The sequence below is a fragment of the Streptomyces sp. NPDC056486 genome (assembly GCF_042795295.1).
GTDB lineage: Bacteria > Actinomycetota > Actinomycetes > Streptomycetales > Streptomycetaceae > Streptomyces.
Window position 1 is genome coordinate 54,904 of the sequence record NZ_JBHTSF010000016.1, and the last position, 41,763, is coordinate 96,666.

The window sequence follows — 41,763 nt, forward strand, 5'->3', positions numbered from 1 at the left end:
TACGACCCGCTTGACGCCCATGCTCGCCAGGTGCGCCGCCGCGGTCAGTGCCGCGGCGCGCAGCCACGCGCCGCGCCGCTCACGGTCGACCGCGGCGCCCGCGAGCCCCGCGCAGAGCCAGAGGGCGCCGTGCTCGCCGGTCCAGGACAGGGCCCGTGCGGCGGCGGCCACGCGCGTGTCGGAGCCGCAGTCGCGCAGGGCCGACAGCAGCCGGTGGTCCAGGTCGTGCATGTGGCCTCCTTCTCCGGTGACTTCAAGGACCTGACCTCCCGACTCTTCTAGGCAAGCTCTCAATATTTACGGCAATATACGACGACACTCCATCAATCACCCATTTCGGTGAGAGCTGGGATGAATATGGGCAAACTATCCCTGCTCGGGCGATACGGTCACGCCTATGCCTGCCGACTCCGCTCCGCCCGCCGACTCCGCGACCGCGACGACGTCCGAGGCCGTGTCCGTGTCGGGGTGGGGGCGCACCGCCCCCTCCACCGCCCGCCTGATCCGCCCCCGTTCACCCGAGGAGGCCGTGGCCGCCCTCCAGGCCTGCGGGGAGCGCGGCGGCATCGCCAGGGGCCTTGGACGGGCATACGGGGACGCCGCACAGAACGCGGGCGGCGCGGTCCTCGACATGACCGGCATGGACCGCATCCACGCCATCGACGCGGACGCGGGCACCGTCCTGTGCGACGCCGGGGTCTCCCTGCACCACCTGATGGAGGTCCTGCTCCCGCTCGGCTGGTTCGTGCCGGTCACGCCCGGGACCCGCTATGTGACCGTGGGCGGCGCGATCGGCGCGGACATCCACGGCAAGAACCACCACGGATCCGGGTCGTTCTCGCGCCACGTGATGGCCGTGGAACTGCTCACCGCCGACGGCGCGGTGCAGGCGGTCGAGCGCGGCACCGCCCTGTTCGACGCGACGGCGGGCGGCATGGGCCTGACCGGCGTGATCCTCGCCGCGACGCTACGACTGCAGCCGGTCGAGACGTCGTTGATGACGGTGGACACGGAGCGCGCCACCGACCTGGACGACCTGATGGCCCGCCTCACCGCCACCGACCACCGCTACCGCTACTCGGTCGCGTGGATCGACCTCCTCGCGCGCGGTGTGTCCATGGGGCGTTCGGTGCTCACGCGCGGCGATCACGCTCCCCTGGACGCCCTTCCACCACGCGCGCGCAGAGCCCCGCTGACGTTCCGCCCCGGCCAGCTGCCTGCCGCCCCGCGCTTCCTGCCCGAAGGGCTGCTCGGCCGGAAGTCGGTGGGCCTCTTCAATGAGCTCTGGTACCGCAAGGCACCCCGCCTGAGGGTGGGCGAGCTCCAGAAGATGTCGACGTTCTTCCACCCTCTGGACGGCGTCCCGCACTGGAACCGCGTGTACGGCCGCGGCGGCTTCGTGCAGTACCAATTCGTCGTCGGGTACGGCAAGGAGGAGTCCCTGCGGCGCATCGTGCGGCGCATCTCCGATCGCGGCTGCCCGTCCTTCCTCGCCGTACTGAAGCGCTTCGGCGACGGTGATCCGGGCTGGCTCTCCTTCCCGATGCCCGGCTGGACCCTCGCCCTGGACATCCCGGCGAACCTGCCGGGCCTCGGCGCCTTCCTCGACGAGCTCGACGAGGAGGTCGCATCGTCCGACGGCCGCGTCTACCTGGCCAAGGACTCGCGCCTGCGGCCCGAGATGCTCGCCGCGATGTATCCGCGGCTCGACGATTTCCGCGCCCTGCGGGCGGACCTCGACCCGCGCGGCGTGTTCCGCTCGGACCTCTCGCGCCGCCTCGCCCTCTAGCACCTCAAGGAGTTGGCCCCATGAAGGACGCCTTCGGCACCCCCCAGTCCCTGCTCGTACTCGGCGGCACCTCCGAGATCGGCCTCGCCACCGCACGCCGTCTGGTCGCGCGGCGCACCCGCACGGTGTGGCTCGCCGGGCGTCCTTCCCCGGGCCTGGAGAAGGCCGCGGCGGGCCTGCGCGACCTGGGGGCGGACGTCCGCACCGTCGCCTTCGACGCGCTCGACTCCGAGTCCCACGAGGCCACGCTCGGCAAGATCTTCGCCGAGGGCGACATCGACATGGTCCTGCTGGCCTTCGGCATCCTCGGCGACCAGGCACGCGACGAGGACGAGCCGCTCTCCGCGGTGCGGGTCGCGCAGACGAACTACACCGGCGCGGTCTCCGCGGGCCTGGTGTGCGCGCGGTCGCTGCAGGCCCAGGGGCACGGCTCCCTGGTGGTGCTCTCGTCGGTCGCGGGCGAGCGGGCCCGGCGCTCGAACTTCATCTACGGGTCCAGCAAGGCGGGCCTCGACGCCTTCGCCCAGGGCCTGGGCGACGCACTGCACGGCACGGGGGTGCACGTGATGGTCGTCCGCCCCGGCTTCGTACGCTCCAAGATGACGGCGGGCCTGGAGGAGGCCCCGATGGCGACCACTCCGGAGGCGGTCGCGCTGGCCATCGAGACGGGCCTGCGTCGGCGCTCGGAGACGGTGTGGGTGCCCGGCGCGCTGCGGGTGGTCATGTCGGCGCTGCGTCACGTGCCGCGGACGGTGTTCCGGCGGCTTCCGGTGTGAGGCCCCGCGGGCTCTACGGGGTCGGCGCCCCGGATCAGCGGGCGGGCAGCGAGCTGTGCGCGGCCGGGGCCGTGGCCTGCGGAGGTACCACCGGGCCGCCGCCACCGAAGGCGAACTCGCGCAGCTTGCGCCACACTCCGTCGGCGCCCTGCTCGTAGAGCGCGAAGCCGGTGCAGGGCCACTCGGCGGTGTACTCCGAAAGCTCCGCGTACGCCCGGTCCATGGCTTCTTCGGAGATGCTGTGCGCCACCGTGACATGCGGGTGGTACGGGAACTGCAGCTCGCGCGCCATGGGCCCCGACGCGTCCCGCACCCGCTCCTGGAGCCAGCCGCAGGCCGCGCCGCCCGACATCACCTGGACGAAGACGACGGGCGACAGCGGACGGAACGTGCCCGTCCCGGAGAGCCGCATCGGGAAGGGTCGCCCGGCAGCGGCGACGGCCCCCAGGTGCGCCTCAACCGCGGGCAGCGCGGTTGCGTCCACCTCAGTGGGCGGCAGCAGCGTGACGTGGGTGGGGATGCCGTGCGCCGCGGGGTCCCCGAAGCCCGCGCGCCGCTCCTGGAGCAGGCTGCCGTGAGGCTCCGGGACCGCGATCGACACACCGATCGTTACGGTCCCCACGTCGTACTCCTGTCGGTCGGATGGCGGGCATCGGATGGCGGGCAGAGGGCGCTGCTGTGCCTGGTGTGGTGCAGGGGGCGGTGTGGCTCAGTGCTTGGCGGGCAGGAGGCCCACCTTGTCGTACGCCTGGGCAAGTGTCTCCGCGGCGACGGCGCGCGCCTTCTCCGCACCCTTGGCCAGGATCGAGTCGAGCGTCTCCGGGTCGTCCAGGTAGGCCTGGGTGCGGTCCCGGAAGGGAGTCACGAAGTCGACCATGACCTCGGCGAGGTCCGTCTTCAGCGCACCGTAGCCCTTGCCGGCGTACTTCTGCTCCAGTTCCGGGATTCCGGCCCCGGTGAGCGTGGAGTAGATGCCGAGGAGGTTGCTGACACCCGGCTTCTCCGCTGTGTCGTAGCGCACGACCGTGTCGGTGTCGGTGACCGCGCTCTTGACCTTCTTGGCGGTGGCCTTGGGCTCGTCGAGGAGGTTGATCAGGCCCTTGGGGGTGGACGCCGACTTGCTCATCTTGATCGACGGGTCCTGGAGATCGAAGATCTTCGCCGTCTCCTTGAGGATGTACGCCGCCGGAACGGTGAACGTCTCGCCGAAGCGGCCGTTGAACCGCTCCGCGAGGTCGCGGGTCAGCTCGATGTGCTGGCGCTGGTCCTCGCCGACCGGGACCTGATTGGCCTGGTAGAGCAGGATGTCCGCGACCTGCAGGACCGGGTATGTGAAGAGGCCCACGGAGGCGCGGTCCGCACCCTGCTTGGCCGCCTTGTCCTTGAACTGCGTCATGCGCGACGCCTCACCGAAGCCTGTGAGGCAGTTCATGACCCAGCCGAGCTGGGCGTGCTCGGGAACGTGGCTCTGGACGAAGAGCGTGCAGCGCTCCGGGTCGAGCCCCGCGGCCAGGAGCTGGGCGGCTGCGAGCCGGGTGTTGGCCCGCAGGTCGGCCGGGTCCTGCGGAATCGTGATCGCGTGCAGGTCCACCACCATGTAGAACGCGTCGTGGGACTCCTGCAGCGCCACCCACTGGCGGACCGCGCCAAGGTAGTTGCCGAGGTGGAACGAGCCTGCGGTGGGCTGAATTCCGGAGAGCACGCGAGGACGATCAGTGGCCATAGGGCTCATTCTCTCAGGTGTCTCTCATTGCTCGGAAACAGTCGTGTGACGGGTGTGCCGCGATCTTGTGATCCGACGTCTCGATCCGGCCGTCTCGAATGACTCGATCCGGCCGTCACGAATGAGACGAGGAACACAGGGTCAGTGCGTCGGCAGGCCCGGAGCCGGATGGGCGGCCATCAGGTCGGCGACCTCGGACCGGATCTTCGTCAGGGCGTCCTCGTCACCGGCACGGGCCGCGGCGACGCCTCGGTCGATCCAGTCGGCGACGGTCGGCATGTGCTGTGTTCCGAGGCCGCGGGAGGTGAGCGAAGGGGTGCCGATACGGACGCCGGAGGGGTCGAACGGCTTCCTCGGGTCGTACGGCACGGTGTTGTGGTTGACGACGATCCCGGCCCGGTCCAGAGCCTTGGCGGCGATCTTGCCCGGGACGTCCTTGGGCGTGAGGTCCATCAGGATCAGGTGGTTGTCGGTACCGCCGGAGACCAATTCGAAGCCCCGGGCGAGCAGGGCTTCGGCGAGGGCCCTGGCATTGGCGACGACCGCGTGGGCGTAGTCCCGGAAGGAAGGCTGCGACGCCTCGTGCAGGGCGACGGCGATGGCCGCGGTGGTCTGGTTGTGCGGGCCGCCCTGCAGACCGGGGAAGACCGCCTTGTCGATGGCCTTGGCGTGTTCCTCGCGGGACATCAGCATCGCGCCGCGCGGGCCGCGCAGGGTCTTGTGGGTAGTCGTGGAGATCACGTCGGCGTGCGGCACCGGTGAGGGGTGGGCGCCGCCCGCGATCAGTCCCGCGATGTGCGCGATGTCGGCGACGAGGACGGCCCCCGCCTCGTGGGCGATCTCGGCGAAGGCCGCGAAGTCGATGGTGCGGGGCAGGGCGGTGCCACCGCAGAAGATCAGCTTCGGGCGCTCCTTGAGGGCGAGGTCGCGCACCTCGTCGAAGTCGATGAGGCCCGTGTCGTGGCGGACGCCGTACTGGACGCCGCGGAACCACTTGCCCGTGGCGGAGACGCCCCAGCCGTGGGTGAGGTGGCCGCCCATGGGCAGTGCCATGCCCATCACGGTGTCGCCGGGCTCGGCGAAGGCGAGGTAGGCGGCGAGGTTGGCCGGGGAGCCGGAGTAGGGCTGCACGTTGGCGTGCTCGACGCCGAAGACGGACTTGGCGCGGGCGACGGCCAGGCGTTCTACGGGGTCGATGTTCTGCTGGCCCTCGTAGTAGCGGCGGCCGGGGTAGCCCTCGCTGTACTTGTTCTGCAGGACCGTGCCGGAGGCTTCGAGGACGGCGGTGGAGACGTAGTTCTCGCTGGGGATCAGGCGCAGGGTGTCGGCCTGAAGCTGTTCCTCGGCAGCGACGAGGGCGGCAAGTTCGGGGTCCTCGGCGGCGAGCGCGGGGTGACTGAGGGTGTTCGGGGTGCTTGATGGAGCGGCGTGAGTCATGGCGTCCTCCGGGGCGAGCGGTCAGTGTCCGGTCGTGGTCCCGGGGTGCCCAGGCGGTCGGCACCTCGAAGGTGTTGCCTCGCACGGCTTCCCCGGGGTCCGTTCCCCGTGCGCCAGTCGCCGTGCTGTAGCGGCCAGCCTAGCGGGCACGCCGCCACGGCAGGTTTCTTCGTCCGCGATCCGAGCGACGATAGAAACTGGGCGCCACACCCGCCCCCCGCCGCAGGACGAACGGAGACCCCGTGTCGACTACCGAAGAGTTCATCACCTCGGCCGAAGCTCACAGCGCGCACAACTACCACCCGCTGCCCATTGTGGTCGCCTCTGCCGACGGCGCCTGGATGACGGACATCGAGGGGCGCCGCTACCTCGACATGCTCGCCGGGTACTCGGCCCTGAACTTCGGTCACGGCAATCGCCGCCTGATCGACGCGGCCAAGGAGCAGCTGGAGCGGGTCACCCTCACCTCCCGGGCCTTCCACCACGACCGGTTCGCCGAATTCTGTACGCGGCTCGCGGAGCTGTGCGGCAAGGAGATGGTGCTGCCGATGAACACCGGGGCCGAGGCGGTGGAGACGGCCGTGAAGACCGCCAGGAAGTGGGGGTACCAGGTCAAGGGTGTGCCCGACGGGCGGGCGAAGATCGTTGTCGCGCGCGACAACTTCCATGGGCGCACCACGACCATCGTCAGCTTCTCGACGGACGCCGAGGCGCGGGCGGACTTCGGTCCGTACACGCCGGGTTTCGAGATCGTGCCGTACGGCGACCTGACGGCGATGCGGGCCGCTGTCACGGAGAACACCGTGGCCGTGCTCCTTGAGCCGATCCAGGGCGAGGCGGGGGTTCTGGTTCCGCCGGCCGGATATCTCGCGGGTGTACGGGAGTTGACGCGGGAGCGGAACGTCCTCTTCATGGCGGACGAGATCCAGTCGGGGCTCGGCAGGACGGGCAGGACGTTCGCGTGCGAGCACGAGGGCGTGGTGCCGGACGTGTACATCCTGGGCAAGGCGCTCGGCGGGGGTGTCGTGCCGGTGTCCGCGGTGGTGGCGGACGCGGATGTCCTCGGGGTGTTCAAGCCGGGTGAGCACGGCTCGACGTTCGGCGGCAATCCGCTGGCGTGCGCGGTGGCCCTTGAGGTCGTCGCCATGCTGAGCTCGGGCGAGTTCCAGCAGCGGGCCACCGAGCTCGGCGAGCATCTGCACGCCGAGCTGGGGCTGCTCGCCGGCACGGGTGCGGTGACGCAGGTGCGGGGCCGCGGGCTGTGGGCGGGCGTCGACATCGAGCCGTCGCACGGCACGGGCCGCGAGATCTCCGAGAAGCTGATGGGCCGGGGTGTCCTCGTGAAGGACACCCACGGCTCGACGATCCGGATCGCTCCGCCGCTGGTGATCAGCAAGGAGGATCTGGACTGGGGGCTTGATCAGCTGCGGGCCGTGCTCGCCTAGCTCTCCGGGGCGCTGGTGGCCCAGCTCTGCGGGCTCGGCCTCAGCGCTTGACGCCGACCCCGCCGAACATGGCCACGTCCTCGACGCCCGCCGCTGTCTCCGTACGCCAGCGGTTGCACGACACCACACCGGGTTCGAGCAGGTCCAGGCCCTCGAAGAAGCCGACGACCTGCTCAGGGGTGCGCTGTGTGAGCTTGGGCGTGCCGTTCTCGTTCCAGAACGCCACCGCCGCGTCCACGTCGGGCATCTCCGGGCTGGTGATCGTGTGCGAGAGGACCAGGTGGCTGCCGGCCGGCAGCGCGTCGAGCAGGCGGCGCACGATGCCGTACGCCTCGGAGTCGTCCTCGATGAAGATGACGACTCCGAGCAGGATCAGCGCCACCGGCCGGTCGAAGTCCAGGGTCTTGGCGGCGTGTTCGAGGATCGCGTCCACATTGCGCAGATCCTCGTCGAGGTAGTCGGTCCTGCCCTCGGGGGTGCTGGTGAGCAGGGCGCGCGCGTGGGTGAGGACCAACGGGTCGTTGTCCACGTACACGACGCGGGACTCGGGGGCGATCCGCTGGGCGACCTCGTGGGTGTTGTCGGCGGTCGGCAGGCCGGTGCCGATGTCGAGGAACTGCCGGATGCCGCACTCGGTCACGAGATGGCTCACGGCGCGCCCGAGGAACTGCCGGTCGGCGAGCGCGTACGCGCCGATACCGGGGTGCAGCGTGCGGATCTGGTCCCCGGCGGCCTGGTCGACGGGGTAGTTGTCCTTGCCGCCGAGCCAGTAGTTCCAGATCCGGGCCGTGTGAGGCTGCGTGGTGTTGATCCTGCTGTCGGCCATGTTCGCTCCGCCTCCGAGTGCGTCATCTCGATCAACCGGCAGCGTACTAGGGGCGTTTGAGCCAGGACCCACCTGTATCTCAGAGGATCACGTGCGGGAGGAACCTCGCGTACTCGTCCGTGATCAGGCCGGCCGACTCCCGGATGCCGAGCCCCGCAGCCTCGTCCTCGACGACCCACGCCCCGAGCACCACGCGGTTGCCGTCGAAGTCGGGCAGCGGCGCCAACTCCTGGTAGCAGCAAGCCTCTTCCCGTACGGGGATCGCGGCGTCGCCCGGTGGATGGATCGTGACTCCGGCGCCTTCGCGGCCGAGGAGGGGCTTGGCGACGTAGCCCCGCCCGGAAGCCAGCTCACGCGGGCCGTCCAGGTAGGCGGGGAGGAGATTGGGGTGGCCGGGATAGAGCTCCCAAAGGACCGCGAGCAGCGCCTTGTTGGAGAGGAGCATCTTCCATGCGGGCTCGATCCACAGGGTGGAGCCCGTGCCGCCGCCGTTGTCGAGGGTCTCAAGGACGTGCGGGGCGAAGCGGTCGGTCGTCAGCCACTCCCACGGGTAGAGCTTGAAGCAGCTGCGGATGAAGCCGAGCTTCTTGTCGACGAAGCGCCGCGAGAGCCGGTCCCAGCCGATGTCCTCCATGGAGATCGCCTCGGTGTCGAGCCCGGCCTGCTGGGCGGTCTCGCGCAGATACGCGACCGTCATCAGATCCTCACCGAGCTCGTCGCCCGCCGAGTGCGCGAAGTACAGCGGGCCGCCGGGCGGGAGCAGCGACGCCTGCTTCTTCCAGGCGTCGACGAGGCGTTCGTGGAGAGAGTTCCACTGGTCGGCGCCCGGAAAGCACTCCTCCATCCAGAACCACTGGGGACTTGCGGCCTCGACCAGGGAAGTGGGGGTGTCGGCGTTGTACTCCAGCATCTTGGCCGGGCTGCCGCTCGTGCCGTCGTAGTGGAGGTCGAATCGCCCGTAGAGGGAGGGCAGTTCGGCACGGCGGTGCCAGGCCTCGGTGACCGCGTCGGCCACTCGGGGATCCGTGATGCCGAGGTCGGCTAGGCGGTCGTGTTTGACGATGTGCTCGGCTGCCGCCAGGCACATCGCGTGCAGCTCCTCCACGACCTCTTCGAGGGCTTCTACCTCGGGCAGCGAGAAGACGTAGCAGGCGGACTCGTCCCAGTAGGGGCGGAGCGAATCGTCGGGGTAGCGGGTGAGGGGGTAGATGAGCCCCTGGTCCTCGACGGTCTGCTGCCAGCCGGGGCGGGGGGTGAGGGTGCGGCGTTCCATGGTTCCGGTCTCGGTCTCGGCTCTCGGGGCTCGGCTCTCGGCTCTCGGCTCTCGGGGCTCGTGTCCCCCTCAGCCGCCGCCGCTGCCCGAGCAGCCGAAACCGTCGCGGTCCACGGCCTCGCTGCGGCTGAAGGTGCCGTAGTCGGCGTAACGGCCGTCGACGTCGCTGTCGTAGTACCAGTCGGCGTCCATGCGGCCGGACTTGCCGGTGCCAGTGCCCGTCCCGTAGGAGCTGCCGCCCTTGCCCTTCGATGAGGACGTACCGCTCTTGCAGTTCTTGTCGCCGACGATTTTGTAACCGGTGAGGGAGTCGTAGCTGTCGCGGTCCACGCACCGCTTGTCCGGTTCCGAGCCGCACGAGGTCAGGGCCGCCGCGAGGACGCCCATTCCGCCGAGCACGACCGTGCTGGACCGCAGCCTGCGCCGCGGCCTCTTCTGCCTTTGTTCTTGCTTCTGTTCTTGCTTCTGTTCTTGCTCCGCTGCCATTTGCTCTGCCTCTCCCCCGTTGTCGTACGTGATCGGCGCTCAGCGTAGGGAGGCGCGCATGGCCATGCCAAACGGCCCAAGCGAATCCCTTTCCTCTACAGTCACTTCGTGTCTCTTGGGATGATTTGCGCTCTCGGTTCAGCGGTCTGCTTCGGTACGGCCTCCGTCTTCCAGGCCGTCGCCGCCCGCGCCACGGCGCCGGGAACGGGGTCCGGGGTCGATCCCGCGCTGCTGCTGCGCGCGGTGAAACAGTGGCGGTACGTCGTGGGGCTCGCGCTCGACGGGCTCGGGTTCCTGCTGCAGATCGTGGCGTTGCGTTCCATCCCGATCTACGCCGTCGGGGCGGCGCTCGCCGCGAGCCTCGCCGTCACGGCGGTGGTGGCCTCGCGACTGCTGCGGGTGCGGCTGAGCGGGGTGGAGTGGGCAGCCGTAGGGGTGGTGTGCGCGGGGCTCGCGATGCTGGGGCTCGCGTCGGGGGACGAGGGCGAGGGCGTCGGGTCGACGACTCTGCGGTACGTGATGTTGGGCGTGGCGGTGGGGGTGCTGCTGCTCGGTGCGGTGGCAGGGCGCTTGCCCGGGCGAGGGCGGGCGCTGGCTCTGGGGCTCGGGGCGGGGCTCGGATTCGGGGTGGTGGAGGTGGCTGTGCGGCTGATCGACGATGTCTCGCCGGGGGCGTTGGTGAGGAACCCGGCCTGTTATGCGTTGCTGGTGGGCGGGGGCGCGGCGTTTCTGTTGCTCACCTCCGCGTTGCAGCGGGGGTCGGTGACGACCGCTACCGCGGGGATGGTGATCGGGGAGACGATCGGGCCCGCGGTGGTGGGGGTGGTGTGGCTGGGGGATCGGACTCGGGGCGGGTTGGAGTGGCTGGCCGTGCTGGGGTTCGTGGTGGCTGTGGTGGGGGCGTTGGCGTTGGCGCGGTTCGGTGAGGCGCCGGCTCCTGCGGAGGGCGTGCCGGTGGAGGGGGCTCGGTAGGGCTGTCCCTGCGGGGCTCTCCCCAATCCCGCCCCTTCCCGGCTGCATCTATTGGCGGCTTCGCCGCGCAGGGGCTCCGCCCCAGACCCCGGACAAGATGTCCTCAAACGCCGGACGGGCTGAGATTTAGCCCTACGGCAGCACCCTGCACAACGCATCCAACGCCCCCGCCCACGCATGATCCGGCGGCGTCCCGTATCCCACCACCAGCGCGTCGCGGCCCGGGAGTTGCGCGGCCGGGTGGCGGAAGGCGGACAGGCCCTGTACCCCGAGGCGTTGCCAGCTCGCCGCCTGTACCACCGACCGTTCGGTTCCCTGCGGCAGTTCGAGCACCGCGTGCAGGCCCGCGGCGATCCCCGTGGCCCGTACCTCCGGCGCCCGTGCCGCCAAAGCGGCGACCAACTGGTCCCGGCGGCGGCGGTAGCGCAGGCGGGCGCCCCGCACATGGCGGTCGTACGCACCCGACGTGATGAACTCCGCGAGCGTCAGCTGGTCAAGCGCCCCGCAGGCCCACTCCGCTCCCCCCTTCGCCTCGATGACCTCGGCGGCGATCGGCGCCGGAAGGACCATCCAGCCGAGCCGGAGACCGGGGGCGAGGGACTTGCTCGCCGTGCCGAGGTAGACCACGCGGTCGGGGTCGAGGCCCTGGAGCGCGCCCACCGGCTGCCTGTCGTAGCGGAACTCCCCGTCGTAGTCGTCCTCCAGGATCAGCCCGCCCTCGCGCCGCGCCCAGTCGACGGCGGCCGCACGCCGGTCGGGGTGCAGCGGATCCCCCATCGGGAACTGATGCGCGGGCGTCAGGAGCACGGCCTTCGCCGAGCCGGAACCCGATCCCGGCCCCAAGTCGGCCGTGGATGTGCCCAGTTCGTCGAAAGGCAGCGGCCTCGTCCGCAGCCCCGCCCGCTTCAGCAGATTCCAGTGCACGTCGAGGCCGTACGACTCGACCGCCACCTCCCGCAGACCACGCGCCCGCAGCACACCGCCGAGGAGCATCAGGCCCTGCGCGAACCCGGCGCAGACGACGATGCGGTCCGGGTCCGTGTGCACGCCGCGTGCGCGGGCGAGGTAGTCGGCGAGGGCGGTGCGCAGCTCGATCCGGCCGCGCGGGTCGCCGTAGCCGAGCGCGTCGTTCGGGGCGGCGGCCATCGCCCGGCGGGCGGCCTTGAGCCAGGCTGCGCGCGGGAAGGAGGCGAGGTCGGGGGTGCCCGGCTTCAGGTCGTACGTCGGACCGCCGACAGCCCTGCGGCGCGGTGCGGGTTCGACGGGGCGCGGCACGGCACGTTCGGCCACCCGGGTGCCCGAGCCCTGGCGGGCGGTGAGCCAGCCCTCGGCGACGAGGTCCGCGTACGCGTCGGCGACGGTGTTGCGGGCGATGCCCAGGTCGACGGCGAGGGAGCGGGACGAGGGGAGGCGGGTGCCGGGGGCGAGCCTGCCGCCGCGCACGGCCTCGCGCAGGGCGTCCGTGAGCCCCTTGCGCACGCCGGAGCGCGTCGCGTCGCCGGACGTCTCCAGGTGGAGGTCGACGCCCAAAGTGGCCCAAGAATCTTCCATAGGAATGGACCATACCGTTGGGCTACTACGGTCGTACGGTCGATGGCATGGCGACGAACGAGAACACGAACGAGAACACGCGGACCGGGGAACAGAGCACGGAATACCTTCACGAGCACACGCCCCGCCTCGACTGGCACCAGCACGCCCCCGAGGTCTTCAAGGCGATGATCCGGCTCGACGCCGCCGCACGTAAGGGCGTCGACCCGGTGATCCTGGAGCTCGTCAAGATCCGCGCCTCCCAGCTGAACCACTGCGCGCTCTGCCTCGACATGCACAGCAAGGACGCTCTGGCGGCGGGCGAGAGCGTCGAGCGGATCATCCAGCTCAGCGCCTGGGAGGAGTCGCTGCACTACTACACGGCGAAGGAGATCGCCGCCCTTGAGCTGACCGAGGCGATCACCGTCCTGACGGACGGCTTCGTACCGGACGCGGTGTACGACAAGGCGGCGGCCCTCTTCGATGAGCAGGAGCTGACGCAGCTGATCGCCGCGATCACCGTGATCAACGCGTGGAACCGCTTCGGCGTCTCGACCCGTCAGGTGCCGGGCCACTACCAGGCCGGAGACCACAAGTGAGTACGCGGACCACCCACCTCGATAAGGGCGTCGGGACCGCCCTTTCCGCGCTGAGCGCCGCCGCGAAGCGCGGCCTCGGCGACCCCGTGCTCGCCGAGCTCGTGATGATGCGGGCCTCGCAGATCAACGCGTGCGCGTTCTGCCTGGACATGCACATGGACGTCGCCGTGCAGAACGGCGAGTCGCCGAAGCGGGTCGCGCTCCTCAACGCCTGGTCGGAGGGGGGAGACCTCTACAGCGAGCGCGAGCGGGCCGCCCTCGCGCTGACCGAGGCGATCACCGTACTGACGGACGGATTCGTCACGGACGAGGCGTACGAGGCTGCGGCCAAGCACTTCGATGAGGCCGAACTCGCCCATCTCATCGGGGTGATCACCGTCATCAACAGCTGGAACCGGGTGATGGTCAGCCGCCGCATCGAGCCGGGCGGGTACACGCCATGAGCCTCGTGGACGAGTTCCGCGCGCTGCACCATGGGCGTGCGCCCGGTGACCCGCTGGTTCTTCCCGGGCCGTGGGACGCGGCCAGCGCGCGGGTGTTCGAGGAGGCCGGATTCGCGGCCCTTGCCACGCCGAGCGCGGGGGTCGCGGCGTCGCTGGGGTACGCGGACGGCGAGGTGCCCCCGGACGAGATGTTCGCGGCGGTGGCCCGGATCGTGCGGTCGGTGTCCGCGTCCGTACCCGTGTCCGCGGACATCGAGGACGGCTACGGTCTGCCGCCGAAGGAGCTGGTGGAGCGGCTCCTGGAGACGGGCGCGGTCGGCTGCAACCTGGAGGACTCGTCGGGCGGGGTTCTGAAGGATCCGCGCGAGCAGGCGGAGTGGCTGGCGGAGGTACGTTCCGTCGCGGGCGACCGGTTGTTCATCAACGCCCGTGTGGACACGTTCGTTCGGGGTGTCGCCGATCCCGGGCAGGCGATCGATCGGGCCCGTCTCTACGTGGCGGCGGGCGCGGACTGCGTCTATCCGATCCTCGCGCCGCCCGAGGTGCTTCCGCAGTTGCGGGCGGGTATCGACGGCCCCGTCAACGTGGTCGCGAAGCCGGAAGGACCGTCCCTGCGGGAGCTCGGCGAACTGGGTGCCACGCGGATCACGTTCGGGCCCGGTCTGCTGGTCCGTGCGACGGAGGCGTTGCGCGAGATCGCCGAAAGCCTGAAAGGGACCGGGTGATGCGGACATGACGGTGCCGGGCGCCCTTCGCGAAGGACACCCGGCACCGTCACACTGACGCGGTCAGCCGGTCAAGCGCCGACTGAATTCAGCGACGTCACTTCTTCGGGATCCAGGACTCCCAGACGTCCTTGTTCTCCTTGATCCACTTCTGGGCCGCGGCCTCGCCGGACATCTTGTCCTTGGCGATCGACATGGCGACCTCGTTCTGCTGGTCGGTCGTCCACTTGAAGTTCTTCAGGAACTCGGCCGCCTTGCCGCCGTCCTTGGCGAAGTCCGCGTTGAAGTACTTCTGCAGCGGGGTGTTGGCGTAGCCGCACGCGGTCTTGGCCTCGGGCACGTTGCAGCCCTCCTTGAACGGCGGCAGCTTCACCTCGACCATGTCCATGTCGGCGTTCGCCCACAGCGGCTCCCACCAGTAGCTGATGAAGGGCTCCTTGGCGGCGTACTTGCGCTGGATCTCCTTGATCTGCGCGGCCTCGTTGCCGGTGTCCTTGATCTTGTAGTTCAGCTTGAGGTTCTTGATCAGGAACTCGTCGTACGTGGTGTACGACGGGGCCGCGCCGATGAACTCGCCCTTGCCGCCACTGCGGTTGCTCTTGAAGTCCTTGGCGAACTTGTTGAGGTTCTTGTAGTCCAGGATCTCCGGGTGCTTGTCCGCGTAGTACTTCGGCACGTACCAGCCGATGTGCCCCGTGACGCCCAGGTCGCCGCCCTTGACGACCGTCTTCTTCTGGTCGATGTAGAGCTTCTGCTTCTTGGGCTGGCCGTTCCAGTCCTCCAGGATCGCGTCGGCCTTGCCGTTGTTCAGCGCGTCCCAGGCGATCGGCTCGTCGAGCTGCTGCAGCTCGACCTTCTTGACGCCGACCTCGTCCTCGAGGAGCGCCTTGGCGACCTCGGCGTTGGCGCGGGCGCCGACCCAGGAGGGCACGGTGAGGGTGACCTCGTCGGAGTTGCCCGACGACTTGGTGTCGGCGGCGCCGCAGGCGCTGAGCGCCACCATGGACGCGGCACCGAGTCCGGCGATGACGACTGTACGTATCCGCTTGCTGTAGTTCACCTGATTGTTCCCTTACGTAGCAGGAGGGCGGGATAACGGGGAAGGGCGGACCGTACGTCAGCGCAGTGCGCGTTCCTTGACGTCGGCGCCGGGCTGGGAGATGCGGTCGAGGAGCAGACCGAGGCAGACGATCGCGATACCGGCCGTCATGCCGAGACCGAGGTCGCCCTTGGTGAGGCCCTTGACCACGTCCACGCCGAGCGCGCCGCCGCCGATCATGCCGCCGATGACGACCATGGAGAGGACGAGGACGACACCCTGGTTGAGGGCGACGAGCAACGCGGGCCGCGCCAGCGGCAGTTGGACCTGCCAGAGCTGCTGGCCGGTGGAGGCGCCGAGCGAGCGGGAGGCCTCCAGGGCCGACGGGTCGATCTGGCGGATGCCCTGGGCCGTGATGCGGATGACGGCGGGCAGCGCGTAGATGACCGAGGCCACCGCGGCGGCCGCGGGGTTGCTGCCGAAGAGCGCGATCATCGGGATCAGGTAGATGAACGCCGGCAGGGTCTGCATGGTGTCGAGCACCGGACGGATTCCCCGCTCCACCCAGGACACCCGGGCCGCGATGACACCGATGGCGAAGCCCAGGATCAGCGTGACCACCAGGGCCGCGAGCACCTGCGAGAGCGTGTCCATCGAGCGGTTCCACAGCCCCATCACGCCGATCGCGACGAGCGCGAGCACGACGGTGGCCGCCGCACGCCAGCGTCCCGCGAGGTAGGCGAGGGCACCGGCCACCAGGATCACCGCCCACCAGGGAGTGGCGAGCAGGCCGTCGAAGACCGGGTTGATGATCCAGGTGATGAAGCCGTTCGCCCAGGTGAGGGTGCCGCCGATGACCGGGATGCCGGAGCCGAGCTCGCGCTCGATCCAGCCGACGGCCTCGTTGATCGGCTGGGAGATGGAGACGACCCAGTTCTCCGGCCACTCCGTACGGCCGAGCGCCTGGCCGATGACGGCGGCGGCGGCGACCACCGCGGCCATGACGGCCCACAGGACGCGCGTCGCGAAGGCGCTGCGCGCGGGTGCCGAGTCGTCGACGCGTTCGCCGAACGCGGCGGTCGTGCGGTCGAGCCAGACGGCGATCAGCACGATCGCGATACCGGCCGGTGCCGCGAGCCCCACGTCGAGGGTGGAGATCGCCGTGAAGATCGGGTCACCCAGACCGCCGGCGCCGACCACCGTGGCGAGGACGACCATCGAGAGACACATCATGATCGTCTGGTTGAGGCCGAGCAGCATCGGCTTGCGGGCCAGCGGAAGCCGTGCCGTCCACAGCCGCTGCCATGCGCTGGCGCCGAGCGACTGGGAGGCCTCAAGGGCTGCCGCGTCGGCGCCGCGCAGGCCCAGCGAGGTGAGCCGGGCCATTGGCGGGGCGGCGTAGATGACGGTCGCCATGAAGACGGCCGGGGTGCCGACGTCGAACATCAACACGAAGGGCAGCAGATACGAGAAGGCCGGAAGCACCTGCATCGTGTCGAAGACCGGCCGCAGGATGCGCTCGGCGCGGTCGGAGAGTCCGGCCGCGAGGCCGAGAAGCACACCGACGAGTCCCGCGACGGCCACACAGACGACCATCAGGGCGAGGGTCTCCATCGCCTCTTCCCACACGTCGAGCACGCCGATCACGGCGAAGGTGCCGAAGGCGATGCCCGCGAGGGTCAGCGAGCGGCGGCGCAGTCCCGCCCCGCCCGCGTACCAGGAGATGAGCACGGCGGCGGCGATCACGCCGATGAAGCCGAGGCTCTCCAGACCGCTGAGCACACCGTCCACCGAGGACTGCGCGGTGTTGCTGATGTGCAGCAGGAAGTACAGGAAGATCGGACTGGTGTCGCGGTTCTCCGCCATCCAGGTGTTGACGTCGTCGAGCGGCGAGCGCACGTCGAAGGTCAGATCAGAGGGCCAGACGCCGTTCGCGGTGACGGCCGCCGAGACGACCGCGACAAGGAGGGCGCACAGCAGCACCATGGCCTTGGGGTTCCGCAGGAATCTGGCCAGCGGCCCGGGGTCTTCGGAAGGACCCGGCGGGGAAACACTGTCCTTCTTCTCCAGGACGGAGGTCGGGGCGGCACTCATACAGCTGCCACCTCCTTGTCCTGCGGGTCGCTGTCGAGACCCGCGACCACGGCGAGCAGCTGCTCATGGTCGACGATGCCCAGCGTGCGGCCGCCGTCCACGACGCGGCAGTACTCGCCGCTGCGCGCGACGGCCTCGATCGCGTCGACGACCAGCGTGTCCGGGCCGATCGCGGCACCGGACTCGGCCTCGTCGCCCATGGCGGGACGCATGGCGCGGCGCACGGAGATGACCTGCTCGCGCGACACGTCCTGGACGAAGTCGCGGACGTAGTCGTCGGCCGGGTTGGCGACGATGTCCTCGGGGGTGCCGAGCTGCACGATGGCGCCGTCCCGCATCAGCATGATGCGGTCGCCGAGGCGCAGTGCCTCGCTCAGGTCGTGGGTGATGAAGACCATCGTGCGGCCCTCTTCACGGTGCAGGCGGATGACCTCTTCCTGCATGTCTCGTCTGATCAGCGGGTCGAGTGCGCTGAACGGCTCGTCGAAGAGGAGCACTTCGGGGTCGACGGCGAGGGCGCGGGCCAGACCGACGCGCTGCTGCTGGCCGCCGGAGAGCTGGGTGGGGCGGCGGTCCTCCAGGCCGTCGAGGCCGACCTTGGCGACGACCTCAAGGGCCTTGGCCCGGCGCTCGGCCTTGGCCATGCCCTGGATCTCCAGGCCGTAGGCGACGTTGTCGAGGACCGAGCGGTGCGGAAGGAGGCCGAAGTTCTGGAAGACCATCGCGGCCTTGTGGCGGCGCAGTTCACGCAGCTGGTTCTTGTCCATGGCGAGCACGTCCTGGCTGTCCATGGATATCGATCCGCTGGTCGGCTCGATGAGCCGGGTCAGGGTCCGCACCAGCGTGGACTTGCCGGAGCCCGAGAGGCCCATGACGACGAAGACCTCACCGCGCTGGACGTCGAAGCTGACGTCCCGCACGGCCGCCGTGCAGCCGGTGCGCTCGCGCAGCTCGGTCGCGGAGAGGCTCGCGTACTCCTCGTTGCCCGGTATGCGATCAGCCTTGGGGCCGAAGACCTTCCACAGGTCCCGGACGGAGAATGCGGGCGCCGCCGACTCGGGGGCTTGTGTCTTCTCAGTGGTGGTGGTCATCGGACATCACTCCCGGTCAGCAGTTCCGCGCACTTTTCCCCGACCATCAGTACTCCGATCATCGGGTTCACGGCAGGCATGGTCGGGAAGACCGATGCGTCCGCGATTCGAATCCCCTCAAGGCCCCGGATCCTCAGTTCCGGGTCGACTACGGCAAGTTCATCAGTGGAAGCGCCCATTCGGCAGGTTCCTGCCGGGTGATACACGGTGTGGGCGGCCTTGCGGACGAGATCGCTGATCTCGGCGTCGTCGGTGACGTCGGGACCAGGGAAGACCTCACGCTTGAGCCACTTGGCGAAGGGCTCGGCCTGGGCGACCTTGCGGGCCAGCTTGATGCCGTCGACGAGAGTCTGCCCGTCGTAATCACTTTCGTCCTCGAAGTACTTGAAGTCGAGAGCAGGCTTTACTTCCGGGTCGTTCGATGTCAGATAGATACGTCCGCGTGCCCGAGACTTTGTGATGTTCGGCGTCATCGAGACTCCGTGCTCCGGGCGTTCGTAGCCAAGGCGCTCCGGATTGTCCGTGAACGGGATCTGGTAGAAGTGGAACATCAGATCGGGACCCTTGTGGTCCGGGTCCCGCTTCACGAACAGGCCCGCGTCGGAGTCCATCGCGGAGTTGCCGGGGATCGGCCCGTTGGTCTCCCAGACGATGACCGACTCGGGGTGGTCCAGGAGGTTCTCGCCGACGCCCGGCAGGTCGTGCACGACGGGGATGCCGAGGGCTTCGAGGTCCCCAGCGCGGCCGATGCCGGAGTGCATGAGCAGACGCGGGGTGTCGACGGCTCCCGCGCAGACAAGCACCTCACGGCGGGCGGTGAGCAGGTGCTCCGCGCCGTCCTTCGTACGGATGTGGACGCCGCGGGCGGTCTTGCCCTCGAACTCCAGCTTGGTGGCCCAGGTCTCCAGGAAGAGGTGGAGGTTCGGGCGGTCACCGGCCTCCATGTGGGGGTGGAGGTAGGCGACGGACGCGGAGGAGCGCTTGTTGTTCTCCGGGTGGTACGAGAGGTCGAAGAAGCCGACGCCCTCGTCGAAGGGCTTGTCGTTGAAGCCGATGACCTCGGGGACGCCCAGGGCGCTCTGCGCGGCCTCGACCCAGTCCGTGGCGATCTGGTTCTGGTCCTTCTTGGCGACGCGCACGACGTTGTTGCGCAGCTTGCCGAAGAAGGGGTCCATCGCCGCGGAGCCCCAGCCGGTGGCTCCCGCCTCTTCCCACTCGTCCCAGTCGGACGGCAGCGGCTTGAACGAGATCAGGGTGTTGTGCGACGAACAGCCGCCGAGGACCTTGGCGCGGCTGTGCAGGATGTGCGAGTTGCCGCGCGGCTGCTCGGTGGTGGTGTAGCCGTAGTCGAGGTCGCCGCCGAGGAGGCCGAGCCATCGGCGCAGCGTGAGGACGTCCTCGCGGTCGATGTCGCTCGGGCCGCCCTCGATGACGGCGACGGTGACGTCCGGGTCCTCGGTGAGGCGGGACGCGATCACCGATCCTGCGGTGCCGCCGCCGACGATGACGTAGTCGTACTCGGTGGTCTCAACCATGCGTGCTGCTCCTCTTCCTGCGAGGTGTGGTGCAAGGTGCTCGCGCTTATTGAGCGGGGGGTGCTCGGACATTCGGACATGCATACGTGCGCGGGGGCGGGACTGCCGCCCCCGCGCACGCCTCTACGTTGTGGGCCTCAGCCCGCGAACCAGCGGACGGGCTGCGGTGCGAGGTTCTGGTAGATGTGCTTGGACTCGCGGTACTCGGCGAGCCCGGCGGGTCCGAGCTCGCGCCCGACGCCGCTCTTGCCGAAGCCGCCCCACTCCGCCTGCGGCAGGTAGGGGTGGAAGTCGTTGATCCAGATCGTGCCGTGGCGCAGGCGCCGCGCCATGCGGCGGCCAAGGGCCGCGTCGTTGGTCCAGACGGCGCCCGCGAGACCGTACTCGGTGTCGTTGGCGAGCGTGACGGCTTCGTCCTCGGTGCGGAAGGTCTCGACGGTCAGGACCGGGCCGAAGACCTCTTCGCGTACGACGCGCATCTCGCGGTGGCACTGGTCGAGCACGGTCGGCTCGTAGAAGTAGCCGGTCGCGGGACGGACTTCGCTGGGCTCGGGGCGCTTGCCGCCGGAGCGCAGCACCGCACCCTCTTCAAGGGCGGACGCGACGTACGACTCGGTCTTCTCGCGCTGCTGCTGCGAGACGAGCGGGCCGCACTCGACGCCGTCCTCGGTACCGCGGCCGAGCTTGATCTTTGTGGCCCTGCGGGCGAGTTCGGCGACGAAGCGCTCGCGCACCGACTCCTCGATGATGAGGCGGCCACCGGCGGAGCAGACCTGCCCGCTGTGGATGAAGGCGGCGTTCAGCGCCTGGTCGACGGCGGTGTCGAAGCCCTCTTCGGTGGCGCAGGCGTCGGCGAAGACGACGTTCGGGTTCTTGCCGCCGAGCTCCAGGGCGACCTTCTTGACGCCGAGGGCGGCGGCCTGGGCGACCTTGGTGCCGGAGACGAGGCCGCCGGTGAAGGAGACCAGGTCGACGTCGGGGTGGTCGGACAGGCGCGCGCCGACACTCTGGCCGGGGCCCGTCACGATGTTCGCGACACCGGCCGGGAGGCCCGCCTCGACGAGCAGCTCGATCAGCGCGACCGTCGTCAGCGGAGTGACCTCACTCGGCTTGATGACGAAGGTGTTGCCCGCGGCGAGCGCGGGGGCGATCTTCCAGCTGGCCTGCAGGAGGGGGTAGTTCCACGGCGTGATCATCGTGCAGACGCCGACCGGCTCGTGCACGACGACACTGTGGATGTCGTCGGAGCCCGCGTCGACCACACGGCCCGCGCCCTCGCCGATCACCAGGTCGGCGAAGTACCGGAAGGCGTCGGCGACGCAGTCGACGTCGACGCGGCCCTCCTCGACGGTCTTGCCGGCGTCGCGGCTCTCCAGGAGCCCGATCTTCTCCCGGTCGCGTACGAGGAGGTCTGCCACGCGGCGCAGCAGTGCGGCCCGTTCGGCGACGGGCGTGGCCGGCCACGGTCCGTGGTCGAACGCCTCACGTGCGGCGGCGATGGCCGCGTCGGTGTCCTCGGTGCCGCCCTCGGCGATCAGTGCGAACGGCTTGGCATCCGCCGGGTCGAGGATCTCGCGCGTGGCGCCGGAGAGGGCGTTTCGCCACTCTCCGCCCACATGGATGGTCTGTTGTGCGGACACGTCCCGTTTGCCTTCCGTTCCTGTCATTCGCCCCGCCTGTCACTCGCGGTAGCCGGGTCCACCTGCCCTGAGGGGGAGGAACCATGCGCATTACATAACCGAAAGTGCGCTGTGTCACTGCGTGTGCAGGCACTTGGAGCGAAAGGAGCGGAGAAGGGCGGGTTTGTACTCGCTAGCCGTCGACCTCGTCCGGGTCCGGGTCCGCGGGCTCGTCCCGTACGGCGAGCCCCGCCACCCACAGCGGCATCAGCCAGTGCACGACGAACGCGGTGAAGAGCACCGGGAAGAGCAGCCCTTCGGTGTCCCACCCTTGGTACGCGGCGAATCCCGCGACGACGGCGGCGGCGAGGAGCAGCCACAGCATCATCTGACGGGCGCGTGCCGCGACACGGACCCGCTCCGCGCGCTGCCGCTCGTCGAGGACGCGTTCGCGCAGTTCGAGGAGGCCGCGCGTGGCGGCGTTGATGACGCCGGTGGCGACACACCACGGCAGGAGGAGCGCGAGCATCGTCCACATCGCCCAGCGCTGCTCACCGACGACCGTCAGGAGCCAGGCCGCGACGCTCGCCGCGGTCAGGGCTATGTGGGCGCCGACCGCGTACCGCCTGCGGGCGGCCGTGGCGTACATCGGCGCCGCCTCGCGCCGGTTCATGAGCGCGAGCATCCGCCGGTCGTACCCGGTCATCTCCTGCGCCCGCGCCTCCCGCACCCGCTGCTGGTCCGTCATCCCTGACTCCTCCCGTAGACCTCGTCCGTGAGCGGGCGGAACGGCTCTAGGGAGAACAGCGCCTCCACCGGAAGCCCGAAGAAGTCCGCGATCCGCAGCGCCAGGTCGAGGCTCGGGTTGTACTGCCCACGCTCGATGTAGCCGATGGTCTGGTAGTGGACCCCCACCGCCTCGGCCAGGCTCTGGCGCGACACCTTTCGCTCCGCGCGCACCATCGCCAACCTGTTGTGCACCTGCTCGCCCATGTATAAGAAGTACTACATCTGTGAACAGATACGCAACAGAGGCGGCTTGCGGCCAGTTCAGTCAGAGCTTGGCGGCGCGGGGCAGATCTCGTCCGGAGGACAGAACCAGGACAGGGCGGTCGTCATGAACTCCTCCTCCTCGTCCCTCCCGTCCGCACCGGAGCCGTACACCGCAAGGGCGTACAGCTTGCCGTCCACCGCCTCGAAGCGATGGTCGATGACATGCCACCCGCCGATGTCCGGCTCGCCCTGGAACCGGTCGGCCGCATAGTCGAGCCGGGCCGCCGGGCGGCCGCCGTCATCCGAGCGCTTCAGCGGGGCGAGCTGGTCGAAGCCGACGGGCGGCGGCATCTTCAACCAGGCCCGGAGCGATGCGTACGGGGACGACTCGGCCACCCGGTACACCTGCAGCCGCCTGTCACCCTTCGGGCTGCGGTAGTTGACGACGTTGTAGCCCTCGTCGCCCCGGTCCACGTCACGGACCCAGCCCCGCGGGAGGGCAAGGCGGTAGCCCTCCTCGTCGGACACCTCCTCGTACGGGGCGGGTGGCACGCCCGCGGGGGAGGGCGCCGCGGTGTCCCCGCCCTCGGCCTCCGCGCCCGCCCCCGCGCCGCGCGCGGGCCGATCGAGCACCGTGAGGTACCCCGTCGGCTGCGGCTCGTCCTTCCAGCCGAGCGCCCAGGCGCCGAAGACCAGGCCGCACACCGCGAGGACCGCCACGGCGCCGCGCAGCGCCTTGTCCTGGCGCACCGCGTCCCGCCCGTGGAGCTCGACGATCCGCTGCTCCTGCTCATGGCCGACCCACTCCTGGCGGTCGTCGTCGAAGATCAGCACCACTCGTCACTCAGCCCGTGATCTGGGCGATCGCCTGGAGCACGGCCGTCACGGAGGCGGCTGTCGCGGCAGCCGCGCCGTACTGCTCAAGGCGTGTCCGGAGCCTGCCGAGCAGACCGCTGTCCGTGCGGCCGCGGCCGATCTCCCTTTCCGCTTCGTCCAGTTCGGCGTCGAGTGCCTCGTCGTCGGGCGTGCGCTCGGCCGCCCGGCTCAGCTCGCCGCGGAGCGCCCGGACCTGGGTGAGCAGGTGCTGCTGCTTCGGATCGGCCACCACCACCGTGTGGTTGGTGGACTCGGCCGTGCCGTGCGAGCCGAAGGCCTGCGAGCCACCGCTGATCGAACCAATCTGGACGTGCGCACCGCCGCCGCTGTCCCCGTCGCCGCTCATGCCGTGCTCCTCTCGCTGTGCGTGGCCTTGCCGTGGGAGCCGGTGGCGAGTGCGCCGCCGGACATCTCCGAGATGTAGACCCCGCTGTTGTTGATCTGCGTGATGTTCTGTTCGAGGCGGTCCGTGCGAAACCCGCCTGCCCGCAGCGCGTCACGGACGCCCTCGCCGATGCGGTCCTGGAGGGTGCGGGTGTAGCGGGCGACGTCCATCTCCTGGAAGAGCGAGAGGTCGTCGGTGCTGGCCAATTGGCGCAACGAGACCAGCGGGGCGTCCGGCGGCACCTGCACGGGGCGGCCGATGCCGAGCCGGGAGCACAGGGACCGCAGAGCGTTCGCGGCGGGCGGTGCGGGGATCGTCACCCCTTCGGACGTGGCTTCGGGCTGGGCGAGCCACAGCCGGAACGAGGGGACGAGCGAGGGCAGCGCGCGCAGGGCCGCGATACCGATCGCCACGCCGACCGCGGGGCCGTCGACGCAGGCGCGCAGGGCGTCACGGACCGGGCCCTCCGGTTCGCGGGCCACGATCGTGTCGACCTCGCGGAACTCGGGGACGATCGGCCCGAGCACGTGCGGCACCACTTCGAGGACCAGCATGCCGCCCTGGGTGTGCACCCTGACCAGGAGCGAGACGACGACCTGTTCGTTCCAGGCGCCGACCCGGATCCGCAGGAAGTGGCGCCGCGCCTCGCCGCCCTCGCCCGCCGCCCGTTCGAGATGCCGGGCGGCCTGTCCGGTGTCGTAGAGCCCCGCGGTCTCGTACCCCTGCCCGGTGTAGAGCTGCTCGTCGCGGCCCGCGCCCGCGGGGAGGTAGACGAACTCCTCGATCTCCAGGTCACGCAGCCGGTCCACGCTGGTGGCCGCGGCGGACCGGCGCAGGTCCTTCAGACGTGGCTCGATCATCTTGATGACCTCGCGCGCGGCCAGCGTCTCGTACGCGCGCTGGGACGGCACCACGCCGATCCCGCAGTCCTTCTCCTTCTCGGCGCGCCGCAGTTCGAGCACCACCGACCACGGCTTGCGGGGCTTTCCCGCGCCCACGAAGGGGCGGTTGGCGTCGTAGAGGGTCACGGGCGCGTTCTGCTCGCGGTGGATGCACTCGGCGATGCGCGAGAATCGCCGGGGGATGCCGGGCTGTTCGGTCTCGGCGAAGGCCTGCCGGGCGAGGTGCGTGCGCAGGATCCGCTTGCTCAGGAACTGATGGCGCCAGACCACGGCCGCGATGAGCAGCGGGAAGATCACGGGGTACGGGGTCTCCCTGATCACGGCGATCGCGGAGAAGCCGTACGCGGCGGCGCACCACCACACGAACGCGGTCACCAGCCAGCCGATCCTGCGCCGCAGCCAGGCCAGCGGCGGGGGAAGCTCCATCCGCCGCAGTGTCCCGCCGTCCGTGCCGCGGCCCGAGACGACCCGGGCCAGCCAGAGGAGCAGGACCACCACGGCGTACGCGATCGCCCAGCCGCCCGGCACGAAGGCGCCGAACGTGCCGCCCGGGCCCGAGTCGACGACGTCGTGCGGGTCTAGGGCGAGCAGCGCGAGGTCGGCGCCGGACACACCCGAATCGCCGCCGCCGGAGTCTTCGAGGGCATCCCAGACCATCACCGCGTCGGTGACGAGAAACCCGATCCACACGGCTGCCAGGAGCAGCGCGGTGAACAGTTCCTCGCGCCGGGCGCGCAGGGCGTGCGCGAGCACCGGAAGTACATCGGCACCGAGCGGCGGCGCCACGGGGCGCTCCGCGTGGCCGACGAGTTCTGAGACGACCTTCCTGCGAAACACCGCGTCCAGATGGACGCCGGCGCACAGCAGTCTGGTGGCCTCGGTATTACCTGCCATGGCCAACTCCGTCAGGATAAAGCGGAATTGGAGAGTAACTGAGCGTGTACACCCTGGCCACAGAAAGGCGTTTTTACCCCTCGGACAAGTGAAAGAACGCACCTCGCCCCCGGCTGCCGATCACGTGGCTGCCGGGGGCGAGAGGGCGTACTGAAGGGTCGTGCTGAAGGGCGTACTAGATGAGGTCGAGGCCGCGAACCGCCTCGCGCTCCTCGGTGAGCTCCTGCACGGACGCGTCGATGCGCGTGCGCGAGAAGTCGTTGATCTCCAGGCCCTGGACGATCTCGTACGTGCCGTTGTTGGTGGTGACGGGGAAGGAGGAGATGAGGCCCTCCGGAACGCCGTACGAACCGTCCGACGGGATACCCATGGAGGTCCAGTCACCGGCGGCCGTGCCGTTCACCCACGTGTGGACGTGGTCGATGGCGGCGTTGGCGGCGGAGGCGGCCGAGGACGCGCCACGGGCCTCGATGATCGCGGCGCCGCGCTTGGCGACGGTCGGGATGAAGTGCTCGGCGAGCCAGGACTGGTCGCTCACGACGTCCGCGGCGTTCTTGCCGGCGATCTCCGCGTGGAAGATGTCGGGGTACTGGGTGGCCGAGTGGTTGCCCCAGATGGTGAGGCGCTTGATGTCGGAGACCGGGGCGCCGGTCTTCTTCGACAGCTGCGAGAGCGCGCGGTTGTGGTCGAGGCGGGTCATCGCGGTGAAACGCTCGGCCGGTACGTCCGGGGCGGCGGCCTGCGCGATGAGCGCGTTGGTGTTGGCCGGGTTGCCCACGACGAGGACCTTGATGTCGTCCGCGGCGTTGTCGTTGATGGCCTTGCCCTGCGGCTTGAAGATGCCGCCGTTGGCGGAGAGCAGGTCGCCGCGCTCCATGCCCTTGGTGCGGGGGCGGGCGCCGACGAGGAGGGCGACGTTGGCGCCGGAGAAGGCGACGTTCGGGTCGTCACTGATCTCGATCGAGTTCAGCAGCGGGAAGGCACAGTCGTCGAGCTCCATGGCGGTGCCCTCGGCGGCCTTCAGGGCCGGCGTGATCTCGAGCAGTCGCAGATTGACCGGCACATCCGCGCCGAGCAGGTGGCCGGAGGCGATGCGGAAGAGCAGCGCGTAGCCGATCTGGCCGGCCGCGCCGGTGACGGTGACATTCACGGGAGTGCGGGTCATGGCGATCTCCGTAAGACAGCTGGCGGTGGGGGTCCCTGCCCCTTGTGCTGGATCCCTACCGACGCCACTCGATGATCGATCTCTTGGCATCAAGAGAGATCCGCCGTCAGGCTATCGCGCTCCGCCGACCCCCGAACCCCGGGAGGGTGTGGCCCACCCCACAGAGGTCATCGGGCCACCCCACAAAGATCGTCGAACCGCCCTGTCCGGGCCTCACAAAAATTTCAACGAAAAGACACGCATGGCTTCCGATCGCGAGGGCACACGGAGCAGTACCCCCACGGGAGTGGTCACACCCCCGGGCGGCCACCACGCTCCCCCCCCTGTGGTGGCCGCCACCTCCCGGGGCGCGGCCACCGCGACTCCTGATACGGCTCCTGATGCGGGCGGCGTCTGCTCCGTGGCTACTTCGTACAGCCCGTCTGACCGGCCTTGAGCGTCGCGCACGCCTCCGCCGACGCACCGTCCTTGACCGCCACCATCGGCGTGTACGCGTCGAAGTCCGCGTTCACGGTCCCGTTCGCCTTGGCGGCGCCCTCACCGGAGATCGTGACCTTGTCGCCCGGCGCCGCCTGCGTGATGCGCGCCCATGCCGCCCCGCACGTCTTGCTGTAGCGGACCTCGATCAGAGCCTTGCCCACCGTCGCGCGTGTCGTCGTGCTCGCCAACTCGCCGCCGCAGCCCATGGTCTCCGGGTCCTTGCCGGTGCAGCTCTTGCCGGTGCACTCGACGCCCGCGGGCAGGTCCTTGTCGCTCGCGGTCGGCGTCGCCGACGGCTTGGCGCTCTCGTCGCTCTTGTCGTCCTTGCCGAAGTCGGTCAGGAAGACGGCGGCGGCTATGACGACGAGGGCGCCGACGACACCGGCGAGGAACATCGTCAGCTTCCTGCGCCGCCGCTGCCGGTCGGGGGAATCCCCGCCGTGGCCCGGCCCGTGCGTACCGGGCGCCGCCCCGAAGGCCCCCAGGTCGCCTCCGCCCCCGCCTCCGCTCCCGCCCACGGGTCCGTACGAAGGCGTCTGCGGCGGCACCGTGGGCGAGACGCCCGCGGGGCCCGCGACTCCGGTGAAACTCCCGCCTGCGGAGCCGGGACGGTCGGGGCGATCAGAACGGTCGGAAGAGGCGGGACGGTCGGGACGGTCGGCGGAATCGACACCGGCACCAGAAACGGAACCGGAACCCGCGCCTGCGCCCGCGCCGTTGCGCGCCGCGCCGCTGTTCCCCTTGTCCTTGGGCGGATTCGGCCCCAGCTCTCCGAGCGCGGCCCGCGCCTGGGAGATCCGGATGGCCTGCATGGTCATGTCGTGCCGCGCCTCGGAGCGGCTCCACGCGCGCTCCGCGAGTTCCCACATGGTGATGAGGTGAACGGGGTTGGTGCCCGTCACCTCGGCAAGCGCGACGATCGCACCCTTGGGGGCGAGCAGCCGCCCGTTCAGATAGCGCTCCCACGACGTCTTGCTGTACCCGGTGCGGTCCGACACCGCGGCAATGCTCAGACCACTCCGGTCGACGAGCCTTCGCAGCTGACTGGCGAACTCCCTGACCTGCGGGTCGAGCTCATCCGGTAGCGCCTTCCAACGAGGCATTACTCCCCCTATTCCCCCCGTACGTGCCTACTTGCCCCCCGCGCGTGGTTCCCCCCGCTCTGCCCCTGGGGCAGCCCCCGCTGCTCCTGTCATGGGCTACCCAGAGGGATGCCGGAAGTCAGGATGTCAGTTCCCGGACCGGGGGCGCACGGGAGCCTTTGGGCCACTGGCGTGCACCGTCGCACTCCTTGCGGTCCGGCGTCCAGTGTCCCATCGCCGTCCCGGTCCACGATGCGGAACCCCAGGTAGCGGATTGGGACGTCCCACAACATCCCGATTGCGCGAGTTGCCCCTTCTGTGAATTGCCTCCGGGGTGAAGCATCGAAAACGTCAACGCACCACCTAGGGGGATTACATGCGGATCAGCAAGGGCAGGTCGAAGCGGCTGCTCGGCTCGGCGGTCGCCGTGACGGCGGGGGCGGCGATCGCGCTCGGCGGCACCGCGTCGCTCGCGCAGGCCAGTGGGCCACACGTCGTCGACGGCAAGGGCGCCGCGTACAACGACTGGGGCGACGAGGGCACTCTGTCCCGCCACAGCCACGCGAACAGCAACGCCACGCGCCTCTGGCAGAGCGTCCTGTACGCGGACGGCGCCAAGTGGAAGGACAGCAGCGGCCACCGGCACACGTTCAAGAAGTCGGACATCGACGGCGGCTTCGGCCGGAAGACCGAGTCGGCCACCAAGTGGTGGCAGCAGCGCGAGGACACCGAGGACGTCGACGGCATCGTCGGCAAGGAGACGTTCGGTGTCGCCGACGACTACCTGAACGGCCCGAGCGGCGGCGGCTACGTCACCTACAGCGGCTACAAGCACGACGTCGCCTTCAAGCGCCTCTCCGGCACGTACTACGTGAAGATCGACGGGAAGTGGAAGAAGGCGGCGTACAACTGGCGCGGCTGACAGCCGGCTTCACCAGCTTCGCCCGCACCCCACCCCCAGGGGCCGTCACTCCGTGGCGGCCCCGCTCCGTCTGTCCACGCGCTCTGCCTACGCGCTACCGGGCGAGGTCCCACAGCAGCACGGCGAGCAGGAACACGACGACCGCGAGCGCGGAACAGGCGACGAGGCGCCAGGACAGGGCCGCGGGGCGCCGCAGCGGAGGTCTCCACGACCGTGGCTGCGACTGCGGTTGTGGCTGTGGCTGTGGCTGTGGCTGTCTGACGGGCAGTTCCCACCAGGGCGGCGCCTCCTCCCCGCGTACGACGGCGACCTCCTCGGCCGCCGCCCTCCGCGGCCACACCCGCACCGCCAACTCCCAGCGCGCGCCGAACCGTTCGCCGTCGGCGCCCGCCACCCGGCACAGCGCGGCGACCGCCTGCCGTGGCGGTGGCTGCTGTGCGTTGAGGTAGCGCTGCCAGGAGGACTTGCTGTAGGCGGTCTCCTTGCCGAGCGCGATCAGGCTCAGACCGGTGCGGTCCTTGAGCAGTCGCAACTGTTCGACGAAATGCCGCACTTCCGGCGGAAGCGCCTCCGGAAGCGGCTGCCAGGCAGCACTCATGCTTCACCCCCAGCATGGGCCCAGTTTGCCCCCATGACGGCGGGGCCACCCGAAGCGGTTCCCTCCGCGAAGGCGGCCATCCGCTGCGGTCCGGACACACCGTGTCGGAATGGTCACCTCCATGCCACAGGGGCAAGGCAGCCCTTGTATGGATTTCGTGAGGGCATGACGCTGGATTCCGTTGGAACGGCGGCCTCCCCGCCAACCGGCGGCGCTCGTCCTCCCACGGGGGAGAGGACGGGCGCCGTCTTCTTTTCGCTTCTTCTTCGGGGCCGCCGGTTCGGGGCTGCCGCCGGGTTCAGCGACCGCCGCCGCCCGGCGTGACGAGGCCCGTCTCGTACGCCACCACCACCGCCTGTGCCCTGCTGTCCAGATCAAGCTTGGTCATCGTGCGGTTGAGGTGGGTCTTGACGGTGGCCTCGCTGATGTAGAGGCGATCGGCGATGTCCCCGTTGGACAGGCCCGTGGCGATCAGCTTCAGGACCTCGACCTCGCGCAGGGTCAACGCCCTCAGGTCGGGCGGGGGTTTGGCCGATTCACCGGTCCCCGGACCGGCCTGCCGGGCGAAAGCCTCGACGAGGCGGCAGGTGACGCTGGGCGCGAAGAGCGCGTCACCGCCACCGACGGCGGCCACCGCGGCGAGCAGGCGCTCGGGGCCCGAGTCCTTGAGCAGGAAGCCCGACGCTCCGGCCCGCAGCGCCCCGTACACGTACTCGTCGAGATCGAACGTCGTGAGCACCAGGACGCGCGGCACCGGTTCGACCGCGTCGGCGAGGATCTTCTCGGTGGCCACGATGCCGCTCATGCCGGGCATGCGGATGTCCATCAGGATCACATCGGGCCGGGTCGTCGCGGCGAGCGCGACAGCCTCCGCCCCGTCACCCGCCTCACCGACGACCTCGATGCCCGGCGCGGCACGCAACAGCCCCACCAGCCCGGCCCGGATGAGGAACTGGTCATCGACCACGAGCACCCTGGTCATTTAAGTCGCGTCGTCCCCCTGCGATGCGGCCTGCGCGGAGGTCGGCAGAGTCAGACGCACGGCGAACCCTCCCTCGCTCAGCGGGCCGATGCTGATCGTCCCGCCGTAGAGCTTGGCCCGCTCCCGCATCCCAATCAACCCATGGCCGCTCCCGGTGCCCACTCTGTCCGGAATCACCCCCTCACCGTCATTGGTGACCGAGACCGTCACATGGTGCGGCTGATACCGCAGCTCGACCGCTGCGCCGGCCCCTCGCGCATGCTTCAGTACGTTGGTCAGGGCCTCCTGGACCACGCGGTACGCGCAGAGTTCGACCCCGGGCGCGAGCTGCCGCGGCGTCCCCTCGATGTGCAGACCGACGGCGACTCCCCCGGCCCGCACCCGCTCGACCATCTCGCCGAGCCGCGCGAGCCCCGGCATCGGAGCGTCGGGCGGGCCGTCGCCGTCATCCCGCGCGCGCAGCACCCGCAGCATGCGGCGCAGCTCCTCAAGCGCTTCTCCGCTGGTGCCGGAGATGGTGGAGAGCGCGGCGTGGGCGGTGGCCGGATCCGAGGTGAAGACGAACTTCGCGAGGCCCGCCTGCACGGATATCACCGACATGTGGTGGGCGACCACGTCGTGCAACTCCCTGGCGATACGCCCGCGTTCCTCGGCCACCTCGCGCCGCGCCCGCTCGTCCTGCTCCCGCTTGAGCTGCCGGGCCAGTTCGGCGGACCGGCGGGCGACGTACCCGAACCGCCAGATCACCAGGGGGAAGCCGATGGCCTGCGCGACCACGGATGCCATCGCCGCGCCCTCGCTCACCACGCCCGCGTAGATCCAGACGGCGCTCATCAGCGCGGCGCAGGGGACGGAGACGCGGGCGGGCCGCAGGGCCGTGACGGTGTAGACGGTGAGCATGGGCGCGAAGGTGTTCACGACGGGCCAGTAGCCGGCGGTGACGTACGCGGCCCACACCAGATGCACCAGGAGCAGTACCGCGAGCGGCGCCCTGGAGCGCAACGCGACCGGCACATTGGCGAGTGCCACCAACCCGTAGCCCCGCGCGTCGAGTTGGGGCCACCCCTGCCGCGCCGACTCCTGCCCGAGGAGTACGGCGACCGTGGTCAGGGCGACCGCGATCGACGTGTCGGCGACGAGGGGGCGGATCCGCATCGCCGCAGCGTAGCCCCGGTGCGGGCGGAGGAACGTCAAACCACCGCGGTACAGCGGAAGTTGGAGGAACCGAGCCGCTACCGCGCAGGGCGCACGGCCAGATCAACCGAGTGCGGGACGACGCCCCGCCGGGCCGCCCGTAGCTTCTTGAACCAGCACCACGGGCACCGACCGACCATCGGGGACCGGCAGTTCGGGGGCAGCTCGACGGGGGACCCAACGGGGGGACCCGGGCCGCACCCCGGGGAAGGGAATCATGTCATTGCGCAAAAAGGCCGCCACGGCCGCCGTCATCGCCGCCCTCGGCGGCGGCATCGCCCTCGGTACGACTCCAGCGTCGGCGGACGTCGGTTCGGGCTACGTCTCGGGCCAGGGGTCGATCAACGACGACTGGGGCGACGAGGGCCTGCTGAGCACCACGTCCCACTCCCACAGCAACGCCACTGCCCTGTGGCAGGCCGTTCTGTGGGCGGACGGCAACCTGGCGTACTCCGGTGTGGACTGCCGGTTCGGAAGCGGCACGAAGACGGCGACCCAGAAGTGGCAGGCCGCCCGCGGCCTCGATGACGACGGCATCGTCGGGAAGAACACGTTCGGCAAGAACGACAGCAAGCTGAGCTTCAGCCATTACGAGGGCAACTTCGAGATCCACAAGTACGACGGCACCAAGCACGACTTCTGGATCAAGCGCACCAAGGGCGGTGGCGCCCACTACATCCAGGTGAGCACCCGCATCGGCTTCAAGGCGGCGTCCTACACGTCCGCATCGGCCTGCGGCTGATCCTCGCCGCGACACGGCGGTGGCCCGTCCCTCCGGGGGAGGACGGGCCACCGTCACGTGTGCACGCGGCGACACACCACCGCTAGGTGGAGATCGTCCGGTGCAGCGCGTCGCTCAGGAACGGGAGCCGCAGCCACGGATCCGGCTGTGCCATCAGGGCGAGCAGCACGATGGCCACGCCGAGAACGCCGTACGTCACCATGTCCGTGAAGCGCGAACGCACCGCCAGCATGCCGACGCCGGGCAGCGCCCACCGCATGACGGCGCCCCCGATCAGCGCGACGCCGATCAGTATCGTGCCGACGCGGAACACGTCGAAGGCCGTGAGCAGCAGCCCGAGCCCCACCGTCGAGAGCACGCTGAGCAGCGGCCACTGCCGGGCGGGCGCGGGGGCGTCACCGGCCGCGGCCCGGCCGCCGCCCTCGGGACGCGCGGTGTCCCGGGTCAGGAGAGGAAAGCGCCGCGTGGTCTTCTTCGGCCCGTCGGGTCCTGGCGCACTGACGTGGCCCTTGGCCTCGGTGTCCGCCACGGCCACGGCGTCCGCCCCGGCATCCGTGGCGTCGACGTCGACGTCGGCCCGCGTTGCCCCTTGGTCAGGTTCTGCGCTCATGGGCTCACCCTTTCCCGGTTCAGCTCGCGGCGGCGGTCGCGGCGCGCTCGGCGGCCTCGACGACGTTGACGAGCAGCTGCGCGCGCGTCATCGGGCCGACGCCGCCGGGGTTCGGCGAGATCCACCCGGCGACCTCGCGGACGCCCGGGTGCACGTCGCCGACGATCTTGCCGGTCTCGTCGCGCGAGACGCCGACGTCCAGGATCGCGGCGCCCGGCTTCACGTCCTCGGGCTTGATCAGGTGCGGTACGCCCGCCGCGGCCACGATGATGTCGGCCTGCTTCAGGTGCGTGGACAGGTCGCGCGTACCGGTGTGGCACTGCGTCACCGTCGCGTTCTCCGAGCGGCGGGTGAGCAGGAGCGGCATCGAGCGGCCGATCGTCACACCGCGGCCGACGACCACGACCTCGGCGCCGTTGATCTCCACGCCGTACTGACGGAGCAGCGTGATGATGCCGAACGGGGTGCAGGGCAGCGGCGCGGGCTCGTTCAGGACGAGGCGGCCGAGGTTCATCGGGTGCAGGCCGTCGGCATCCTTGTCCGGGTCCATGAGTTCGAGGACGCGGTTCTCGTCGATGCCCTTGGGCAGCGGGAGCTGGACGATGTAGCCGGTGCAGGCGGGGTCCTCGTTGAGCTCGCGGACGACGGCCTCGATCTCGTCCTGCGTCGCGGTGGCGGGCAGTTCACGCTGGATGGAGGCGATGCCGACCTGCGCGCAGTCGCGGTGCTTCCCGGCGACGTACTTCTGGCTGCCCGGGTCGTCACCGACCAGAACAGTCCCGAGGCCGGGCGTGAGGCCCCTCTCCTTCAGGGCCGCCACGCGGGCGGTCAGTTCGGACTTGATCGCGGCTGCGGTGGCCTTGCCATCGAGAATCTGGGCGGTCATGACTCCATCTTCCCGGATGAGGCCCGCCCGGTACCAATCAGGGCTCCGCCGCGGCCCGGCTGTGTCTCAGCTGTGTCCCGAGACCTGACCAGCTCTGTTGCACTTGCACAACACATAGTGAATGCGGCTGGACAAATAAGCCTGGCCTAAAGAACGATATGCGACACAGTGCCGCGGGCAGTGTCGGGGGGACGGACCGCATCTGTAGAACTTTCCTCCGTGATGTGCCGCGTCGTCCCCGCATTACCCGACGGAGGAAGACCGCCATGAGTTACGGCGACCCGAACAACCCTTACGGGCAGCCGCCCCAGCAGCCCCCGGCCGCTCCCGGGTACGGCTACCCCCAGGCCCCGCCGCCCGGCGTCCCGCCGCAGCAGCAGGCCTACGGCTACCCGCAGCAGCCGGCCTACCCCGGCTACCCGGGCGGCAACATGATGCCGCAGTCGATGCCGGGTCTCCTGGTCACCGCGCGCGTCTTCCTGTTCCTGATCTCGGCGGTGCAGATACTCGCCGCGATCGTCTACCTGTACATCGGCGCCATCGCCAGCGATGTCTCCGACAGCGCCGACGACTACGGCTTCGGCGGCGTGGGTGACGGCGGCGACGCCGTTGCCGGGATCCTCATCGTGGTCGCGCTGATCGCTGCCGGTCTGGCCGCGCTCTCGATCACGCTCGGCGTCAAGTTCAGCCGCGGCGGCCAGGGCGTCCGGATCACCACGGTCATCTACGGCGCGCTCGGCGGCGTCCTCGGCCTGATCGGCCTCTTCGTCGGCCTGGACTCCGGTTTCGCCACCGCGATCATCGGCCCGCTGATCTGGGTCACCTTCGCCGTCATCATCACGATCGCCCCGGTCGTGCCGAGCGGCACCGCGTGGTTCAACCGCCCCCGCTACTGAGGCGCCCCCAACGGGCCGTGCCCCCCACGGAGGGGGGCACGGCCCGTTGCTTGCTTGGCGGGGTCGAACCGAGCGTCAGTGGAAGAAGTGCCGCGTGCCCGTGAAGTACATCGTCACGCCCGCCTTCTTCGCGGCCTCGACGACCAGCTCGTCACGGACCGAACCGCCCGGCTGCACCACGGCCTTGACGCCCGCGGCCGTGAGAATCTCCAGGCCGTCGGGGAACGGGAAGAACGCGTCCGACGCGGCGTACGCGCCGTGCGCACGCTCCTCGCCCGCCCGCTCGACGGCGAGCTTCGCGGAGTCGACGCGGTTGACCTGACCCATGCCGACACCGACCGATGCGCCGTCCTTGGCGAGCAGGATCGCGTTGGACTTCACCGCGCGCGACGCCTTCCAGGCGAAGGCGAGTTCGGCGAGCTCGCCCGCGTTCAGGGCCTCGCCCGTGGCGAGCGTCCAGTTGGCGGGGTTGTCGCCGTCGGCCTGGAGGCGGTCGGTGACCTGGAGGAGCGCGCCGCCGTCGATCTGCTTGACCTCCACCGTGTTGGCCGGGGCCTGGTGGGCGCGCAGGACGCGGATGTTCTTCTTCTTGGTGAGGACCTCGATGGCGCCGTCCTCGTACTCGGGCGCGACGATGACCTCGGTGAAGATGTCGGCGACCTGCTCCGCCATCTCCTTGGAGACAGGGCGGTTGACGGCGATCACGCCGCCGAACGCGGAGAGCGGGTCGCAGGCGTGCGCCTTGCGGTGCGCCTCGGCGACGTTCGCGCCGATCGCGATGCCGCAGGGGTTGGCGTGCTTGATGATCGCGACGCAGGGGTCGTCGTGGTCGTACGCGGCACGGCGCGCGGCGTCCGTGTCCGTGAAGTTGTTGTACGACATCTCCTTGCCGTGCAGCTGCTCGGCCTCGGCGAGGCCTCCGTTGCCGTCGACGTAGAGGGCGGCGCCCTGGTGCGGGTTCTCGCCGTAGCGCAGGACGTTCTTGCGGGCGTAGGCGCTGCCCAGGAACTCGGGGAAGTCCGAGCTGTCGTCGGCCGCGTAGTCGTCCGCGAACCACGAGGCGACCGCGAGGTCGTACTCGGCGGTGTGGCGGAACGCTTCGGCGGCCAGGCGCTTGCGCGCCGTCAGGTCGAAACCGCCGGTACGGACGGCGGCGAGCACGTCCGCGTACCGGGCGGGGCTCGTGATGACCGACACCGAGGGGTGGTTCTTGGCGGCGGCGCGGACCATCGAGGGGCCGCCGATGTCGATCTGCTCCACGCACTCGTCGGGCGTCGCGCCCGAGGCCACCGTCGCCTTGAAGGGGTAGAGGTTCACGACGACCAGCTGGAACGGCTCGATGCCGAGGTCGGCGAGCTGACGCTGGTGGTCCTCCAGGCGCAGGTCGGCGAGGATCCCGGCGTGCACGCGCGGGTGCAGCGTCTTGACCCGGCCGTCCAGACACTCGGGGAAACCGGTGAGCTCCTCGACCTTGGTGACGGGCACCCCGGTGGCGGCGATCTTCGCGGCGGTCGAACCGGTCGAGACGAGCTCGACGCCGGCCTCGTGAAGACCGCGCGCGAGCTCCTCGAGCCCGGTCTTGTCATAGACGCTGATGAGCGCGCGCTTGATGGGGCGCTGCGAACCGTGCGTACCTTCGGCGGTCACGGGATAAGTACCTTTCGTCCCTCAATGCGGTAGCCGTTACGGGCCAGACGCCCCACGACATCGACGAGCAGCCTTCGCTCGACTTCCTTGATGCGCTCGTGCAGAGCGCTCTCGTCGTCCTCATCCCCGACCGGGACCACGCCCTGGGCGATGATCGGGCCGGTGTCGACGCCGTCGTCGACGAAGTGGACGGTGCATCCCGTGACCTTCGCGCCGTACGCGAGCGCGTCGCGCACACCGTGGGCCCCCGGGAAACTGGGCAGCAGGGCGGGGTGCGTATTGACGAACCGGCCGCCGAACCGTGCGAGGAATTGCTTCCCCACGATCTTCATGAACCCGGCAGAGACGACCAGATCGGCCTCGTACGAGGCGGTCACCTCGGCGAGAGCCGCGTCCCACTCGTCACGTGTCGCGTGGTCCTTCACCCGGCAGACGAAGGTGGGAATCCCGGCGCTCTCGGCGCGCTCGAGCCCGACGATGCCGTCGCGGTCGGCGCCGACAGCGACGATCTCGGCGCCGTAGCCCGCCGCCCCGTCCGTCGCGATCTTGTCGAGCAGAGCCTGCAGATTCGTACCGGATCCGGAGACCAGCACGACGAGGCGCTTGGCCACAGGGCTCTTGGCCACAGCGGGGCCCTTTCTCGGGAGGTGCGTCTTTGTACGGTCGTACAAAAGCTTCATCTCCCGCGATAGGGGAACTCTACGAAGCCGCCGACCGTCAGCAACGATACCGGCACACGGTGCGGCCCCTCACGGGACGGGGGCGCGGCCGGAAGGTAGCGTCTGCACCAAGACGTCACATCACGTCTCACCGTTCGGAACGCCATTCGGAACGCCGTTCGGAAAACCGTTCGGAAAACCGTTCAGGACTCCAATCAGAAGCTCGCTCGACCAAGGGGAAGACGCACACCTGATGCCGGACCGTAGCCTCCGCCTCCCGCTGTCCTTCGCGTTCGGGTTGACGCATGGAGGGGAGCGCGGCTCGACGCTGCTGCGCGACGGCCGCCCGTCGTCCCCGCCGCAGGACTCCCAGGACTCCGGGAGCTCCGACTCCTCCGGCTCGGGCAGCTCCGGGGGCTCGGGCAGCTCCGGTAGCTCCGGTAGCTCCGGTAGCTCCGGTAGCTCCGGTAGCTCCGGGAAAAAGAAGGACGACAATCCCTTCGCGCCGCCGCCGGAGGGGACGCCGGACAAGCCGTGGCGGCCCCGCCCCGGCAATGGCGGCGACGGCTCGGACGACCAGGGACGCTCCCCCTGGGGCAGCCAGTGGAGCGACCGGCAGCCCGGGCGCGCCCAGGGCGGCGGCTTCGGCGAGCGGCCAGGCCAGCAGGGTGGGGGCCAGGGTCCCGACGGTCCTTCCGGCTCCGGATCCGGCAGCGGCATGCGCTGGGACCCGACCGACCCGGCCCAGCGCCGCGCACGGTACGCCCTGCTCTCCGGCATGTGGGCCTTCTTCTTCGCGCTCTTCGGCTGGCGGTCCGTCGCCCTGCTCCTGGGCGCGCTCGCGCTGAACTGGGGCATCAGCGCGCTGCGGGCGAAGCCGAAGCAGCCGGACCCGACGGCGCCCGCCGCGAAGCAGCCTGCTGCCGACCTCGCGAGCGCGAAGCCGCAGAGGACGGCGGCGATCAGTGGCCTGGTGACGGCGTCGCTCGCCCTGGCGATGGTGGCGGCGACGTTCGCGGCGCAGCTGGTGTACTCCGACTACTACACGTGCGCGGGCGACGCCCTCACGACCCAGTCGCAGCAGGAGTGCAACGACCTTCTGCCGAAGCAGCTCCGGCCCCTGCTTGGCGAGCAGGACTGACGTTGGCGGGCGGGGTGGGGGGTGGCGGGGTCGTCTTGGACACCCGCCCCCCGCCCCGCCATCTCAGGGCGCCGGTGGGTGCTCCTCTTTGCTCGCGTCCCTCAGCGCCGCCCAGCGGGCCTCGCGGGACGCGTCGTCGTGCCAGTCAGCCACTCCCCAGTCCGCCGTGTCCGCCGCCGGTGTGCGCGGCAGGAAGTCGTACGGCTCGAACGGCTCCGAGGCCGGCGTCGGCTGCTCCGGAGGCGGCGGTGGGCTCTGACGGCGGCGGAGGATCTGTGGGAGGCGCGGGCGGGGGGCGCGTAGTCGGGGGATGCGCAGGTGAGGGGTGCGCAGGTGAGGGACGCGTAGTCGGGGGATGCGTAGTTGGGGGATGCGTGGTCTCGGGAGCCTGAGCCAGGTCCGGCGCGGTGTGGTCTCGCTCGGAGTGCCCTCTCCCGGCGGCACAGGCCCGCGTGACGCGGCCGCTCCCGGCAGCACAGGCCCGCGCGACGCGGCCGCTCTCGGCAGCACAGGCCCGCGTGACGCGGTCCGGCGTTTCCTCAAGCGCCATGCCCGGGCCAACAAGGAGAACGGCACCCCCACCGTCGCCGTCCATCCAAGGGCCGCCGCCCCCGTCTGCCACCACACCGGCCCGAAGTCGGACAGGACGGCCACGCCCATCGGGCCGCCCGCCAGCGCCGCGAGCCCCGCCAGAGCAGCCCCGCACAGCGCCGCCGCCACCACCGCGACCAGCGCAGTCCGCCCACGTGACCACGCCCCGTCGCGCTTCCCGGGGACAGGCGCCGCCGCCCGCGCCGTGAACCAGGCGACCACGACACCCGCCCCCACGGGCACCGCTCCCGCCGCCCACGTCAGCGGAGACCCCGGTCCGTCGCCCGGCACCGCAGCGAGCAGCGGGAACGCGGGCAGCATCGGACCCGTACTCACGGCGAGCGGCCCCGCCATGCTCCCCGTGCCGAGCGCGAAGCCGGGGCCGAGGCTGTACGCGGCGCCCCACACCGCCGCGTTCGGCACCAGCGCCATGGCAAGCAGCAGTACCGCGAAACGGCCCGACCACACGTCCGTGACCTGCGCGAACGATGCCCTCGCAAGACCACCGTGCAGTGCGAGGGACCCCGCGGCCAGGAGCGCTCCCCCGCCGACAAGTACCAGCGTCCCGGCCGCTGCTGCCCGTGTGACGGCCCGGATGTATCGACGTACGAAGAAGGGACGTACCCGGGCAGGCAGCGCACGAAGACCGGCCCGCACCACGCCGGGCAGCGGCGCCCCGGGCCGCCCGAGCGCCGTCCAGACCCCCACCGCCGCCGCGCCCCCCACGAGCAACGGCATGTGCAGGGCCGCGCTCGGCCACGACGGCCGCAGTTCGCCCCCGGCCGCGTACAGCGTCGCGGCGGCGCCGACCAGCAGATAGCCGCCGACCACGCCGCACCACGCGGTCCGCGGCGCCATCGCCCGCTCCTGCGGATCCGCCGCGACCCGCGCCGCCCGGTGCGCCAGCCAGCCCGGAAGGGCCATCAGGAGCAAGGGGGTGACGCCGAGCGGCGCCGGTGCCCCGGAGAGCGTGTCCGTCCTGATCAGCTCCGTGCCGTGGGCGATGAGCCACACCGCGGCCGCGACATGCAGCGCCCCACTGGGCCCGCTGTCCGGATAGGGCGAGCTGATCCAGAGGACCATCACCAGGACGGCGATCGAGCCAAGCCCGAGCCCGGCCGCGACGGCCCCTCCGAACAGGCACGTCGCAAGGCCGGGCCGACGGTCGCGCACCCGCTGGATCAGCGGTTCGAGGGGCGGCAACGGTGAGCTGCGGTCGGTGATATGAGTCACGTCGCCATGCTCCCAACGACACGCGCTTTCTCCTCGTAACAGGCGAATACCGGATGTGTCGCTCAAGATATGTTTATGTACTTTTTCGTACGACGGATCAGTCACGCCCGGCTACCCGCCGCACGAAGGCCCACGGCCCACGGCGCGGAGAGTCCGACATGACCCAGAGCCATGCCACACCGTTGCCGTCCCCCAAGGAGCGGCGACGCCTGCGCGAGGCGAAGTCCCTGAGCCAGGCCGAGATCGCGGCGCGGGTGGGCGTCACCCGGGAGACGGTCCGCTCCTGGGAGTCGGGCCGCTCGGCACCGCGCGGCCGCAGGCGTGAGGTCTACACGAGGCTCCTCGCCGAGCTCGCGAACGAGCAGACCGTCGCGGACAAGCGGGGCAAGCGCTCCGCGCGGCGCACCAGCTGGGCCCAGAACCTGCCGCAGCCGCCCGTCGAGGACACCAAGGGCGGCAAGTCTCCCGCGCGGATCCCCGTGGGCGCCGCGATAAACGGTCACACGCGGCCCGAGCCGGTGGTGCGGGCGGCGGCGGCCGTGGCCGTGGAGTCAGGGGCGCCGGAGCCCACCGCCCGAGCAACCCGAGCGACCCCCGCCGAAGCCTTCGACGCGCTCTGCTCGACGTGCGCCCCCGGCCTCGTACGCCAGACCTATCTGCTCACAGGACGCCGCACCCTCGCCCAGGAATCCGTGGAGCGCGCCTTCCAGCTCGCCTGGCAGCGCTGGCCCGAGGTCGCCGTCGACCGCGATCCCGCGGGGTGGGTGCGCGCGGCGGCGTACGAGTACGCGATGTCCCCCTGGCACCGCCTGCGCCCCGCCCACCGGCACCCCGACGCCCCGCCCGCCGCGCTGGACGACCGCGCGTTCCTCCACGTACTGATGAGCCTGCCGCCCGCGCAGCGCCGCACCCTGCTGCTCTACGACGGCGTCGGGCTCGACCTGCCCGAGACCGCCGCCGAGACGGAGGCGAGCACTCCCGCGGCGGCCAACCGGCTGCTGCACGCCCGCGAGGCGATCACCGAGCGGCTCCCCGAACTGGCGGCGACGCCCGACGCCCTGCACCAGCGCCTGGGCGAACTGTGCGGCGCGGAGAAGCTGCGGTCCCCGAACGCGGGCCGGGTACGCACCGGGAGCGAACACCGCGCCCGCTTCTGGACCCGAGCGGCGATCGCCTTCACCGCCCTGATCGTCGGCGCGACGGCCCTCACCCTGCGAACGGCCCCCACGCGCTACGAGCCACCCCAGTCCCCCGGAAAGGCGATCAGCGGCGTCCCGCCCCGAATGGGCCCGGGCCCCCTGACGTACGCGGACCAGATCCTCCACAAGAAGCTCCGCGAGGACTTGTCGAGCGGCCCGGAGAGACTGACGCCGCTGCTGAGATGAGGAGCGCGCCCCTTTAGGGGCCCGCGTCAGGGGCGCGGGGAACTGCGCGAGCAACCACCAGTCTCTTATAAACATATCCGAGCCCACGAGACAAGGAA

The 41,763-nt window shown here is 70.4% G+C and carries 40 protein-coding genes and 1 riboswitch (1 of these 41 only partly in view); of the genes, 12 read left to right on the forward strand and 28 right to left on the reverse strand.

Features of this window, described 5'->3' with window-relative positions:
- Window positions 1–231: the start of a phosphatase PAP2 family protein gene (locus tag ACFQ7F_RS09775; RefSeq protein ID WP_383268719.1), read on the reverse strand. It extends 291 nt beyond the left edge of the window; only the first 231 of its 522 coding nucleotides appear in the window; the start codon lies at window positions 229–231; its stop codon lies beyond the left edge, outside the window.
- A gap of 166 nt (window positions 232–397) precedes the next feature.
- Here ACFQ7F_RS09775 and ACFQ7F_RS09780 point away from each other — a divergent pair, with 166 nt between their 5' ends.
- Together ACFQ7F_RS09780 and ACFQ7F_RS09785 are read left to right on the forward strand one after the other, a co-directional pair.
- The gene (locus tag ACFQ7F_RS09780; RefSeq protein ID WP_383268722.1) at window positions 398–1,789 is read left to right on the forward strand and encodes an FAD-binding protein; all 1,392 of its coding nucleotides are present in this window, start codon (window positions 398–400) and stop codon (window positions 1,787–1,789) included.
- Window positions 1,790–1,809: 20 nt separating this feature from the next.
- Complete coding sequence (locus ACFQ7F_RS09785) at window positions 1,810–2,565, forward strand: decaprenylphospho-beta-D-erythro-pentofuranosid-2-ulose 2-reductase (protein ID WP_383268725.1); 756 nt, start codon at window positions 1,810–1,812, stop codon at window positions 2,563–2,565.
- A 34-nt stretch (window positions 2,566–2,599) separates the two neighbouring features.
- On the opposite strand, the gene ACFQ7F_RS09790 is transcribed toward ACFQ7F_RS09785, so the two are convergent.
- The 3 genes from ACFQ7F_RS09790 to glyA form a co-directional block, all read right to left on the reverse strand.
- Window positions 2,600–3,187: a 2'-5' RNA ligase family protein gene (locus ACFQ7F_RS09790; protein WP_383268728.1), complete on the reverse strand. Its 588-nt coding sequence runs from the start codon at window positions 3,185–3,187 to the stop codon at window positions 2,600–2,602.
- An 87-nt stretch (window positions 3,188–3,274) separates the two neighbouring features.
- A complete protein-coding gene (gene trpS, locus ACFQ7F_RS09795; protein WP_383268731.1) occupies window positions 3,275–4,288 on the reverse strand; it encodes a tryptophan--tRNA ligase in 1,014 nt (337 codons plus the stop codon).
- A 141-nt stretch (window positions 4,289–4,429) separates the two neighbouring features.
- A complete protein-coding gene (gene glyA, locus ACFQ7F_RS09800) occupies window positions 4,430–5,725 on the reverse strand; it encodes a serine hydroxymethyltransferase (protein ID WP_383268733.1) in 1,296 nt (431 codons plus the stop codon).
- A gap of 40 nt (window positions 5,726–5,765) precedes the next feature.
- Window positions 5,766–5,856, reverse strand: a riboswitch (ZMP/ZTP riboswitch).
- 111 nt (window positions 5,857–5,967) lie between these two features.
- Between glyA and rocD the strand changes: the two genes are divergently transcribed.
- Window positions 5,968–7,170 carry an ornithine--oxo-acid transaminase gene (rocD, locus tag ACFQ7F_RS09805; RefSeq protein ID WP_383268736.1) on the forward strand — a complete coding sequence of 401 codons (1,203 nt, stop codon included), beginning with the start codon at window positions 5,968–5,970 and terminating at the stop codon, window positions 7,168–7,170.
- A 40-nt stretch (window positions 7,171–7,210) separates the two neighbouring features.
- On the opposite strand, the gene ACFQ7F_RS09810 is transcribed toward rocD, so the two are convergent.
- The 3 genes from ACFQ7F_RS09810 to ACFQ7F_RS09820 form a co-directional block, all read right to left on the reverse strand.
- Window positions 7,211–7,996 (reverse strand): SAM-dependent methyltransferase, encoded by a 786-nt coding sequence (locus tag ACFQ7F_RS09810; RefSeq protein ID WP_383268739.1) that lies wholly within the window; start codon window positions 7,994–7,996, stop codon window positions 7,211–7,213.
- Between the two features lie 79 nt (window positions 7,997–8,075).
- The gene (locus ACFQ7F_RS09815) at window positions 8,076–9,269 is read right to left on the reverse strand and encodes a glutathionylspermidine synthase family protein (RefSeq protein ID WP_383268741.1); all 1,194 of its coding nucleotides are present in this window, start codon (window positions 9,267–9,269) and stop codon (window positions 8,076–8,078) included.
- A 69-nt stretch (window positions 9,270–9,338) separates the two neighbouring features.
- Entirely contained in the window at window positions 9,339–9,755 is a 417-nt protein-coding gene (locus ACFQ7F_RS09820; RefSeq protein ID WP_383268744.1) for a hypothetical protein, read from the reverse strand.
- 120 nt (window positions 9,756–9,875) lie between these two features.
- On the opposite strand from ACFQ7F_RS09820, the gene ACFQ7F_RS09825 reads away from it, so the two are divergent.
- The gene (locus tag ACFQ7F_RS09825) at window positions 9,876–10,727 is read left to right on the forward strand and encodes a hypothetical protein (RefSeq protein ID WP_383268828.1); all 852 of its coding nucleotides are present in this window, start codon (window positions 9,876–9,878) and stop codon (window positions 10,725–10,727) included.
- A 132-nt stretch (window positions 10,728–10,859) separates the two neighbouring features.
- Here the strand turns inward: ACFQ7F_RS09825 and ACFQ7F_RS09830 are convergent, their stop codons facing one another.
- Window positions 10,860–12,278 (reverse strand): PLP-dependent aminotransferase family protein, encoded by a 1,419-nt coding sequence (locus ACFQ7F_RS09830; RefSeq protein ID WP_383268747.1) that lies wholly within the window; start codon window positions 12,276–12,278, stop codon window positions 10,860–10,862.
- Between the two features lie 47 nt (window positions 12,279–12,325).
- On the opposite strand from ACFQ7F_RS09830, the gene ACFQ7F_RS09835 reads away from it, so the two are divergent.
- Genes ACFQ7F_RS09835 through ACFQ7F_RS09845 form a run of 3 tightly spaced genes read left to right on the forward strand, consistent with a single transcriptional unit; the run spans window position 12,326 to window position 14,024 of the window.
- Complete coding sequence (locus tag ACFQ7F_RS09835; RefSeq protein WP_383268749.1) at window positions 12,326–12,856, forward strand: carboxymuconolactone decarboxylase family protein; 531 nt, start codon at window positions 12,326–12,328, stop codon at window positions 12,854–12,856.
- Window positions 12,853–13,299 (forward strand): carboxymuconolactone decarboxylase family protein, encoded by a 447-nt coding sequence (locus ACFQ7F_RS09840; RefSeq protein ID WP_383268751.1) that lies wholly within the window; start codon window positions 12,853–12,855, stop codon window positions 13,297–13,299. Before ACFQ7F_RS09835 ends, ACFQ7F_RS09840 begins: the two co-directional genes overlap by 4 nt.
- Window positions 13,296–14,024, forward strand: coding sequence for an isocitrate lyase/phosphoenolpyruvate mutase family protein (locus ACFQ7F_RS09845; RefSeq protein WP_383268754.1), 729 nt, complete (start codon window positions 13,296–13,298; stop codon window positions 14,022–14,024). The genes ACFQ7F_RS09840 and ACFQ7F_RS09845 overlap by 4 nt, the downstream gene beginning before the upstream one ends.
- A gap of 97 nt (window positions 14,025–14,121) precedes the next feature.
- Here the strand turns inward: ACFQ7F_RS09845 and ACFQ7F_RS09850 are convergent, their stop codons facing one another.
- The 12 genes from ACFQ7F_RS09850 to ACFQ7F_RS09905 all read right to left on the reverse strand — a co-directional run bounded on the left by ACFQ7F_RS09850 (window position 14,122) and on the right by ACFQ7F_RS09905 (window position 28,200).
- Window positions 14,122–15,084 carry a glycine betaine ABC transporter substrate-binding protein gene (locus ACFQ7F_RS09850; protein ID WP_383268756.1) on the reverse strand — a complete coding sequence of 321 codons (963 nt, stop codon included), beginning with the start codon at window positions 15,082–15,084 and terminating at the stop codon, window positions 14,122–14,124.
- Window positions 15,085–15,141: 57 nt separating this feature from the next.
- Window positions 15,142–17,157, reverse strand: coding sequence for an ABC transporter permease (locus tag ACFQ7F_RS09855; RefSeq protein ID WP_383268759.1), 2,016 nt, complete (start codon window positions 17,155–17,157; stop codon window positions 15,142–15,144).
- Window positions 17,154–18,248, reverse strand: coding sequence for a glycine betaine/L-proline ABC transporter ATP-binding protein (locus tag ACFQ7F_RS09860; RefSeq protein WP_383268762.1), 1,095 nt, complete (start codon window positions 18,246–18,248; stop codon window positions 17,154–17,156). Before ACFQ7F_RS09860 ends, ACFQ7F_RS09855 begins: the two co-directional genes overlap by 4 nt.
- Window positions 18,245–19,783: a GMC family oxidoreductase gene (locus ACFQ7F_RS09865; protein WP_383268765.1), complete on the reverse strand. Its 1,539-nt coding sequence runs from the start codon at window positions 19,781–19,783 to the stop codon at window positions 18,245–18,247. Before ACFQ7F_RS09865 ends, ACFQ7F_RS09860 begins: the two co-directional genes overlap by 4 nt.
- 137 nt (window positions 19,784–19,920) lie before the next feature.
- Window positions 19,921–21,450, reverse strand: a complete 1,530-nt coding sequence (locus tag ACFQ7F_RS09870) for an aldehyde dehydrogenase family protein (RefSeq protein WP_383268768.1) — start codon at window positions 21,448–21,450, stop codon at window positions 19,921–19,923.
- A 145-nt stretch (window positions 21,451–21,595) separates the two neighbouring features.
- Window positions 21,596–22,150 (reverse strand): hypothetical protein, encoded by a 555-nt coding sequence (locus tag ACFQ7F_RS09875; protein ID WP_383268770.1) that lies wholly within the window; start codon window positions 22,148–22,150, stop codon window positions 21,596–21,598.
- Entirely contained in the window at window positions 22,147–22,395 is a 249-nt protein-coding gene (locus tag ACFQ7F_RS09880; protein WP_383268772.1) for a helix-turn-helix transcriptional regulator, read from the reverse strand. Before ACFQ7F_RS09880 ends, ACFQ7F_RS09875 begins: the two co-directional genes overlap by 4 nt.
- 57 nt (window positions 22,396–22,452) lie before the next feature.
- The gene (locus ACFQ7F_RS09885; protein WP_383268774.1) at window positions 22,453–23,232 is read right to left on the reverse strand and encodes a hypothetical protein; all 780 of its coding nucleotides are present in this window, start codon (window positions 23,230–23,232) and stop codon (window positions 22,453–22,455) included.
- Window positions 23,233–23,239: 7 nt separating this feature from the next.
- Window positions 23,240–23,617 (reverse strand): hypothetical protein, encoded by a 378-nt coding sequence (locus ACFQ7F_RS09890; RefSeq protein ID WP_383268777.1) that lies wholly within the window; start codon window positions 23,615–23,617, stop codon window positions 23,240–23,242.
- Window positions 23,614–25,452 (reverse strand): hypothetical protein, encoded by a 1,839-nt coding sequence (locus tag ACFQ7F_RS09895; RefSeq protein ID WP_383268780.1) that lies wholly within the window; start codon window positions 25,450–25,452, stop codon window positions 23,614–23,616. The genes ACFQ7F_RS09890 and ACFQ7F_RS09895 overlap by 4 nt, the downstream gene beginning before the upstream one ends.
- Before the next feature lie 175 nt (window positions 25,453–25,627).
- A complete protein-coding gene (locus ACFQ7F_RS09900) occupies window positions 25,628–26,617 on the reverse strand; it encodes a malate dehydrogenase (RefSeq protein ID WP_383268783.1) in 990 nt (329 codons plus the stop codon).
- A gap of 404 nt (window positions 26,618–27,021) precedes the next feature.
- Window positions 27,022–28,200 carry an XRE family transcriptional regulator gene (locus tag ACFQ7F_RS09905; RefSeq protein ID WP_383268786.1) on the reverse strand — a complete coding sequence of 393 codons (1,179 nt, stop codon included), beginning with the start codon at window positions 28,198–28,200 and terminating at the stop codon, window positions 27,022–27,024.
- A 355-nt stretch (window positions 28,201–28,555) separates the two neighbouring features.
- Here ACFQ7F_RS09905 and ACFQ7F_RS09910 point away from each other — a divergent pair, with 355 nt between their 5' ends.
- Complete coding sequence (locus tag ACFQ7F_RS09910) at window positions 28,556–29,101, forward strand: peptidoglycan-binding protein (RefSeq protein ID WP_383268788.1); 546 nt, start codon at window positions 28,556–28,558, stop codon at window positions 29,099–29,101.
- A 94-nt stretch (window positions 29,102–29,195) separates the two neighbouring features.
- Here the strand turns inward: ACFQ7F_RS09910 and ACFQ7F_RS09915 are convergent, their stop codons facing one another.
- From ACFQ7F_RS09915 to ACFQ7F_RS09925, 3 genes are all read right to left on the reverse strand, one after another.
- Window positions 29,196–29,699: a helix-turn-helix domain-containing protein gene (locus ACFQ7F_RS09915; RefSeq protein WP_383268791.1), complete on the reverse strand. Its 504-nt coding sequence runs from the start codon at window positions 29,697–29,699 to the stop codon at window positions 29,196–29,198.
- Between the two features lie 298 nt (window positions 29,700–29,997).
- Window positions 29,998–30,681 (reverse strand): response regulator, encoded by a 684-nt coding sequence (locus ACFQ7F_RS09920; RefSeq protein ID WP_383268793.1) that lies wholly within the window; start codon window positions 30,679–30,681, stop codon window positions 29,998–30,000.
- Window positions 30,682–31,836 carry a sensor histidine kinase gene (locus tag ACFQ7F_RS09925; RefSeq protein WP_383268796.1) on the reverse strand — a complete coding sequence of 385 codons (1,155 nt, stop codon included), beginning with the start codon at window positions 31,834–31,836 and terminating at the stop codon, window positions 30,682–30,684.
- A 256-nt stretch (window positions 31,837–32,092) separates the two neighbouring features.
- Between ACFQ7F_RS09925 and ACFQ7F_RS09930 the strand changes: the two genes are divergently transcribed.
- Entirely contained in the window at window positions 32,093–32,617 is a 525-nt protein-coding gene (locus ACFQ7F_RS09930) for a peptidoglycan-binding protein (RefSeq protein ID WP_383268799.1), read from the forward strand.
- Window positions 32,618–32,699: 82 nt separating this feature from the next.
- Here the strand turns inward: ACFQ7F_RS09930 and ACFQ7F_RS09935 are convergent, their stop codons facing one another.
- Window positions 32,700–33,227 (reverse strand): DUF3017 domain-containing protein, encoded by a 528-nt coding sequence (locus ACFQ7F_RS09935; RefSeq protein ID WP_383268801.1) that lies wholly within the window; start codon window positions 33,225–33,227, stop codon window positions 32,700–32,702.
- Between the two features lie 19 nt (window positions 33,228–33,246).
- A complete protein-coding gene (locus ACFQ7F_RS09940; RefSeq protein ID WP_383268803.1) occupies window positions 33,247–34,113 on the reverse strand; it encodes a bifunctional methylenetetrahydrofolate dehydrogenase/methenyltetrahydrofolate cyclohydrolase in 867 nt (288 codons plus the stop codon).
- Window positions 34,114–34,379: 266 nt separating this feature from the next.
- On the opposite strand from ACFQ7F_RS09940, the gene ACFQ7F_RS09945 reads away from it, so the two are divergent.
- Complete coding sequence (locus tag ACFQ7F_RS09945) at window positions 34,380–35,009, forward strand: hypothetical protein (RefSeq protein WP_383268805.1); 630 nt, start codon at window positions 34,380–34,382, stop codon at window positions 35,007–35,009.
- Window positions 35,010–35,084: 75 nt separating this feature from the next.
- Here ACFQ7F_RS09945 and purH read toward each other — a convergent pair whose 3' ends face one another.
- Both purH and purN read right to left on the reverse strand, forming a co-directional pair.
- Window positions 35,085–36,656 carry a bifunctional phosphoribosylaminoimidazolecarboxamide formyltransferase/IMP cyclohydrolase gene (gene purH / locus ACFQ7F_RS09950; RefSeq protein ID WP_383268808.1) on the reverse strand — a complete coding sequence of 524 codons (1,572 nt, stop codon included), beginning with the start codon at window positions 36,654–36,656 and terminating at the stop codon, window positions 35,085–35,087.
- Entirely contained in the window at window positions 36,653–37,282 is a 630-nt protein-coding gene (purN, locus tag ACFQ7F_RS09955) for a phosphoribosylglycinamide formyltransferase (protein WP_383268811.1), read from the reverse strand. Before purN ends, purH begins: the two co-directional genes overlap by 4 nt.
- A 286-nt stretch (window positions 37,283–37,568) precedes the next feature.
- Here purN and ACFQ7F_RS09960 point away from each other — a divergent pair, with 286 nt between their 5' ends.
- Window positions 37,569–38,456 (forward strand): hypothetical protein, encoded by an 888-nt coding sequence (locus tag ACFQ7F_RS09960; RefSeq protein WP_383268813.1) that lies wholly within the window; start codon window positions 37,569–37,571, stop codon window positions 38,454–38,456.
- 63 nt (window positions 38,457–38,519) lie between these two features.
- On the opposite strand, the gene ACFQ7F_RS09965 is transcribed toward ACFQ7F_RS09960, so the two are convergent.
- Window positions 38,520–40,280: a DUF6350 family protein gene (locus ACFQ7F_RS09965; protein ID WP_383268816.1), complete on the reverse strand. Its 1,761-nt coding sequence runs from the start codon at window positions 40,278–40,280 to the stop codon at window positions 38,520–38,522.
- Window positions 40,281–40,438: 158 nt separating this feature from the next.
- Between ACFQ7F_RS09965 and ACFQ7F_RS09970 the strand changes: the two genes are divergently transcribed.
- On the forward strand, window positions 40,439–41,665 hold the full coding sequence (locus ACFQ7F_RS09970) for a sigma factor-like helix-turn-helix DNA-binding protein (RefSeq protein ID WP_383268818.1): 1,227 nt from the start codon (window positions 40,439–40,441) through the stop codon (window positions 41,663–41,665).
- The last annotated feature ends 98 nt before the right edge of the window (window positions 41,666–41,763 follow it).

Excerpts from the sequence above, each read along its gene's own strand:
- ACFQ7F_RS09780 (WP_383268722.1), top strand. The coding sequence starts at position 398 with ATGCCTGCCGACTCCGCTCCGCCCGCCGACTCCGCGACCGCGACGACG.
- ACFQ7F_RS09785 (WP_383268725.1), top strand. The coding sequence starts at position 1,810 with ATGAAGGACGCCTTCGGCACCCCCCAGTCCCTGCTCGTACTCGGCGGC.
- trpS (WP_383268731.1), bottom strand. The coding sequence starts at position 4,288 with ATGGCCACTGATCGTCCTCGCGTGCTCTCCGGAATTCAGCCCACCGCA.
- glyA (WP_383268733.1), bottom strand. The coding sequence starts at position 5,725 with ATGACTCACGCCGCTCCATCAAGCACCCCGAACACCCTCAGTCACCCC.
- ACFQ7F_RS09810 (WP_383268739.1), bottom strand. The coding sequence starts at position 7,996 with ATGGCCGACAGCAGGATCAACACCACGCAGCCTCACACGGCCCGGATC.
- ACFQ7F_RS09815 (WP_383268741.1), bottom strand. The coding sequence starts at position 9,269 with ATGGAACGCCGCACCCTCACCCCCCGCCCCGGCTGGCAGCAGACCGTC.
- ACFQ7F_RS09820 (WP_383268744.1), bottom strand. The coding sequence starts at position 9,755 with ATGGCAGCGGAGCAAGAACAGAAGCAAGAACAGAAGCAAGAACAAAGG.
- ACFQ7F_RS09825 (WP_383268828.1), top strand. The coding sequence starts at position 9,876 with ATGATTTGCGCTCTCGGTTCAGCGGTCTGCTTCGGTACGGCCTCCGTC.
- ACFQ7F_RS09830 (WP_383268747.1), bottom strand. The coding sequence starts at position 12,278 with ATGGAAGATTCTTGGGCCACTTTGGGCGTCGACCTCCACCTGGAGACG.
- ACFQ7F_RS09835 (WP_383268749.1), top strand. The coding sequence starts at position 12,326 with ATGGCGACGAACGAGAACACGAACGAGAACACGCGGACCGGGGAACAG.
- ACFQ7F_RS09845 (WP_383268754.1), top strand. The coding sequence starts at position 13,296 with ATGAGCCTCGTGGACGAGTTCCGCGCGCTGCACCATGGGCGTGCGCCC.
- ACFQ7F_RS09855 (WP_383268759.1), bottom strand. The coding sequence starts at position 17,157 with ATGAGTGCCGCCCCGACCTCCGTCCTGGAGAAGAAGGACAGTGTTTCC.
- ACFQ7F_RS09860 (WP_383268762.1), bottom strand. The coding sequence starts at position 18,248 with ATGACCACCACCACTGAGAAGACACAAGCCCCCGAGTCGGCGGCGCCC.
- ACFQ7F_RS09865 (WP_383268765.1), bottom strand. The coding sequence starts at position 19,783 with ATGGTTGAGACCACCGAGTACGACTACGTCATCGTCGGCGGCGGCACC.
- ACFQ7F_RS09870 (WP_383268768.1), bottom strand. The coding sequence starts at position 21,450 with ATGACAGGAACGGAAGGCAAACGGGACGTGTCCGCACAACAGACCATC.
- ACFQ7F_RS09875 (WP_383268770.1), bottom strand. The coding sequence starts at position 22,150 with ATGACGGACCAGCAGCGGGTGCGGGAGGCGCGGGCGCAGGAGATGACC.
- ACFQ7F_RS09880 (WP_383268772.1), bottom strand. The coding sequence starts at position 22,395 with ATGGGCGAGCAGGTGCACAACAGGTTGGCGATGGTGCGCGCGGAGCGA.
- ACFQ7F_RS09890 (WP_383268777.1), bottom strand. The coding sequence starts at position 23,617 with ATGAGCGGCGACGGGGACAGCGGCGGCGGTGCGCACGTCCAGATTGGT.
- ACFQ7F_RS09895 (WP_383268780.1), bottom strand. The coding sequence starts at position 25,452 with ATGGCAGGTAATACCGAGGCCACCAGACTGCTGTGCGCCGGCGTCCAT.
- ACFQ7F_RS09900 (WP_383268783.1), bottom strand. The coding sequence starts at position 26,617 with ATGACCCGCACTCCCGTGAATGTCACCGTCACCGGCGCGGCCGGCCAG.
- ACFQ7F_RS09905 (WP_383268786.1), bottom strand. The coding sequence starts at position 28,200 with ATGCCTCGTTGGAAGGCGCTACCGGATGAGCTCGACCCGCAGGTCAGG.
- ACFQ7F_RS09910 (WP_383268788.1), top strand. The coding sequence starts at position 28,556 with ATGCGGATCAGCAAGGGCAGGTCGAAGCGGCTGCTCGGCTCGGCGGTC.
- ACFQ7F_RS09915 (WP_383268791.1), bottom strand. The coding sequence starts at position 29,699 with ATGAGTGCTGCCTGGCAGCCGCTTCCGGAGGCGCTTCCGCCGGAAGTG.
- ACFQ7F_RS09920 (WP_383268793.1), bottom strand. The coding sequence starts at position 30,681 with ATGACCAGGGTGCTCGTGGTCGATGACCAGTTCCTCATCCGGGCCGGG.
- ACFQ7F_RS09925 (WP_383268796.1), bottom strand. The coding sequence starts at position 31,836 with ATGCGGATCCGCCCCCTCGTCGCCGACACGTCGATCGCGGTCGCCCTG.
- ACFQ7F_RS09930 (WP_383268799.1), top strand. The coding sequence starts at position 32,093 with ATGTCATTGCGCAAAAAGGCCGCCACGGCCGCCGTCATCGCCGCCCTC.
- ACFQ7F_RS09935 (WP_383268801.1), bottom strand. The coding sequence starts at position 33,227 with ATGAGCGCAGAACCTGACCAAGGGGCAACGCGGGCCGACGTCGACGTC.
- ACFQ7F_RS09940 (WP_383268803.1), bottom strand. The coding sequence starts at position 34,113 with ATGACCGCCCAGATTCTCGATGGCAAGGCCACCGCAGCCGCGATCAAG.
- ACFQ7F_RS09945 (WP_383268805.1), top strand. The coding sequence starts at position 34,380 with ATGAGTTACGGCGACCCGAACAACCCTTACGGGCAGCCGCCCCAGCAG.
- ACFQ7F_RS09960 (WP_383268813.1), top strand. The coding sequence starts at position 37,569 with ATGCCGGACCGTAGCCTCCGCCTCCCGCTGTCCTTCGCGTTCGGGTTG.
- ACFQ7F_RS09970 (WP_383268818.1), top strand. The coding sequence starts at position 40,439 with ATGACCCAGAGCCATGCCACACCGTTGCCGTCCCCCAAGGAGCGGCGA.